The sequence below is a fragment of the Polaromonas sp. P1_F2 genome (genome assembly GCF_056405735.1).
The window spans coordinates 278782-328712 of record NZ_JBFUBN010000006.1 but is presented as its reverse complement, the minus strand read 5'-3'; the positions used below and the strand labels follow the sequence as shown (position 1 = coordinate 328712).

The window sequence follows — 49931 nt, the reverse complement described above, 5'->3', positions numbered from 1 at the left end:
GCTCGAGCCAAGCGGGGTCCGGCTAAACTCGCCTTCGGCTCAGACAACGCCGGCCCTGATCCGCTTGTCTCTGCGCTCCTCGGCCCAGCCAGGACGGGGCAAGCGGGAGCGGGGAAAGAAGACAAATACCAAAGAACAAATCAAGACAAACAAGGACTCGCCGTGGCGAGTCCTTGTTTCTTCAGGCATTCAGTATTGGTATTCGGCTGTTTGGATTTCTTCTCCCCGCTCCCACCCCTTGTGGATGCGCCGAGGAGCGCAGGGCCAGACGGATCAGGGATCGCGTTGTTTGAGCCGAAGGCGAGTTTAGCGAGACCCCGTCTGGACCGAGCACCGCAGGTTGCCCGCAGCGAAGCGGAGGGACGCAGCAACCAGGGGTCGCCTTTTCTTTTGCTTACTTTTCTTTTGGCGAAGCAAAAGAAAAGTGAGTAGCCGCCGGGCTACCCCCGGCCAGCAACCCCAGCAGAGAACATCACCAATCGACCAAGCAGAGCCCCGGGTGCAAGCCGTCAAAGCACGACCTCCTTATCGCCCAACGCCTTCCCCCAAACCAGCAACCGATAACCCCGATGCTCAGCCACAAAGTAAGGATCGTTCTCCACAAGCTCAATGGCACGTTCCCGCGATTCCACCTCTAGCACCCAAAGCCCACCAACAAAACCCCCACCGGGCGCTTCACGCAAACCACCCGCGATAAGAATCTCGCCCTCATGCGCACGCAGATAGGCCAGATGCAGCGGCTCGCGTTCCCGGCGAACCTCCAGCATGGAAGGCTTGTCGTCAAAAATGGCTACCCAGCGCATGGACTTTCTCCTGTTTGAAATGTGAAGGTTGAAGAGGGGCTCACATCCGCAGCGGCTGCGCATACCCCGTCATCTCAAGATAACCCATGCCCACCAGTTTGCCGTTGCTGTCGATCAACTCGCTTAACCCTTCCCAGTAGATCGCGCCTGTGGATTGGCGGCTGTCGAGTTCCTGGTTGTCGATGACGGCGCGCACGGTATAAAAATCGGCGGGGGTGCGCACTATCCACTCCACCGGGTAGCTGGTTTGCGTCAACGGGCTTTTCCAGTGGCGGACGGGCTTGAAGATCACTTCGCCGCGGCTGAAGGTGTAGAGCCCGCCCTTGGGCGAGCGGAAAGAGCCGCCGTCCCACAGCGTGCCGCCGTCCTTGCTGCGCAGCCGGAAGGCAGTCAGGGCGCTGCCGTCGGTGAGGTTCATGCCTATCCAGTCCCAGCCTGCCGCGTCGGGGTGCAGAATCTCCTCGCTCCATTCGTGGTCCAGCCAGGCTTTGCCGTTTACGGCAAAATCCTGGCCCTTGAGCCGCAGGCTGCCGCGCGCCGCGAGCTGCGGCTGGCTGTAGTAGTAGCTGGCCTGTTTTTCTTCGGGACCTTTGCGCGACAGGCCCTGCTTTCCCTGCAGCAGCACGTCCTGCGTTTCTTCAAATGCGAGCTTGAGCCCGAAGTCGGTGGACGGCAGTTCTGCAAGGTACTTGCCGCCCTCGGCTTTGAGCGACCAGTCGCGCAGCTTGAGGTCCATGTCGCTTTCGCTAGCTGCGGCCACGCCAAAACCATCGCGCGCGATGCGCTGGTCGTGCCAGAGCTTTTTGCCTTGCACGTCGGTGAGGGCCGCGTGGGCGAAGACCAGTTGTTTTGCAGCGAATTTGGACGCCATGCCCTGCGTGGCCTCCACGCGCGAGCGGAAGAAGGTGAGCTGGAAGCCGAACATGCGCTTGCCCGCTTCGGCGCTGGCCTGGCCCGTGATGTACCACCACTCGGTGCGAAACTCCGGATGGGCGCCGCGGTCGCGCGGGAACACCAATGCTTTTGCGGGCAGGGCCTGCGCCGGGCCCGCGGCGGCGCCCCATCCGGCCAGCGCAGCGCCGGCCAGCAGCAGGCCGCGCCTGGGCAGCAGGGCGGGCAGGGTGTGCGTGGGCGGCGGCAAAGGCATGGTTTGCCTCAGGCGGAAGGCGCGGGCCGCATCAGCTCGGCGATGCGCGCCTGGGCAGCCGTGCAGTCACCCATCTTCTCGGCCACCCATTGAGGGTTGTAATAGGTCGGCAGGTAGCGCTCGCCGGAATCGCACAGCAGCGACAGGATGGAGCCCTGCTCGCCGCGCGCCAGCATTTCGTGCGCCAGCGCCAGCATGCCCACCAGGTTGGTGCCGGTCGAGGGCCCGACGCGGCGGCCCAGCAGTTGCGACAGCGCCTGCATGGCGGCCATGGAATCCACGTCGGCGACTTCCACCATGCGGTCTATCACCGTGCGGATAAAGCTGGCCTCCACGCGCGGCCGGCCTATGCCCTCGATGCGCGAGCCTGCGCCGGTCAGGCCGGCATCGCCGCTGCGGTGGTAGGCGGCAAAGACTGAACCGACCGGATCGGCCACACACAGGCGGCTGTCGTGGCGCTGGTAGCGCACATAGCGGCCTATGGTGGCGCTGGTGCCGCCCGTGCCCGCGCCGACCACGATCCAGCGCGGCACGGGATGCCGCTCGCGCGCCATCTGGCTGAACATGCTTTCGGCGATGTTGTTGTTGCCGCGCCAGTCGGTGGCGCGCTCGGCATAGGTGAACTGGTCCATGTAATGGCCGCCGGTTTCCCGGGCCAGCCTGCGGGCTTCGTCATAGACCTGCGCGGCGCTATCCACCCAGTGGCAGCGCCCGCCGTAAAACTCGATCTGCGCGACTTTTTCGGGCGAGGTGCTGCGCGGCATCACCGCGATGAAAGGCAGGCCCAACAACCGCGCGAAGTAGGCTTCGCTGACCGCCGTGGAGCCGCTGGAGGCCTCGACGATGGTCGAGCCCTCATGGATCAGGCCGTTGCACAGCGCATACAGGAACAGCGAACGCGCCAGCCGGTGCTTGAGGCTGCCGGTGGGATGCGTCGATTCATCCTTGAGATAAAAGTCTATGCCGCGCGCCGCGAACTCCGGCAGCGGCAAAGGGATCAGGTGGGTGTCGGCACTGCGCTGGTAGTCGGCCTCGATGCGGACGATGGCGGCGCTAAGCCAGGGGCTGCTGGAGGATTGAAGGGCGGTCATGGCCCCGATTCTCGCAGCAAGCGGGACCCGGGTGGCCGGCCTTTAATACCGGCTGGATTGCCAGGACGAAGGCTCGCCGAACAAGGCCGGAATCTCGCTGCGGCCTATGCCGAGGTCGCTCAGCTCATGGGTGCTCATGGCCAGCAGTTCATCCCGTTGCAGGCGGGTGGGCGCCAATGTTCCGCCGCGCTTGAACCAGGCGCCACCGACTTTGCACAGCGCCGCCGCCATGCCCGCAAGGCGGTGCAGGCCGGCGGTGAGGCTGAAGCCCGGGGTGACGGTGGGAATGGCGGCGGAAGGCATGAGGTGCTCCTGGTGGGGTGATGACGGTGTGAATGAAGCCAGGCGCCCATGGTGCAATTTATTCTGGTATTGTGGAAGTTGAGTTTTCTGATGAAAACTATCAGTATTCCTGATGAGGAGCCTTTTCATGCGTGAATTGAACCTGGACCAGTTGCGCACCTTGGTGGCCATCACCGACCTCGGCACCTTCTCCGCCGCGGCGCAGGGACTGCACCTGGCGCAGCCCACCGTCAGCCTTCACGTGAGCGAACTTGAAAGCCGCCTCGGCACGCCGCTGGTGGTGCGTGGCGGCCGCAAGGTCGAGCCGACACCGGCGGGCGCCGTGCTGGTCGAGCGGGCGCGCCGCCTGCTGCGCGACGCCGACGACGCGGTCGATGCGGTCAAGCGCCACGTCGAAGGCCGCGCCGGCCGCGTGCGCCTGGGCAGCACCACCGGTGTGCTGGTGTATTTTTTGCCGCAGGTGCTCAAGGCCATGGAGCTGGCTCACCCGGACATCGACGTCGAGGTCAGCATCCTGGGCTCGGCCGACACCCTGGAGCGGCTGCTGCAGGGCACGCTGGACGTGGGCCTGGTCGCCACGCCGCCGCCCGCGCAGCGCGGCATGGTGATCACGCACTGGCGCAGCGACCCGATGATGGCCTTTGTGCCCAAACGCTGGAAGGCGCCCAAACACGCCACGCCGGCCTGGTTGGCCGGCAAGCCGCTGATCTTCAATGAGACGCCCACCCACATGTACCGCATGACCATGGCCTGGTTTGCCGATGCGGGTTTCACGCCGCGCGCGCGTATCGAGCTCAACTACTCCGAGGCCATCAAGAGCCTGGTCGCGGCCGGCTACGGCGCTGCGGTGCTGCCCCGCGAGGAGTCGCAGGAGGAGTCCCACGTGCGGCACGACGTGCAGCTGCTGCCGCTCAAACCCGCGCTGGTACGCCACACGGCCATGGTGCACCGGCCGCCGGAAGCGCTGGACGGCGCCACGCGCAACCTGCTCAAGATCCTGGCGAACTTCCGCCAGGCCTGAGCGCAAGGGCGCCGGCGCCTTCGTCATCTTTTCCTCGCTGCCGGATCTCCTGCGGTGTGGCCTGCAGCAGGCGGCGAGTCCAGAGCGCCAGGTGCGAGGCGTGAGCAAAGCCCGCGCCCGTCGCGGCGGCGCTGATCGGCATCCCCTGCTGCAGGAAGGCGACGGCGCGTCCCAGGCGGCGCTCGATGATGTAACGGTGCACTGGTCTCCCGACCGCGTGCCGGAATGCCAGTTTCAGATAGGACACGCTGGTGCCGGCTACAAGCGCCAGTTCCTCAAGGGTGAGACGTGAATCCTCCAGCTTGTCTTCGATGTGGGCAAGGAGTTTGCGCAAGCCTTCGTCACTGAGCCGGGCCCGGGCGGAGCGCGGGAATGCGCGACGCGACGTGTACGTATGCAGCAAGCGGGCGCAGATGGCGTTTTCCAGGCTGTCAGCCAGAAACGTCCCGTGGGGCATGCCTTCCATGCGTTCCAGATGCAGCGCACGAATCACCAGCGATATGCGATCGTCATGGACCTGCCTGTGCGGCTGCAGCAGCACACCCGAGGGATCCAGGTCCATGCCCTGCGCCACGGCCGCGAACGTCTGTGTCGGCAGCCGCAGGCACAGCATCTGGATCGGCGATTCGATATCCCAGCGGCTTTGGGTACCCGCCGGGACGATGTTCATGCCGCCGAGCCTGCGATGGAAACGCGGCATGCCGGGCATGTCCAGGCAGGTCGCGGCAGCCGGGCTGCCAAGGTGCAGCGAAATCCCGTGGTTGGCCCGGGCCTGCGCGTCGCACAAGCCTGCCGGCTGGAGGTGGATGGATGTGAATGTGCTCGCCATGTCGCCGCCTTTCACGCTGGGTGGATTGGCTGATTATGCTTTTCTGGCCGTTTGTGTGCGACATGCGGCCTGCAGGCCGGCACTATCACCGGACCGATGCAAGAACCTCAACTTGCTGCCGTGCCGTAACACGGTTGCCATCCCCTTTTTACAGGAACCCGCATGCAAATCTTGAAGACGCTCACTTTCTTTCCGCTCGCTATCGGCATCCCCGTCGCCTGGGCGCAGGGGCTGCAAAACGAATACGTTCCTGCTGACAAGACGCCCTGGTATCGCGAATCGCCGCGAATCCCCGTGCAATTGGCGGCCTTGTGGGGTGACCGCGCCAAAGGCGAGGCGGGCACCCTGTTGAGAGCGCCGCCGGGCTTCAAGAGCGGAGCGCATTCGCACACCGCCGACTACCGGGCTATCGTCGTACGTGGGACCTGGAAGCACTGGGTGCCATCCACCGGCGAGGGCAAGAGCGCAAAGCTCCAGCCCGGGGCTTATTGGACGCAGGTGCACACGCAATTGCACGAGGACGCTTGCGTTTCGAAAACGCCTTGCGTCATCTTCCTGTTCAACAAAGAGTCCTACACCACGGAATTCCCGGCCGCCAAATGATGAAAAAATCTTCCCTCTCTCGCCACATTTTCGCCGCGGCCTTGATGGCCGGACTGGCCACCCCGATGCTCTCCCATGCCGATGCCTTCGACGGCGCGCGCAACCTTTCCGTCCCGTTCGAGCAGCTGACGTTCCGGCCGCAGGCACCCGGGCTGCCGCAGCGCCTGACGGACCTTTGGGGCGACCGCGCTCGTGACGGCGGCTTCGGCCAGCTCATTGAACTGCCGCCTGGCTTCCGTTCGCCGGTACATGCGCACAGTGGTGACTACCATGGTGTGTTGATCAAGGGTATCTGGCGCCATGAGGACGGAAACGGCACGGGAATCTCCCTGCCGCCAGGGTCCTACGTGCGACAGGCGGGCGGCGACTTGCATGTGGACGGTTGCGTGAGCGAGACACCTTGCCTGCTATTCCTGTTCCAGTTCTCGCGCGCCGACGTCATCTTGCCGCGAGCTGAATGACGGGGGCGCTTGCGCCCATGCCGGTGTTCCCGTTCTCACGCCCCGCGATCCGGCGGGAGAGCTCGGAGCCACGGGCCAGGAAGAAGCGCCGCAGTTCCGAGCCATAGCCGCTGCCCACCGCCTGCTGGACGGACGGGCGCGCTGCCAGGGCGGTGCGCCAGGCACGCACTTTTGGCAACTGTTCGAAGAATCCTGTCTCACCCACGTCATCCAGCACGTCGAAGTAGCGGAACACCGGACCAAACACCGCATCGACCATGCTGAAAGACGTACCGGCGAAATAAGGGCCATGGTCCGGCAGCACGGCCTCAAGCTGGGCGAAGCGGCGTTGGATGTCTTCACGGTGCCGCGCCAGGGATGCCGCATCGGCGGCGTTGTAGAACGCGCCAATGGCATTGAGCAGGGCGGAGCCGAACTCCATCCACGCCCGGTGCCGTGCGCGCAGGAGGGCGTCGCCTGGATGCAGGCGCGGCAGCAGCGTGTCGTCCAGGTATTCGCAGATCACGGCCGACTCAAAAATCGCGTCATCGTCGACCAGCAGCACCGGTGTCTTGCCCAGCGGCGACACGGCCTTGAACCAGTCCGGTTTGTTTGCGAGGTCCACGTCGCGGCGCTCAAAGGCCACGCCTTTTTCGGCGAGCACGATGGCCGCGCGCTGGACGTAGGGGCACAGCGTGTGGCTGATGAGGGTCAGTGTCATGGTCATGCTCCCTGCGTGTTTAACGGAGCACCAGCCACTGGCTGCGGCGCGCGGCCCAGGCGCCGTCGCCGAGCAGCCACTGGGCCAGCGAGGCCACGAGCAGGAAGAGCGGGTATTCCCAGCCTCCCTTGGGGCTGGTGAACACCCAGCCGTTGGGCCAGTGCACCCAGACGACCACCGCGAGCACAGGCGCCAGCAACAGCGAAGCCTGGCGGCCGTAAAAGCCCAGCAGCAAGGCGGCGCCGCCGGCCAGCTCGGCTGCGACCACAACATAGGCCATGAAGCCGGGCAGGCCGACCGACTCGAAGAACCGGGCCGTGCCGGGCAGCGTGAAGACAAAAATTTTCAGCAGCGCGTGGGTGATCCACATGGTGCCCAGTGCAATGCGCAGCAGGGCAGCGCCGTGGCCGGCGGCGAGGTTTTGGGAGGCGGGGGTTGTCATGATGGCAATGCCCAGTCAAGGGCTGGAGTTAAAGGAGTCGCCACTTTACGATTGCATAAAAGCAATGTAAATTGGCGACAATGAAAACATCCATTGCAAAATCGCAATACGCACTCAGCGCTTATGACCTGCAGACCCTGCTGGCCCTGGTGCGCGGCACAACGCTGGCCGAAGCCGCGCGGCGGCTGGGCGCCGACGCTTCCACGGTGTTCCGCTCGGTGCAACGCATCGAGAAAAGCCTGGGCCAGCGCCTGTTTGAACGCTCCCGCCTCGGCTACCTGCCGACCGAGCCCATGCTGGGCCTGGTGCAGCACGCCGAGCGCATAGAGGCCGAGCTGGAAGCCGCGCGCGCCAGCGCGCAGCGGCCGCATGAAGGCGTGGCCGGCCGGGTGCGCCTCACGACCACCGATGCCGTGCTGCGCGGCCTGGTGCTGCCCTCGCTCAAGCCCTTGCTGGCGCAGCACCCCTTGCTGCAGCTGGACCTGCGAACCGGCAACGAACTGGCCAGCCTGAGCCGGCGCGATGCCGACCTGGCCTTGCGCGCCACCCGCAAGCCGCCCGACCACCTGGTGGGGCGCAAGCTGGGCACCGTGCGTTTTGTGCTGTGCGGCCTGAAAGCACAGGCCAGGGTCTTGTCATCGGCGAAGAAGCCGCCGGCGCCGGATGCGCTCGCCGGGTTTGACTGGATAGCGCCCGATGAGTCGCTGCCTGAACATCCCTCGGTGCTGTGGCGGCGCAAGCAACTGCCCAAGCTCACGCCGCGCCATTACGCCGACGGCATCGTGGCGGTGATGGATGCGATCAAGGCGGGCTTGGGGGTGGGCATCGTGCCCGTGTTCATGCTGGCCGGCGAGCCGTTGCTGGTGCCGCTGGGCGAGACGCTGGAGGGCTGCGAGTCAGACCTGTGGCTGCTGGCGCACGCCGAATCGCGCCACCTGCGCCGCATTGCGGTGGTCTACGATCATTTCGCGGCCAGCGTGCGCCTGGCCTGACCTGTTCGGCAATTTCAAAAAACTCAAAACGAACGGCCCGCGCCGGACGTCCTGAAGACGACTTCGCCGCTGGGAATGTGGACCACTCGCACTTCCTGCCTTGTGGGGTCGGCGACGCTTTTGACGGCGACGGCGACCGCCAGGGAGTAGTCGGCAAAAACATGGTTGGAACTGCTGGGCGGCAACAGGCTGCCCTTGGCCGGGTCGACGTTTTCAATGCGGTAGTCATGTGGCGGTGCTTTGACGGATGCCATGGTGAAGACCTCTATGAAGTGATTTCGATTTCTTGGGTGGTGCCTCCATGGTAGGAGCGCAAAAGGGTGCTGTGATGACAATTGCGGGTCAAAAGCGTGACTTTGAGTAAGCAAAAGAAAGCGCCTCTTGAAGGGCGCTCGCGTATTGGCGAAAACTAAAACCCGGGCGGGGCGGGCTTTGCCGTGCCGGCTGTTTCTTTGCGCGCCTTGAGGCTGCGGTACAGCTCCTCGGCGTAGGGCGCGAAGCCCAGGACGGCGGATGCGGCCAGCAGCGCCAGGATGACGGGCGTGGGTAGCGGATCGGCCTTCCAGGTCCAGCGCCAGTCGGGCGTGCCCGCCCCGAACAGCGCAGTGAACTGCGGCCAATGGGCAGCCAGCAGCAAGGCGCAGGCGGCCAGCGGAAAGCCTTCCAGGTAGGCATGCACGCTTTGCTCGAAGGGGCCGACATGGCGCCGTCCCGAAGCGTAGTGGAGGTCCCAGTGGCTGGTCAGCGCATGCAGGGCCAGCAGGCCCAGCAAGAGCAGCAGCACGGCCGACGTGACCTGCAGGAAAACAGCGGCCAGTACGCCCAGGCCCACTTCCACAATCATCAGCATGTGCAGCAGCGACTCCTTGGCGCCGGTGGTGTGCGCCAGGTCGCTGCGGCGATGGCAGGCCCAGTCCGCCAGGCCGGCAAGCAGCCAGGCCGGCAGCACCAGGTAAAGCAGGATGAAGCGGGCAGGCTCCTGCATGGGCGGCCGTCGGTGGGCGCCGGGCCGCTCAGTGCAGGCCCTGGCTCGGGGCGCGCTCCGACAGTTCCAGCTTCTTCATTTCGACAGCTACCGACTTGAGCATCTCCAGCGCAGCCTCGGGCGTCTGCACGATGCCCAGCCAGCCGAATAGGTGGTGGCGCAGGAACAGCAGGATCTTGCCGGTCAGCGGGTCGCAGGCGACCCAGTGGCGCGGTGTGTAGCAGGGCTCCAGCGCACACAGCGGCGGGCAGTCCAATGGGTAGGGCGGATCCAGTTCGGCGCGCAGGCCGGCCATGTCGGTGACCAGGTCTTCGAGCTCTTCGGCCCGCAGGGTCAGCGGCTGCTCGAGCGACAGCGTCACGCTGCCGTCCCCGTTTCGGGTGGCCAGCAGGCCGTGGGCCAGCCGGGTCGCACTGCGCTGCGGAGGCAACTGGCCGGCCGGGCCAGGGCGGGCAGTGGCGTGGGGCGGGGAATTGACGGTTGTGGGGGTGGTCATCGCGTGCTCCCATGCGTGAAGGGATAAAAGAAGAGGCGAGCTCATGGGAGCCAGTGTGCGGCGCGGGGCGGCCGGGTGGCGTGGGAGACCGGCCTTGCCCGCTGTAGGACGGCGGGGGAGTGTGTACCCAGCCAGCCTCTAATGCGGGCACGCATATGGTGCGGCTACCAGTCTTCCTTGACCGCCAGCACCGCGTCCTTGCCGGCCGCGGCGCGCCCCGCCAGCCAGGCGGTCAGCGTACCGGCCACCACCACGGCCGCGCACAGCAGGCCCAGGCGCAGCCAGGGCAGCATCAGGTCCATGGTCCAGTGAAAGCTTTGCGGGTTCACCACGTAGACCAGCACGGTGGAGACCGCCAGCCCCAGCGACAGGCCGGCCAGCGCGCCCGTCAGCGTCCAGGCCGCGCCTTCGCCGGCCACCACGGCCAGGATCTGCCGCCGCGTCAGGCCCAAGTGGGCCAGCAGGCCGAACTCCTTGCGGCGCGCCAGCACCTGCGCGCTGAAACTGGCCGCCACGCCGAAGAGACCGATGGCGATCGCAACCCCCTGCAGCCAGTAGGTCACCGCGAAGCTGCGGTCGAAAATTTTCAGCGAGGTCGCGCGCAGTTCGCTGACCGAAGCCAGCTCCAGCATCGCGCCCGCGCCCGATTGCCGTTCAGCCAGCGCGCGCACCGACTGTTGCACCTGGGCGTCGGCCGCACTGCCGTCCAGCCACAGCGCCAGGTCGTTGGCGCGCCGGTCGCCGGTCAGGCGTTCGAAGTCCCGCCTGTCCATCGCGATCGCGCCGAACTGGCGCGCGTAATCGCGCCAGACGCCTGCCACATAAAACGGCGGTACCGCGGCCGTGCCGGCACCGGCTTGCAATGACTGCGAGAGCGGGTGGAAGACGCTGCCTGGGTGCGCGCCATACAGGTCCACCATGGGCTCGCTCACGTAGATGCCGACATGACCGGGCGGCACCGGCAGCAGCCGGCCCACAAGGGGCAGCGCGGTGGCCGGGTCGTCCAGCGGGCGCGCGACCAGCGTGACGGCCGGCCTGGCCGGGTCCAGCAGCAGCTGCACGGTGCGCGCCGCGCCCACGCGCGCCACACCGGGCAGGCCGGCCAGGGCCTGCACGAACTCCGGCGAGAAATACGCGGTGTCGCTGGCTGAGCTGCCCAGCGCTGTGCGCACATAAAGGTCGGCCGGCAGCACCACGTCCAGCCAGCGCGTGACCGATTCGCGAAAGCTCGCCACCATCACCGTCAGCGCCACTGCCAGGCTTAGCGAGGCCACCACGCCGCTCACGGCCACGGCCGCGCTTTCGCGCACGCGGCGCGCGCGCTCCACCGCCAGCAGCGGCAGCAGGCGGTCGGTGACATGCGGGCTGAGCCTGTCGTAGAGCAGCGCGATCAACCAGGGCAGGGCCGTGATGCCGCCCACCAGCAGCAGGCCCACGGATACATAGGCCGCCAGCGGAATGCCGAACAGGGGCGGGACCAGCGCGAGCAGGCCCCCCGCCGCGACCAGGGCGATGCTGAGCCAGTGGCCCTTGCCGCCGCCGGCGCTCGCGCCCAGGCCCTTGAGTGTTTGCGCGGGCGGCAGCTTTTGCGCGGCCCGCGCCGGCCACCAGCCGCCTACGGCAGCCGCCAGCACGCCCAGTGCGCCGTAGGTGAAAGCCGCCGCGCCGCTCCACTGCAGGCTGGGCGCGACGCCGGAAAAGTAGCCGCCGCCCAGGTCGCCGCCCAGCAGCCGCAGCGCCAGCGCGGCCAGCGCCGTGCCCAGCGCGATGCCCAACACGCTGCCGGCCAGGCCCAGCAAAACGGACTCGGCCAGCACCAGTTGCAGGCGCTCGCGTCCCGTCAACCCCAGCACCCCCAGCAGCGCGAACTGTTGCGCGCGTTTGGCCACGCTGAGCGAGAGCACCGAAAAAACCAGGAAGGCGCCGGTGAACAGAGCCACCAGCGCCAGCACCGTGAGGTTGACGCGGTAGGCGCGCGAGAGGTTGCTGACGCGCTCAGCCGCGTCGCCCGGCGCGGTGGCGGTGATGCCGGGCGGCAGCTGCAGCGAGGCAATGAAACGCCGCGCCTCGGCGCCGGGTTTGAGCCGCAGGTCTATGCGCGAAAGCTGGCCGACCCTGCCGAACAGGTCTTGCGCGGCGGCGATGTCCATCACGGCCAGCGGCCCGCCACCCGTGCCTACGCTGCCGGCCACAGTCACCTCGCGCAGTTCGAGGCCGCTTTGCAGCCGCAGCGAAGGCCCGCCGAGCAGCTGCCGCGCGGCCGGGTTCAGGAACACCTGGCCCGGTGCGAACAGCGCGAAGCGCCCCGCATCGGTGGAGGGCACCGGCATCAACGCCGGCGCCATGGCGGCCACCGCAAGCGCGTCCACGCCGATGATGCGCAGCGGCAGGCGTTCAGCTTTGCCGCCCGCGGATGCGGTGAGCGCATAGGTGCTGAGCTCCAGCACCGGGCTGGCCAGGGCCACCTGCGGGTCGGCGGCCACGCGGCGGTACAGGTTCTCGTCAAAGCCGCCCTGCACTGCGCGCAGCTCCAGGTCGGGCTGGCCGTTGACGGCGCGCACCGCCTGCGAGAACTCGCTGAGCGCCGAGGCATTGATCAGCTGCACCGAAAACGCCAGCGCCACGCCCAGCATCACGGCCGCCACCGCAGCGGCATTGCGCCAGGGGTGGTGTTGCAATTCCCGCCAGGAGAAACTAGAGAGCAGGGCGCGCATCGCCTCATTGTGCCTTCAGCACCGAGAAGGGCTTGAAACGAGAACAGAGAATCTGTATCGGTACAGAAAAGGCCGGTCTGCTCCTGCCGGGAAAACCCCGCCTTCGTTTAAGCTAGCCCCTGAACTTTTCGTCTCGCCATGAAAGCCTTCTCCGCCATGCAACTCCCGACCTATGACGACGTTATCGCCGCCGCCGCGCGCATTGAAGGCCATGCGCACCGCACGCCGGTGCTGAAATCGGCCACCGCCGAGGCGCGCTGGGGCGCCGAATTCTTCTTCAAATGCGAAAACTTCCAGCGCATGGGCGCTTTCAAGTTTCGCGGCGCCTTCAACGCGCTGTCGAAGTTCGATGCCGCGCAGCGCAAGGCCGGCGCGATCGCCTTCTCGTCGGGCAACCACGCGCAGGCGGTGGCGCTGTCGGCGCGCATGCTGGGCATGCCCGCGGTGATCGTGATGCCGCAGGACGCGCCCGCCGCCAAGCTGGCCGCCACGCGCGGCTACGGCGCCGAAGTGGTGCTGTACGACCGCTTCACCGAAGACCGCGAGGCCTTGACCAAAGGACTGGCCGCCGAACGCGGCATGACCTTGATCCCGCCCTACGACCATCCCGACGTGATCGCCGGCCAGGGCACGGCCGCCAAGGAGCTGCTGGAAGAAACCGGCGCGCTGGACCGCCTCTATATCTGTCTGGGCGGCGGCGGGCTCACCGGCGGCTCGGCGCTGGCCGCGCGCGCATTGGCGCCGAAGTGCAAGGTTTACGGCGTCGAGCCGGAAGCCGGCGACGACGGCCTGCAGTCGCTGCGCGCCGGCCGTATTGTGCGTATCGCCACACCCAAGACCATCGCCGACGGCGCGCAAACCCAGTACCTGGGCGACTACACCTTCGGCATCATTCGCCGCGATGTCGACGACATCCTCACCGTGAGCGACGCGCAGCTGGTGGAGGCCATGCGCTTTTTCGCCGAACGCATGAAGATGGTGGTTGAGCCCACCGGCTGCCTGTCCTTTGCCGGCGCCTGCAAGGCGCTCGAAGCGAATCCGCCCGCGAAGGGCGAACGGATAGGCGTGATTGTGAGTGGCGGCAACGTCGACCTCGCGCGCTACGCGGAACTGCTGGCGCCGCGCTGAACCGGCGCAAGGGCCGGGGCTGTCGGGCTTTGCCTCGGCCGGCGAGCGCTCCCACTGATTTCTGGATCCGCCATGTATCCGGGGCGCCGCTGCGGCGCGTGAGCGTACTTTGCGGCTGCCTTGCTGTGCGCGTTCGGCGTTGAAAACGGGCTAAGCCCCGGAAATCCAACAAACAATACCCGCGCCAAGACAATCTTCGTGGGTGTGGCTGGGGAATTCGAATACGGTTCAGGGTTTTTAAAACCATGTTCAGAACCGACTACCAAAATCCCTTGCGCCGCATCACCCGCGTCGACTCCGACCGCGAGAGAAGCTGGCGAGTCTGTGTCCGGCGCTATGGGCGGACCGTGACCAGGGCATTCACCGACCTGTGCTACGGCGGCAAGCGCAAGTCGCTTGCCGCCGCCAAGATTTACCGGGATGCGCTGGAGGCGCACATCGCCTCATTTGACGCGGACCATCGCCAGTGGCGCCGCGCGCAAAAAACCAGGGGCAATTCATCGGGAACGGTGGGCGTGGCGCGCTACCTGGCCGCCTCCAAAAAACCGGGCGGCACGCCCGCGCCCTATTGGCAGGCTTTTTGGCTGGATGCGTGGGGCAAGCGCCGGCGTAAAAACTACCGGGTGGGAATCCATGGCGAGAGGAAGGCCAAGCGCCTCGCCCGGGAGGCTTATGCCCAGGGCCTGGCCGAAGCGCATGCCGCCCTCCAGCGCAATGCCTTGCTGGAACAGCAACCCCCCCGCCTTGGCAAAGAACACGAGCCCCTGCTGTTTGCCGCCGCATTTGCCGCCGAGTCGCTGCGGCCTTGAAGCCCGGGCCGCGGTGGTTCCGGATGCGGGCAGGGCGCTCAAGCCTTGCGATCGGCTTCCCTGGATTTCCCAATGAACTGCGTCACCGCCAGCATCAGCGAAGTGCTTGCCACGATCAGGGTGGAAATGGCCGCGATGGTCGGATCCACCTGGTCGCGCAAGGCGTTGAACATATTGCGTGTCAGTGTGGAGTTGTCGCCGCCGGAGACGAACAGCGAGACGATGATTTCATCAAACGACGTGAGGAAGGCCAGCACCGCACCGGTGAAAATGGAAAAACGGATCTGCGGAAAAGTCACCAGCCGGAAGGCTTCGAGCCGCGAGGCGCCCAGGCTGCGCGCCACCATCTCCTGGTTGAGGTCAAAGGTTTTGAGGGCCGAACTGACCACCATCATGACCACCGGGATGGCCAGCATGCTGTGGGCCAGCACCAGCCCCGTCAGCGTGTTGACGAGTTGCAGCTTGACGTAGGCGTAGAACACGCCGATGCCGATCAGGATGACGGGCACCACCATGGGCGTGAGCAGCAGCAGGGTCAGCAGCCCGGCGTGGCGTAGGCGCGAGACCAGCAGTCCATAGGCCGCCATGGTGCCCAGCGGCGTGGCGACCAGGGCCGTCAGCACGCCGGCTTTGAGCGAGGTGGCGGTGGCCTGCATCCAGGAGGCCGAGCTGAAGTAGCTTTGGTACCAGCGCAGCGACCATTGCCGGGGCGGAAATTCCAGGTACTGCGAGTTGGAAAAACTCATGGGGATGACCAGCAGCGTGGGCATGACCAGGAAGATCATGACCAGCGCCGCGATGACGTAAAGCCACAGCCGGCCGCCGCGGCTGATCTGGGTTTCGGTGACGGGCCGGCGCAGCCAATTGTTTTGCATCACGTCCCCCTGTCGCGCAAGGCGTCTTCGAGCTTGACCAGGCGCGAAGCCGCGAGGATGAGCAGCAGCGTCAGCACCAGGAGCACCACGCCCAGCGCGCTGGCGGCACCCCAGTTGAAGAATATCTCGATGTCGTTGGCAATGCGGCTGGACACCATGATGACCTTGCCGCCGCCCAGCACCGCGGGCGTGATGTAAAAACCCAGGCAGAGGATGAAGACGATCAGCGAGCCGGTCACCAGGCCGGGCATGGACAGCGGGAAGAAGATCTGCCAGAAGGTCCGCGTCGGTGATGCGCCCAGGTTGGCCGCGGCCTTGAGGTAGTCGCGGTTGATGCCGCGCATGCAGGCATAGAGCGGCAGAACGATGAAGGGCAGCATTACGTGCACCGTGCCTATCAGCGTGCCGGTCAGGTTGTGCACCAGTTCCAGCGGCTCGTTCCACAGGCCCAGTTCCATCCCCCAGCCGTTGATGAGGCCGCGCCGCTGCAACAGCACCAGCCATGCGTAAGTGCGCACCAGCAGCGAGGTCCACAACGGCAACAGCACCGCGATCATGCAGAGATTGGCCGCGCGCTTGGGAAGTTCCGAGAGGAAATAGGCCAGCGGGTAAGCCAGCAGGGTGCAGATGCCGGTGGTCAGGAAGCTGACCTGAAAGGTGACCCAGAAGGTGCGCGCGTAGGAGGGTTGCTCCCACATGCGCCGGTAGTGCTCCAGGCTGAAAGCGCCGGCGTCGGACAGCACCGAAAGATAAAACAGCCAGCCCACGGGCAGCACCATGATCACGGTGACCAGCAGCACGGCGGGAGATACCAGCGACAGCAAGCCCATGCGCTCGCGGCCCTGGCTGCCCCTGAGCGCTTCGGCGTTCGGCGCCGGGTCCGGCGCGGTGTTCATGCGGTGCCCTCCCGCGGCAACAGCACGGTGTCGTCAACGGCAAGGCCCAGCGCGATCATGTCGCCGGCCCCGGGGCAGGCATGGCCGGCGTTGCTGCCCGAGGCGCCGCGCACACTGACCACGCTGCCGTCGGCCAGGGCTGCCTGTACCAGCGAGCTGTCGCCCTGGTAGACGGTGGCCTGCACGCGGGCGTTGAGGATGTTCATGCCCGCGCCCGTGCCGCCGGCCAGGATCTTCAGCCGCTCGGGCCGCAGCATCAGCAAACGCGGCCCGTCGCCGCCGGGGTGGGAAGCTACCGTGAGCGCCGCGCCGTTCAGCATCACTCTGCCTTCGCGCACGGCGACGGGTACAAAGCTCGACTCGCCGATAAATTCCGCCACAAAGCGATTCGCCGGGCGCTCGTACAGCGCGCGCGGCGTGTCGAGCTGCACGATGCGGCCGCCGTTGATCACGGCGACCCGGTCGGACATGGTCAGGGCCTCTCGCTGGTCATGGGTGACGTAGACGGTGGTCATGCCCAGCTTGTCGTGCAGCTGGCGCAGCTCGATCTGCATGTGTTCGCGCAGCTGTTTGTCCAGGGCCGACAGCGGCTCGTCCATCAGCATGATGCGCGGCTCGAACACCATGGCGCGCGCCAGTGCCACCCGCTGGCACTGCCCGCCCGAGAGCTGGTGCACACCGCGTTCGCCATAGCCGCCCAGGCGCACCATCTCCAGCGCATGCTCCACGCGGCGCGCCATCTCCTCGCGCTTGACGCCGCGCAGCCTGAGCGGAAAACCCACGTTGCCGGCCACCGTCATGTGCGGGAACAGGGCGTAGTTCTGGAACACCATGCCCACGTCGCGCTTTTGCGGCGGCATGCAAATCACCTCGGTCTCGCCGAACTTGAGGCTGCCGCTGTCGGGCCGGGTGAAGCCGGCCAGCACCGTCAGCAGCGTGGTCTTGCCCGAGCCTGATGGGCCCAGCAGCGTGAGGAATTCGCCGCTGCGGATATCCAGGTCGACGTGGTCCAGGGCATAGGCGGAGCCATAACGCTTGGTCACTTGCCGGAGGGTGATGGGCAGCGACGACTTGTTGCTCATGAATCCGCCTTCTCTTTGTTCTGGTCTTCGTTTCGGTTGCTCACAGGCTCGCGCCGGCGCCGGCCGCCGCGCCTTGCCTTTTTACTCGGTCAGCATGTTCTGGTACAGCTCGGAAGCCCTCGCTTCGTTTTTGGTATACCAGTTCAGGTCGATGACCAGCTGCTTTGCCGCGTTGTCCGGGTAGGAGGGCAGGGTCCTGGCATAAGCCGCGGGGATGGCCGGGCCGTCATAGGCTTTTTTGTTGGTCGGCCCGTAGGTGATGTACTTGGTGAATTCGGCCTGGTATTGCGGCTTGCTGATCTCATTGAGGAACTTCACGGCCAGGGCCTTGTTGGGCGCGCCCTTGGGGATGCCGAAGCAGTCGTAGTCGAGCAGGGCCTGGTTGAAGGTATAGGCCACCTTGGCGCCGTCCTTGGCGACCACATCGAAACGGCCGTTCCAACCGGTGACCATGTCGACCTCGCCGTCCTTCATGAGCTGGGCATGCTGCGCGCCGGACGACCACCACACGGCGACGTTGGGCTTGAGCTCCTTGATCTTCCTGATGGCGCGCTCGATGCCGCCGGGCGCCGACAACACCTCATAGACCTTGTTGGGCGGCACGCCATCGGCCATCAGTGCGGGCTCCAGCGCGCCGGCCACGCCCTTGCGGTAAGAGCGCTTGCCGGGGAATTTTTTGACGTCCCAGAAGTCGGCCCAGGTCTGCGGGCCCTTGTCGCCGTAGGTCTTGGTGTTCCAGGCCATCACGGTGGAGAACACGTCGCCGCCCACGCAGAATTCCTGCGTGAGGCCGGGCGCGAAGGACGAAACGTCGATGGCCTTGTAGTCCAGCGCTTCGAGCAAGCCTTCGGAGCCGGCGCGCGCCGCGCTGCCCGAGCCGCTGGCCACGATGTCCCAGGTCACGGCGCCGGCTTTGACCTTCAGGCGCAGGTCGGCGATGCCGGTGTAGGTTTCCTCCTTGATGGTGATGCCCAGCGCTTTGGCGGCGGGCTGGAACAGCGCCTTGCTCTGGCCCTCCTGGTAGGCCCCGCCGAAAGACACAATGGTCAGCTGCGCCGCGGCATTGCCGCACCCCAAGGTGGCCAGCCCCATGACCACACCGAGCATCGCGACGCGCTTGCGGATCGCCTTGTTCATTGACTTGTTCATCATTTCATTGACTCCTGTTGAACTGACATCCCATAACCACCCTGAAACCTTGATCGCCTCAAATGCCGCAACGCTTCAAATACGTGCGGCCACGCTTTTGAGCTTGCTGTAACTGCGCAGTGCCTCCAGACCTTTTTCTCGGCCGAAACCGGAGCGCCTGTTGCCGCCGAAAGGAACGGACACGCCGCCGGCGAAATATTCGTTGATGTAGACCTGGCCCGCGTCCACGCGCCGGGCGAGCCGGTGCGCGCTGGCGAAGTCGCGGGTGAAAATGCCGGCGACCAGGCCGAAATCCGTGCCGTTGGCCAATGCCACGGCCTCGTCCAGGTCGTCAAACACCTGCACGCACAATACGGGCCCGAATATCTCGTGCTGCACCGCCTCGTCGTCAGGCTTTAGCCCGTCCAGGATGGTGGGCTCGTAAAACCAGCCCCGGCCGGTCAGTGGGTCGGTGGCGCACCGGCCGCCGCAGCGCACCGCCACGCCGCGCGCCCAGGCGCGGTCCACGTAGCCGGCGATTTTGTCGAGGTGGGCCCGCGAGTTCACCGCGCCCATGCCGGCATCGCGCAGTCCGTGGCCCAGCGTCATGGCGCGCGCGCGCACGACCAGCCTGTCCACGAAATCGGCATGGATGCGGCGGTCTATCACCAGGCGCGAGCCGGCCGAGCAGATCTGCCCGGCATTTTCAAAGATGCCGCCCAGCACGTTGTCCACGGCTTTGGCGATGTCGCAGTCGGCCAGTACCAGCACCGGCGACTTGCCGCCCAGTTCCAGCACCAGCCGGGTGACCTGGGGCGCGGCGCCCTGCATCACATCAATGCCGGTGGCCACCGAACCGGTGAAGCTGATGTGCTGCACGTCCGGGTGCCGCACCAGCGCGGCGCCGGCCTGCGCGCCCGTGCCCGTCACCACATTGCACACGCCGGGCGGCAGTCCCGCTTCCATGCAGAGCTGGGCCAGCATCAACGCGGTCAGCGGTGTCTGCTCGGCCGGCTTGGCCACCACGGTGCAGCCGGCCGCCAGCGCCGGCGCGATGCCGCGCGCGGCTGAAGACAGCGGGTAGTTCCAGGGAATGATGTGGGCGGTGACGCCGACGGGTTCGTGCACGGTATAGGCAAGATAGTCTTCGCCCAGCGGAATGCTGTCGCCCTGGTGCTTGTCGCAGGCGCCCGCGTAGTACTCAAAGGTGGCTGCCGCGCCCGCAACGTCGCCGCGGGCCTCGGCGAGGCGCTTGCCGCTGTCCAGGGTTTCGGTGACGGCCAGGCGGTCGGCATTGTCGCGTATCAGGCCCGCGACGCGGTGCAGCAGGCGGCCACGCTGCGCCGGCGTGAGGGCAGCCCACGGGCCGGTGAGCGCCGCCCGTGCGGCGGCCACGGCCGCATCGACGTCGGCCGCGTCGCCGGCGGCGAAGCTCGCGAAGGCGGCACCCGTTCCCGGATCCAGCGTTTCCATGCGCCCGCCGTTCAGCGAGGGAACGAACACGCCGTTGATCAGGTGGCGGTCCGGCAGGCCGGCAAGCGTGCCGCTTGCCTGCGCTTCGTGCACCAATGCGTTCAAGGGGGTGGCCATGGTCAGGGGATCTCGCTCATCTGGTAGCTGGATTTCGCAAGCCATGCGGGGTTGATCTCGACCCCCCATCCCGGCGCGTCAGGCAGGGTAACCCGGCCGTCGCGCACGGTATAGGGATGGTTCACGAACAAACCCTCTTGCCAGGGATAGTAGTCAGGTCCTTCGATCGACAGTTCCAGGTACTTGCCGGCGTTCGGGATGGCGCACAGCAGGTGCATGGTGAACAGCGTCACCATCGAGAGGTTGGCGCTGTGCGGCGTGCAGGGCAGCCCCGCGGCTTCGGCCATGCGCGCCACGCGCAGCGTGCGGGCCAGGCCGCCCATGTAGCAGACGTCGGGCTGGACGATGTCGACGGTTTTTGAATCGATGATGTGTTTCCACAGCGGCATGTAGCAGTCCTGCTCGCCGCCGGTCACGTCGATGGAAAGCGCCTCGCGCACCTCGCGCGTCTGCTCGAGCTCCCAATACGGGCAGGGCTCCTCGAAGTGGCTGATGCCGTGGTCTTCCAGCATGCGGCCTACCTCGATGGCGCGGCGCGGTGAATAACAGCTGTTGGCATCTACCAGCAGGGCCGGGCCCTGGCCCAGCGCGCCACGCATGGCCGCGATGATCTCTTCGCTGCGGCCCGGCCACTCGTCCCTGTCGTGGCCGTATTCGGCGCCCACGCGGAACTTGAAGGCATCGAAACCGCATTTGTCGCGCAAGGCCAGCATGCGCCTGGCTTCATCCCGCGGCGTGATGTCGCGTTTCATCGACGAAGCATAGGCCGCCAGCGGTTTGGCCGTGCCGCCTATCAGTTCGCAGACACGTTTGCCTTCGGCCTTGCCGCGCAGGTCCCACAGCGCGGTGTCCACGCCGCAAATGGCGCGGTACAGGTGCGAGCCGGGAAACTTGTGCTCATGCTCCGCGATGGCGTCGACCAGGCCGTCGATGTCCAGCGCGTCGCGGCCCAGCGACCAGGGCGCGACCTGGCGGTGCAGCACCTGCACGCTGAGGTCGGCGTGGTAGGGCGAGACCTGGCCCCAGCCTTGCGCGCCGTTGTCGGCGGTGACGCGCACAAAGCCCACGAAGGGGTCGCAAAAGGTTTCGATTTTCCGGATGAGCATGGGATGACCCGAACCGACAGGAGTGTTGGATGGAGCCATCATCCCGCTCAAGTGGATTGCGGAAAAGGTCCATTTTGATTAATGCGTGATACCATTTTTTCAACAACACAAAATGGCAGGCCATGGTCAAACGTGCAGGCGGCTCCCTCTTGCTGTCGATCCGCATCGACCACAGCCACCATCACCCGGTGAGCACGCAACTGTGCATGGCCTTGCGCGAAATCATCCTCACGGGTGGATTCGCGCCCGGCGACCGCTTGCCGGCCAGCCGCACATTGGCGCTCGACCTCGGCGTGTCGCGCACCACGGTGGTCGAGGCCTTCAGCCGCCTCACGGCCGAAGGCCTGATCGATTCGCAGACCGGCTCCGGCACTTTTGTCAGCGCTGTTCTGGGCGCAGACCGTCCCATGCCCCCGAAAGCCAGGGCTGCTTCCCCGGAGCCCGCCGCGCCGCGCCTGTCGGCCGTCATGGAGGACGCGATAGGCCGCTTCGTCGAACGGCGCCGGCTGCCGCATGCGCCGCGCGCCTTCACCACGGCGCTACCGGCTTTCGACGCATTCCCCATGGCCCAGTGGGCCAGGCTGTCGGCGAAATGGCTGCGCGGCAACCAGGATGACGTCATGGGCTACGGCGACCCCTACGGCGCGCCGCAGTTGCGCCGCGCGGTGGCCTCGCACCTGCGCGCCAACCGAGGCATCACCTGCGATCCGGAACAGGTCTTCATCCTGGGCGGCGCCCAGCAGGCCTTCCACCTGATAGGCGCCATGCTGCTGAACCCCGGCGACAAGGTCTGGTTTGAAAACCCCGGCGCCATAGGCGCGCGCAACAGCCTGGTCGCTTCGGGCGCCGACCTGGTTCCCGTGCCGGTCGACGGCAACGGCCTGCGCGTGGAAGAGGGCCTGCGCCTGGCACCGCGCTTTCGCCTGGCCTTTGTCACGCCCTCGCACCAGCAGCCCCTGGGCTGCGTGATGAGCCTGGCGCGCCGCTTCGCGCTGCTGCAGGCAGCCGAGCAGGCCGGCGCCTGGGTAATTGAGGACGACTACGACGGCGAGTTCTTTTTTGCCGGCCGGCCGCCGCCGACGCTCAAAAGCGTGGACACCACGGGGCGCGTGATTTACGTCGGCACCTTCAGCAAGTCGCTGTTCCCCGCGTTGCGGCTGGGCTACCTGCTTGCGCCGCCGGCGCTGGTGGGCACTTTCCGCGCCGTCATGAGCCGCTTCCTGGCGGGCGTTCCGTCTCATACGCAGGGCGTGACGGCGGAGTTTATCGACGAGGGACACTTCGCAGTTCATGTGCGCCGCATGCGCCATACCTACTTCGAGCGGCACGAGGCGCTGGCCGCCGCGGCCGGCAAGCACCTCAAGGGCCTCCTGGACGTGGTGCCGGCTCACAGCGGCCTGCACACCGTGGGCTATCTCGCGCCGCGGCTGCTTGAGGCCGACGTTTCGCAGGAAGCCGACCGGCGCGGCATCACGGTATCGCCGCTGGGCCGTTTTGCCATCACGCCGCTCACGGCCAGCGGCCTGGTGCTGGGCTTCGGCAGCAGCCCGCCGCCGGTGATAGACGCCGGTGTCAAGGTGCTGGCGGAGGTGCTGGACAAACAGTTCAAAGCCAGGCCGCCGCACGCGGCGCGCAAGGCCCGTGCGGCCTGAGCCGCGCTTCCTTGTGTCATGCCCACGACCGGAAATGGTCTGGCATTTAGTCTAAAACGGACCTGTCCGGCAGGCCACCTGCCGTGAGATGCTCGACCCGGTGACAGAGTTTGATTTCATCATCGTCGGCGCCGGCTCGGCCGGTTGCGTGCTGGCCCATCGCCTCAGCGAATCCGGCGAGCACAGCGTGCTGCTGCTGGAGGCCGGCGGCAGCGACCAGCGCGTCTGGCTGCGCGTGCCCATAGGCTACGGCAAGTCTTTCTACAACCCGGCCGTGAACTGGATGTACCGCGGTGCGCCAGACCCCGGGCTGGCCGGCCGTGAGGCTTACTGGCCGCGCGGCAAGGTGCTGGGCGGCTCGAGCAGCATCAATGCCATGGTCTTTGTGCGCGGCCAGCCCGCCGACTTCGACGAGTGGGCGGCGCTGGGCAACACCGGCTGGTCCTGGGCCGACGTGTTGCCCTGGTTCAAGAAACTCGAAGACAACGGGCAGGGCGCCGATGCCTGGCGCGGCGCCGGCGGGCCGATGCGCGTGAGCGACGTGAGCGGCCAGGTGCACCCGCTGTGCAAGGTGTATTTGCAGGCGGGCGGGCAGGCCGGGCTGCCCCATAACCCCGACTTCAACGGCGCCTCGCAAGAAGGCGTCGGCATCTACCAGATCACCACCCAGGACGGGCTGCGCGCTTCAGCCAGCAGCGCCTACCTGCGTCCGGCGATGAAGCGCGCCAGGCTCAGCGTGCAGACCGGCGCGCATGCCACGCGCATCGTGTTCGACGGCCTGAGGGCCAGCGGTGTGGTGTACCGGCAGGGCGGACGGTCATTGTTCGCCCGGGCGCGGCGGGAGGTGATTCTGGCGGCCGGCGCCGTCAACTCGCCGCAATTGCTGCAGCTGTCGGGTGTTGGGCCCGCGTCTCAGCTCAGGGAACTGGGCATCGCGGTGGTGCATGATTCGCCGGCCGTGGGCCAGAACCTGCAAGACCACCTTTGCATAGACCATCTTTACCGCTCGAAGGTGCCGACGCTCAATAACCAGCTCGGCACCTGGTACGGCAAGCTCTGGGCCGGGCTGCAGTATGCGGCGATGCGCCGCGGCCCGCTGTCGCTGAGCGTTAACCAGGGCGGCGGTTTTTTCCGTTCCCGGCCCGGCCTGGAGCGGCCGAATATGCAGCTGTATTTTTCGCCCCTGAGCTACCTCAAAGCCACGCCCGGCAAGCGCGCGCTGATGGCGCCGGACCCTTACCCGGGCTTTCTGCTCGGCGCTCAGCCCTGCAAGCCCAGCAGCCGGGGCCGGCTGCGGCTGCGATCGGACGACCCGATGGCGGCGCCGCTGATAGAGCCCAATTCCCTGGCCACCGCGCACGATGCGCAGGAGATGATGGAGGCCACCCTGTTCCTGCGCCGGCTGGCCGCCACGCCGGCTTTCAGCGCGATCATCGAGCAGGAACTCGTGCCCGGCGCCTCCATCCGGTCGCAAGAGCAGTTGATGGACGACATCCGCCGGCGCGCCTCCACGGTGTTCCATCCGGTCAGCACTTGCCGCATGGGGCCGGACCCGGCCACGGCCGTGCTTAACCACCGCCTGCAGGTGCACGGCCTGGCGGGACTGCGTGTGATCGACGCCTCGGCCTTTCCCTCGCTCACTTCCGGCAACACCAATGCGCCTACGCTGATGCTGGCGGAAAAGGGTGCGGACGAAGTGCTGCGCGATGCGCGCCGTGAAAATCCTTGAAGGAAAGCCCGTGGATATTCTTGAACATTGCAAGCTGGCGCCGTATTGGTGGGATGAGGTGCCGCGCCCCGTGCTGGAGCCCGCGCCGCTGCCTCCCAGTGTCGACGTGGCGGTCATAGGCGCGGGCTACACCGGCCTGCACGCGGCGCTGCAAACCGCGCGCGGCGGCCGGTCCACCCTGGTGCTGGACGCCGAGGATGCCGGCTGGGGTTGCAGCACGCGCAACGGCGGCCAGGTGTCCACCAGCATCAAGCCCAGCTTCGAGCTGCTGGCCGGCCGCCACGGCATCGGCAAAGCGTTCGAGATCCTGCGCGAAGGCCGGCGCTCGCTCGCCTGGATCGGTGACTTCATCCGCAGCGAAGGCATTGATTGCAGCTACGGACAGGTGGGGCGCTTCCATGCGGCGCACAACGCCGCGCAGTACGAGGCGTTGGCGGCCAGGCTGGCGCACCAGCCCAAGGGCCTGGAGGTGGAGGCGCACATGGTGCCGCGCGCCGAGCAGCGCGGCGAACTCGGTACCGACGCCTACTGGGGCGGCGCAGTTTATGCGCAACATTGTTCGGTGCACCCGGCGCGCTACCACCAGGGCCTGCTGGAGCGCGCGCTGGCCGCCGGAGCACAGGTCGTGCCGCGCTGTCCCGTCACCGGCATCGAGAGGCAGGGCAGCCATTTCCTCGTGAGCACGCCAGGAGGCAAGGTACGCGCGCGTGACGTGGTGGTGGCCACCAACGGCTACACCGGCAAGGTGACACCCTGGCTGCGCCGCCGCGTGATTCCCATCGGCAGCTACATGATCGCCACCGAGCCCTTGCCCGAGGGCTTGATGGACCGGCTGATGCCGCGCAACCGGATCGTCAGCGACACGCGCAAGGTGGTGTACTACTACCGTGCCTCGCCGGACCGCAAACGCATTCTGTTCGGTGGCCGCGTGTCACACCAGGAAACCGATTGCCGCGTGAGCGGGCCGCTGCTGCATGCAGACATGGTAAAGATTTTCCCCGAGCTGGCCGGCGTGGGCATCAGCCATTCCTGGTCGGGGTTGGTGGCCTACACCTTTGACGAACTCATGCACGTCGGCCTGCATGACGGGCTTTACTACGCCATGGGCTATTGCGGCGCCGGTGTGGGTACCTCCAGCTACTTCGGCATGCGCGTGGGCCAGCAGGTGCTGGGGCTCAGGGAAGGGCGCACGGCGCTGGATGGGCTGGCTTTCCAGACGCGGCCTTTCTATACCGGTAATCCCTGGTTCCTCGCGGCCTCAGTGCGTTATTACCGCTGGCGAGATCGGCGCGGTGTTTAAAAACTATCTGGAAAACCCATGACCATCCGCAAACTCGATTCACCTTCCACGCTGCAAAGCGGCGCGCTGCAGGACTGGGGCACGGTGGGCATGCCGCTCAGCGAACCGGCCTGCACGCTGCGCGGTGAAAAAATGGTGCTGCCGCTCGACGGCCGGCCCGAGGTGGGTATCTGGGAATGCTCACCAGGCAGCTACCGCCGTCAGGTGCGGTCGGCGGAGACCATGCATGTACTGAGCGGCAGCGCGGTGTTCACGCCGGACGGCGGCTTGCCCGTACCGCTACGACAAGGGGATGTGTATTTCTTTCCAGCCGAAACGAACGGCGTCTGGGATATCCAGTCGACGATGCGCAAGGTCTACGTGCTGTTCGACCCGCACTGAATCAATTTGCCCGGATGCCGCCCGCGCTCAGGTGCAGCGTGCGGTCGGCGCGCGCGGCGGCGGCTTCCGAGTGGGTGACCAGCACCAGCGAGGCGCCTTGCCCGCGCGTCTGAGCAATCAGCGCGTCCATCACCAGGGCGGCCGTGGCCGGGTCCAGGTTGCCGGTGGGTTCGTCGGCCAGCAGCAGGCCGGGCTTGTGTACCAGCGCGCGCGCAATGGCAACACGCTGCAGTTGCCCGCCGCTGAGTTGCTGCGGCAGCCGCCCGCCCAGGCCGCCCAGGCCCACGGCTTCCAGCATGGCCTCCACCCTGGCCGCGTCGGGTTGCTCCAGCAGCAGCAAGGGCAGCGCCACGTTTTGCGCCACGTCCAGGTGCGGCAGCACGTGGAAAGCCTGGAAGACAAAACCGACGTGGCGGCGGCGCAGCAGGGCGCGCTGGTCGTCGCTGAGCGTGCCCAGGTCCTGGCCCTTGAGTTGCACCGAGCCCTCATCCCAGCTGTCCAGCCCGGCCATGCAGTTGAGCAGCGTGGATTTGCCCACGCCCGATTCACCGACGATGGCGACGAATTCGCCGGGCGCGACGTCCAGCGAGACGTGGCTGAAGACCACTGCGTCGCCGTAGCGTTTGGCCAGCTCGCGGACCTGCAGGTTGTTCATGCCCGGCCTTGCCCCCGTATTGGTGTTTGTGTGTTGACGATTTCCAGGACCTGCTGCAAAGCCTGAGGCCCATCACAAGCCACCACTTGGCGCCGCGGCATGGAGCGCAGCCAGGTGATCTGGCGCTTGGCGAGTTGGCGCGTGGCGAAGATGCCTTTGTCGCGCAGCTCGGCCATCGGGTAGTCCCCGTCCAGCGCCTCCCAGGCCTGGCGGTAGCCGACGCAGCGCATGGAGGGCAGGTCGGGGTTCAGGTCGCCGCGCGCGCGCAGGGCTTTGACTTCGTCGATGAAGCCGGCCGCGAGCATGGCGTCAAAGCGCTGGGCGATGCGTTCATGCAGCCAGGCGCGGTCTTGCGGCTCCAGGGAGATCAGGACCGGCGCCGCGATGTCGCCCTCGCCGGCGGCGGCTTTTTTGGCCGCGCCTTGCGCATGGAAAAAAGACAGGGGCCGGCCCGACACACGAAAGACTTCGAGCGCGCGGGAGATGCGTTGTGAATCATTGGGCGCCAGCCGCGCGGCCGTGGCCGGGTCCACACGCGCGAGTTCGGCATGCAGCGCGGGCCAACCTTGCGCGGCTGCTTCATCGGCCAGCGCGGCGCGCACGGTGGGGTCGGCTTTGGGCATATCGTCCAGGCCGTCGAACAAGGCCTTGAAGTAGAGCATGGTGCCGCCGACCAGCAGCGGCAGCTTGCCGCGCGCGCTGATTTCACGGATGAGGCGTTCGGCATCGGCCACGAACTCGGCGGCGCTGTAGGCCTGCAACGGGTCGCGGATGTCGACCAGGTGGTGCGGCACGGCCGCGAGTTCACCCGGCGTGGGTTTGGCTGTGCCTATGTCCATGCCGCGGTAGACCAGGGCCGAATCGACGCTGATGATCTCGACCGCATGGTGCTGCGCGATCGCCATCGCGGCGGCGGTCTTGCCGGACGCGGTGGGGCCGGCGATGCAGAGGCAGGAGGGGCTCACGGGTTTCTCGCGGCGGCCTCATGCGCGGGCTCGCCGTATTTGCGCACCACGGTCCAGGCCGTGGCCGCGATCAGCACGCTCCAGAACCACAGGCCGTTGGTCAGCGGCCGCACCGTGCCGTCCATGTGGGTGCCCAGCCAGCCGCCCATGCCGAAGGCCACCAGCATCATCAAAAAGCCGTTGAGCGCCGAGGCCGCGCCCGCCGCCTGCGGAAAGGGGCCGACGGCGCCGCTCTGGCCGCAGGGCTGGTGCACGCCGTGGCCCAGCATGAAAAGGTAGTAGGGCAGCATGATGGCCCAGACGTTCTGCACGCCGGCCCAGGCCAGCACGCCCATGGTGGTGCCGCCGGTCAGGCTCAGGCAGGCGGCGATCGCGACGGAGCGTCGCACGCCGAAACGCGGCAGCAGGCGGCGGCAGATGAAGGTGCCGGCAAGGTAGCAAAAGCACATTGAAAACATCACCAGGCCGTAGCCCGTCTTGCTCAGGCCCAGCACCCGGATGAAAACGAAGGAAGAGGTCGCCAGGAAGGTGAACAGCCCGCCGTAGGAGGCCGCCGTGAGGGCCGAGAAGGCCAGGAAGGTCGGGTTGCGCAGGATCTGCAGCCAGGTGCGCAGCAGCGTGCCGGGCCGCAGGGCCTGCGGGTTTTTCCGCGCGAGCGATTCTTCAAAACGAAGGCCGACCAGGGCCAGCGTGGCCGCGCCGAACACGGCCAGCGCCGCCAGCGCGATGCGCCAGCCGTAGAACTCCGACAGCAGGCCGCCCAGCGGCGCACAGATGCAGGCCAGCACACCCAGGCCGCTCAGGCCCTTGGACATGACACGCGCGCCTTCGAGCGGCTGGTACAGGTCGCGCACGATGGCGCGCGCACACATGACCGCCGCGCCCATGGCCGCGCCCTGGACCACGCGCCAGACGATCAGCACCGCCATCGAAGGCGCGAAGGTGCTGCCGATCGAGGCCAGGGTGTAGGCCGCCAGGCCCCAGAGCAGGATGGGGCGGCGCCCGAAGCGGTCAGACAGCGGACCCCAGATCAGTTGCGAAGTGCCGAAGGCCAGCAGCAGCGCGCTCAGTGTGAGCTGGGCCTGCGACATGGGTGCGCCGAAACCTTCGGTGAGCGCGGGCAGGGCCGGCAGATAGAGATCGGTGGTGACGGGCTGTATGCCCAGCAGCATTGACAGGATCAATACGACCATGCCGGCCGGCATGGCGGGCGCCACGGTCTTCGAAACGGAAACATCCATTCAACTGAGCGTATCAGACAAACGCCCGTGCGGCGGCGCGGCCGCCACCGGGGTTGTCAGCGCAGGCCCGACCTGTACCGGGCGATGGCCTTGGCCCGGAGGTCCTCGCTGATTTCCGTTTCACTTGCCGCGGAGGCAACCGGTGCGGCCGGCAAGGGTTCTGCCGCGGTAGCCGCATTTGGCGGCAAGGGGTCGCTGCTGCGAGGGCCGAAAATTTTGGTCTGCGTATAGGCCGCATAGCCGCGCAGGCGTTCGTCCTTGCTTTTCAGCGCCTCCTGGATCACTTCCGTGGCGTACGGAAGGTCGTGCAGGAATTGGTGGACGTCCAGTGAACGTCCGAATTCCCGCTTCATGGGAATGACCATGCGCACTGCATAGGTCATGAGGTCGGAATCGGGCGGATTCATGGTGAGCTGCATGGTGAACGGTGTGATCGCCAGGGGCTCACGCGCCTGAAATCATTTCGCCATGCTGGGCAAGGTCAAGCCCCAGTTGTTCCTCTTCCGCGGTCACGCGAAGGCCTGCCAGGGGTTTGACCACCAGCAAAATCAGCCAGGTCATGATGCCTGCGTAGGCCGCAACGGCGCAGGCACCCATCAGATTGGTCAGCACGGTCGCGGTGACCGGCGCAATTTCCTTGAGCGCAAAGATCGGCGTCAGGACTGTGCCGATGAAACCGCCCACGCCATGCAGGGCAAACACGTCGAGCGAGTCGTCGATTCCCGTCGCGCGCTTGAAACGGGTCACAGCGAGGAAGCAGCCGATACCTCCCGCCGCGCCCAGTGCCGATGCGCCGAGGACACCGACAAAGCCGGATGCCGGCGTGATGGCGACCAGGCCGGCAATGGCGCCCGTTGCCATGCCCAGCACGCTGAATTTTCCGCGCTGGACATATTCGCAGATTCCCCACACGAACGCGCCGACGCAGGCCGCCACCTGGGTGGCCAGCAAGGCGCCCACGGCGCGTGAACTGGCCTCAAAGGCCGAGCCCGCATTGAAGCCGAACCAGCCGGCCCACAACAGCCCGGCGCCGATGATCGTCACCAGCAGGTTGTGCGGCACCATGGGCTCGGTCCCGAAGCCCTTGCGCGGGCCCACCACCTTGGCCGCCACCAGGCCGCTGGCGCCCGCGGCGATGTGCACCACCGTGCCGCCCGCAAAATCCATGTGTCCCATGCTGGCGAGCCAGCCCGTGGGTTGCCAGATCCAGTGCGCCACGGGGGCATAGACCAGTATGGTCCAGAAGGCCGCGAAGAAAATGGTGGCGCTCAGTCGCATGCGTTCCACGGTGGCGCCGATGATCAGCGCGAAGGTGATGATGGCGAATGCCAGCTGGAACATGAAAAAAGCGGATTCCGGCACGGTGGGCGCCGAGACGTGCGCACCGACCCTGGCACCCAGCAGCCCGTCGCTGAGCGCCCGGCTCAAGTCTCCGATCCAGGGGTTGCCGGGCGTGAATGCCAGCGAGTAGGCAATGCCCGCCCATACCAGCGTGACGACCGTTGTCGCCGCAAAGGTGTGCGCCACGATGGAGAGGGCGTTTTTGGCCCGCATCATGCCGCTGTAAAACAGCATGATGCCGGGAATGGTCATCAGCAGCACCAGCACGGTCGAGATCAGCATCCAGGCCGTGTCCGCCCCATTGAATTTTGCAAGCGCCGGCAGTGCAGTGGTTGCGGCTGTCTGGGCATGCAGGGGTGCCGATGCCAGGAGCGGCAGGGCAAGAGCCAGCGAGGTGAAGGCGGGTAGCCTGCGGAGTGGCAAGACTTGGCTCATGGATCCCTCTCGATTTTTACGTGTTATTCGAGAAGGGATGTTACATCCAGCTACATGTTATAGGTAAGTAAAAAATACCTATTTGTGAAAAATTGTTGCTTGAATTGCAGTAGTCAGTAGTAATACTGCTTTTTTGCGAGGCTTGGGCTGTGGTGAAGCGCGGAGCATCTAGCCGCCCCTTCCCCCGTTACCTTATTTCAGGTCAAAAAGCTGGGTCAGCGCTTCCCGGTACTGCGGCAGACCGACAAGGTTGGTGTTGTGGTGCGAACCGCCCGGCACCAGCAGGAACTGCTTGGGCTGCACGGCGGCGTCATACAGCTTGCGGCCCAGGTCAGGCAGTATCAGCCGGTCTTCGCCGCCGTGCACCACCAGCAGCGGCGACCCTATCTTGTCCACCTTGCGCACGGCCTCAAAGCGCTGGGTGATCAGCAGCGACACCGGCATCCAGCCCCACTGGGAACTGCTCACCACGTCGGCGATCGAGGTAAAGGTGCTTTCGACGATGGTGCCCCGCTCGTCGCTGACTTCGGTTGCCAGGTTGATGGCGATGGGCCCGCCCAGCGAGTGGCCGAAGATGTAGCGGGGCCGGTCCGGGTATTTTTTCGCGAGCCAGTCCCAGGCGGCTCGGGCGTCTTCGTAGGCGGATTTTTCGGAGGGCAGTTCCTGCGTGCTTTTGCCGAAGCCGCGGTAGTCGATGGCCAGCACCGAGAACCCGAGTTCCTGCATGCGGCGCATGCGCGGCGCGGAGCCGGTGACGTTGTAGCGCGCGCCATGCAGGTAGAGCAGCACCGGTGCCTTCGCGTCATCCGGCTTTTCGCCGTCCAGCCATAGGCCGTGCAGGCGGACCGGATGGTCGTTGGCGGCGGTGTAGTCAATCCAGACGTCGTCCATGCCCACTGCGGCGGCGGCTCCGCCGCTCCAGGTGCGGTCGCTGGGCTGGAAGATCCAGGTGCGCTGTTTTTCGTCGAGGGTGGCGCAACCGGCCAGCAGGGCCAGCGCCGTGCCGAAGCTTGCGAAAAGGTGCCAGCGTTTCATGGTCATGACTGAGTCCATCTTGCCGTAAAAGTTCTGGCGGCGGGTGTTTCCCCTTATGTAACAACCCCAAAAGCGGCAGCTTTTAACGCCCGCGCAGAAAGAGCGAGTCGAGTTCCTTGATGCTGACCTGCCGCCAGGTCGGCCTGCCGTGGTTGCACTGGTCGGAGCGCTCGGTGGCTTCCATCTGGCGCAGCAGGGCGTTCATCTCGTCCAGCGTGAGCTTGCGGTTGGCGCGCACCGCGCCGTGGCAGGCCATGGTCGACAGCAGCTCGTTCTGCGCGCGCTGGATCACTGTGCTGGCGTCGTGCTGGGCCAGTTCGGCCAGCACGCTGCGCGCCAGCTCCACCGCGTCGCCCTGCGCCAGGCTGGTCGGCACGGCGCGCACCGCCAGCGTCTTGGGCGAAAAAGGCGTGATCTCCAGGCCCAGCGTCGCGAGTGTCTGGGCGCTGGCCTCGGCGGTGGCGACTTCCTGCGGGCTGGCGGCAAAGGTGGCGGGGATCAGCAGCGGCTGGCTGGCCAGGCTGGCGCCTTCGCCGCCGTCCATCTGGGTTTTCAGGCGCTCGTAAACGATGCGCTCATGGGCCGCATGCATGTCCACGATGACCAGTCCCTGGGTGTTTTCGGCCAGCACATAAATGCCCTGCAACTGGGCAATCGCGCGGCCCAGCGGCCAGTCGCCCGGAGGCAGGGGCGTGGCACTGATCGGGCTAGCCGCGCCGTTCACGGACGCATCGGCCGCGGGCGCATACGAAGGCGCGGGCGCAACACCGCCGCCTGCTTCCATGCGGCCTTCAGCGGGGCGCGACGGCGCCGGCCACATGGCTTCAAAGTCGGACACCCGGTTACCGCCATTGGCGCCGCCGGCGGCGAAATTCATCGCCGGTTGCGCCCATCCCTGGCGCGAAAAAACGGGGCTTGATTCCGGGGAGGCATCCGTGCTTATGCCTGCGATGACCGCATCGGCCGCGACGCTGGAACGCGGAATCGCGAGCGCGTTTTCGGTGGCGTGGCGCACCGCCTGGTGCACCTCGCGGCTATCGCGAAAGCGCACCTCGATCTTGGTCGGGTGCACGTTCACGTCGACGCGGCTGGGGTCGATCTCGACGTACAGCGCATACACCGGCTGGCGGTGGCCGTGCAGCACGTCCTCGTAGGCACTGCGCGCCGCGTGGGTCAGCACCTTGTCGCGCACGTAGCGGCCGTTGACGTAGGCGAACTGCTGGTCGGCGCGCGAACGGGCCGCGTCAGGGATGCCGGCCACGCCCCAGACGCGCACGGCGGGCTGGCCGTCATGGCGCAGGGACGAACTTTCGTAATTCACGGCGACCGACTGCTCGACGAATTCGCTGCCCAGCACGTCGGCCAGGCGCTGCGCGTGGGCGCCGTCGCCGGTGGCGGCGCGCCACTGCTCGACCAGCTTGCCCTCGTGCCAGATGGCAAAGCCGACGTCGGGCCGCACCAGCGCGTGGCGGCGCACGGCTTCGATGCAGTGGGCCAGTTCGGTGGCGTCGGTTTTCAAAAACTTGCGGCGTGCCGGCGTGGCGTAAAACAGCTCGCGCACTTCGACGCTGGTGCCGCGGCTGCGCGCTGCGGGCTTGAGTTCGCCGGTGCGGCCGTCCAGCTGCCAGGCATGCTCATTGCCCTCGGTCCTGGACAGCAGGCTCATGTCGGCGATCGAATTGATGGCGGCCAGTGCCTCGCCGCGAAAGCCCATGGTGCCCACGGCTTCAAGGTCCTGCAGCGACGCGATCTTGCTGGTCGCATGACGCCTCAGCGCCACCGGCAGCTCTTCGCGTGGAATGCCGAAGCCGTCGTCCTCAACCAGGATCAGCCGCACGCCGCCGGCCAGCAGCCGCACCGTGACCTGGGTGGCCCCCGCGTCCAGCGCGTTGTCGACCAGCTCGCGCACCACCGAAGCGGGGCGCTCCACAACCTCGCCGGCGGCAATCTGGCTGATCAGTTCATCGGGCAGCTCGCGGATGGGGCGGCGGGGGGTGGATGTCAGGGAAGTCATGTGCAGCCAATTTTAGGCTCAGGGCAGGGTTGGCGTGCTTGACCGTACCCATGGCCGGGATTTTGGGCGTGTCAGAATCAAGGCCATGGAACTAGCCGCTTTTCTCCTCGATTTCATCCTCCACGTCGACAAGCACCTGGAGGCGTTTGTCACCAGCTACGGTGCCTGGGTTTATGCCTTGTTGTTCATCATCATCTTTGTGGAAACCGGCGTGGTTGTCATGCCTTTCCTGCCGGGCGATTCGCTGCTCTTCGTGGTGGGCGCGATGTGCGGCGTGGGCCTGATGAGCTTTCCGCTCGCGGTGGGGCTGCTTTTTGTGGCGGCCGTACTGGGCGACCAATGCAACTACAGCATAGGCCGCTTCCTGGGGCCCAAGGTTTTCCAGTGGGAGAACTCGCGCTGGTTCAACAAAAAAGCGTTTGACCAGGCCCACGCGTTTTATGAACGCTATGGCGGCATCACCATCATCGCGGCGCGCTTCATGCCTTTCCTGCGCACCTTCGCGCCCTTTGTCGCGGGCGTGTCGGAGATGACGCGCAGCAAGTTCACGTTGTTCAACCTCGTGGGCGGCGCCCTGTGGGTGGGCGGCATTGTCACGGTGGGTTACTTCTTCGGCAACATTCCCTTTGTCAAAACCCACCTCGACAAGATCATCTGGGCCATGATCCTGGTGCCAGGCCTGCTGGTGATCTTTGGCGCCTGGAAAGCCAAGCGCAAGGCCGACTCCGCCGCTTCCCCACCCTGAGGCGCAGTATTCCCATTCCCGTGCGAGGACCCATGAACGCGCCGCCCCTTTCAGACACCGAACCCTCCCGCTGGACCCAGCCCGGCTCCAGCCGCGTCCCTTTCTGGGCCTACACCGATGCCCAGCTCTACCAGCGCGAGCTCGAGAAAATCTTCTACGGCGCGCACTGGTGCTATGTGGGGCTGGAGGCCGAAATCCCGAATGTCGGCGACTACAAGCTCAGCCATGTCGGGGAGCGCCAGGTGCTGATGGTTCGGGACCGCATCGCACCCAAGGACCGCGCCACCGATCACGGCATACGCGTGGTGGAAAACCGCTGCGCGCATCGCGGCGTGCGTTTTTGCCAGAACCCGCAGGGCAATGCGCGCAGCTTTGTCTGCCCTTACCACCAGTGGACCTACAAGCTCAACGGCGACCTCGCGGGCCTGCCCTTCAAGGACGGCGTGAAGGAGGGCGATTGCACCAACGGCGGCATGCCGGAAGGCTTCGATTTGAAGGACAACGGCCTGACCAAGCTGCGCGTGGCGCTGCTGCACGGCCTGGTGTTCGCCACCTTCAGCGAGGACACCGAGCCGCTCGAGGACTACCTGGGCCCGCAGCTCATGCCCTGGCTGGACCGCATCTTCAAGGGCCCGGAAGGCGCGCGCAAGTTGACCCTGCTGGGCTACAACCGCCAGCGCATTCCGGGCAACTGGAAGCTGATGATGGAAAACATCAAGGACCCTTACCACCCGGGCCTGCTGCATACCTGGTTTGTCACCTTCGGCCTGTGGCGCGCCGACCAGAAAAGCCGCATGGTGATGGACGATGAGGGCCGCCACGCGGTGATGATCTCGCGCCGCAACGAAGGCGGCCAGAACGCGGCCGTGACCGAGGGCGTGAGCTCATTCAAGGCCGATATGGCGCTGCATGACGACCGGCTGCTGGACGTGGTGCCCGAGCCCTGGTGGCGGGTAGCAGACCCGTCCAATCCCGGCAGCGACATCACGCCCACCGTCACCATGATCACGCTGTTTCCCAGCCTGATCATCCAGCAGCAGGTCAATTCGCTGAGCACCCGCCACATCGTGCCGCGTGGCCAGGGTGAGTTCGATTTCATCTGGACGCATTTCGGCTTCGCCGATGACACGCCCGAGATGACGCAGCGCCGCCTGCGGCAGGCCAACCTGTTCGGGCCGGCGGGGTTTGTCAGCGCGGACGACGGTGAGGTGATCGAGTTCAGCCAGGCTGGGTTCGACCAGGCGGGCGAGGGCGCCACGCTGTGCGAACTGGGCGGCACGGGCACCGAGATGACCGAGCACATGGTCACCGAGACCCTGATCCGCAGCATGTATGCCTATTGGAAGAAAGTCATGGGTCTATGACGTTGATCGAACAAACGCAGCGCCTGCTGCTGCAACTGCAGGTGGACCGGCTCAACGCGGACTACGCGGCGGCGCTCGACGAAAAGCGCTTTGAGGAATGGCCTGAATTCTTCGTGGAAGACGGCCACTACAAGGTGCAGGCCCGCGAGAACTTCGACCGCGGCCTGCCCCTGGCGTTGATGGCGCTGGAAAGCCGCGGCATGATGAAAGACCGGGTGTACGGCGTCACGCAGACGATTTACCACGGGCCGTATTACATGCGGCACATCGTCAGCCCGGCGCGCATCCTCTCTCGAGAAGTTTCACCAGAGGGCGAGATCATCATCAAAGCCGAAGCCAACTACGCGGTGTTCCGCACCAAGCCGGGCGGGGTGAGCGAGGTCTACAACGTGGGCCGCTATATCGACGAGCTCACGCAAAAAGACGGCTCGCTGAAATTCAGGAGCCGTCTTTGTGTGTATGACAGCGAGATGATCCTCAACTCGCTGATCTACCCGGTGTAGAGCCGCTTGAAGCGCCCTCTAAACCGGGTGTGGTGCGAACTCAGCGCTTCTTGCCGACCTCGTTACCGATAAGCGCACCTGCTGCGGCGCCGCCTACGGTGCCGAGCGTGCTGCCGAACACGGCATTGCCCACCAGACCGCCAGCTACTGCGCCAACGCCGGTGCCGATTTGTGCGTTCGTCGGGTTGGTGCTGCAGCCGCCGAGACCGATGAGTGCCGCTGCCGCCGCTGTCGACAAGATAAGTTTCGTGTTCATAGTTGTTTACCTTTGCTAAGAGTTTCAGGCTCTTGCTGCTGACATTCACACTGTGAGGTCCTGGCTTTTGCCTGTGACCTCAATGTAGGGGGCTAAGTGCGCCGGGACTGTAGGAGAAGGTCGTCGCGGGCTGTCGGCTCGGTGCGGTCTTTAGTCTTCATTTTTGGCGCATCGGTACGCGCCGGTGTGGTGATCAGACAGCGCGGTTGCGCGCCAGCGGCGGATTGCGCGCGAAGTAGCGTGTGATGCCGCGCATCAAGGCATCGGCCAGCTGTATCTGGTAGTCGTCGCTGCGGAGCTTGGCTTCTTCGTCAGGGTTGCTGATGAAGGCGGTCTCCACCAGCACGCTGGGAATGTCGGGCGCTTTGAGGACGGCAAAGCCGGCTTGCTCCACTTTGGGTTTGTGCAGTTTGCCGACGTTGCCGATCTCGCCCAGCATGGCGCTGCCGAGCTTGAGGCTGTCATTGATCTGCGCCGTGGTGCTCATGTCCAGCAGGGCTTTTTGCACCTGCGCGTCCTTGGCCTTGACGTTGACGCCACCCACCAGGTCGGCTGAGTTTTCCTTGTCGGCGATCCAGCGCGCCGCGCTGCTGGAAGCCCCTTTTTCACTGAGCGCGAAGATGCTGGCGCCCTGCGGCCGCGCCGTGAAGAAGGCATCCGCGTGGATGCTGATGAAGAGGTCGGCCTGCACGCGCCTGGCTTTCTGCACGCGGATGTGCAGCGGCACAAAGAAGTCGGCATCGCGCGTGAGGTAGGCGCGCATATTGGGCTGCTGGTTGATACGGTCGCGCAGGCGATGGGCGATCTGCAGCACCACGTCTTTTTCGCGCGTGCCGCCGGGGCCGACGGCACCCGGGTCTTCACCGCCATGGCCCGGGTCCAGCGCCACGATGACGAGGCGGTCGGTCTTGTTTTTGGCGATGATCGCCGCTTCGGGCGACGGCTTGGCGGCGCCTGGGCCGGGCGCGGGGCCCGGTGCCTTGTCTTTTTCTTTTTCCGCGATGGCGGCCGGCGGTGGTTTGCTGTCGGCCGGCTTGCCCGATTGCCGCGCGATCAGGTCGGCGATCGGGTCGCTGCCGGCGGCGGGTGGGGGCGCGGCGCCGGACTGCCGGTCAGCGAGCTTCTCGGCTATCAGGGCTTCAAGCGGGTCGGCCACCTGCGTGGGATAAAGGTCGAACACCAGGCGGTACTGGTAGGCGGCGACGGGCGGCAGCGTGAACACCTGCGGCTGTATCGGCTGCTTGAGGTCTATCACCAGCCGCACCACACCGGGTGCGTTTTGCCCGACGCGTATGCCGGAGATGTTGGGGTCGTCGGACTTGACCTTGGCGACCAGTTCGCGCAGCGCCGGGATCAGGTCTATGCCTTCGATATCGACGGCCAGGCGCGGCGGCTCGGCGACAAAAAACTGCCGCGCCTTGATTTCGCCGTCCGACTCGATGGTCAGCCGCGTGTAGTCCTTGGACGGCCAGACGCGCACGGCCACGATGGTGGCTCCGCGCGCGATGTGCTGCACGCCCAGCAGCAGCACCACGCTGCCCAGTTGCAGGGCGCTGCGGCGGTTCAGGGCCGGGCGCTTCATGCGATGAGTTCCGCGCCGGTAGCTGTGTGGGCCGTCAGGGTGACGGCGCGTGTGTCGTCCGGCAGCACTTCCAGGTGCAGCAGCAGGTCGGGTTGCGGCAGGTGGGAGCCGGCTTTTTCGGGCCATTCGACGAGCTTGAGGCCGGGGGCGGCGAAGATGTCGCGAAAGCCGGCTTCTTCCCATTCGCGCGGATCGTTGAAGCGGTAGAAATCGAAGTGCCAGATGTTCATGCCGCCATTTTGGCCTGCATCCGGGCCGGCGTCCGCCAGCGTGTAAGGTTCAACCACCGCATAGGTGGGACTCTTGATACGGCCCTGCACGCCCAGGCTTTTCAGCAGGTGGCGCACAAAGGTGGTTTTTCCCGCGCCCAGGTCGCCCTGCAACTCTATCAGCGCGCGGCTTATGGCAGGATGGCCGGCCAGGGCCCGCGCGAAGTCCGCCGTGGCATCTTCGTCGTGCCAGCTAATGTTTTTTACAATCGGCGGGTGTCCGCCAGCAACTCTTTGAACAGTCATCAGTTCGTTTCTCAAATTCAGGCTTGGGCGCGCGAGCTTGGATTTTCGCAAATCGGCATTGCCGGTGTCGACCTATCGTCGGCCGAACCCGGATTATCGGCCTGGCTGGCCGCGGGCTTTCACGGTGACATGCATTACATGGCCGCGCACGGCCTCAAGCGCGCCCGGCCGGCCGAATTGATCCCGGGCACGGTGAGCGTCATCACCGCGCGCATGAACTACCTGCCGGCCGCCACCGCCGCCACGCCCGGCGAGTGGCAGGCCCTGGAATTCAGCCGCCTGGAGCGGCCCGCCGAGGGCATTGTGTCGGTGTATGCGCGCGGCCGCGACTACCACAAGATCATGCGAAGCCGCCTGCAAAAGCTCGGCGAGCGCATCTCGGCGCACGTGGAGCAACTGGGCCACCGCGCCTTCACCGATTCCGCGCCGGTGCTGGAGGCCGAGCTGGCGGCGCGCAGCGGGCAGGGCTGGCGCGGCAAGCACACCTTGCTGCTCAACCGCGAGGCCGGCTCCATGTTCTTCCTGGGGGAAATCTATGTGGACCTCGCCTTGCCGCCCAGCGAGCCGGTGGCGCCGCATTGCGGCACCTGCCAGGCCTGCATTGACGTGTGCCCCACGCAGGCCATCATCGCGCCGCACAAGCTCGATGCCAGGCGTTGCATCTCCTACCTGACCATCGAACACGCCGGCCCCATCCCGCTGGAACTGCGGCCGCTGATCGGCAACCGTATCTACGGCTGCGACGACTGCCAGTTGGTGTGCCCCTGGAACAAATTCGCCCAACGTAGCGCCTTGCCCGATTTCGACGAACGCCAGGGCCTGACGGGGCAGCAACTGGTGACGCTGTTCGGCTGGACCGAAGAGGCGTTTTTGCGCTTCACCGAAGGCAGCCCGATACGGCGCATAGGCCACGAGCGCTGGTTGCGCAACATCGCGGTGGCCATGGGCAATGCCCTGCGTGTGCTCGATGAGCCCGCCGGGCGGCCCCTGCGCGAGGCCCTGCGCGCGCGTGCCGCGAAGAGCGGCGAACTGGTCGCGGAACACATTGAATGGGCCCTGGCCCAATGACCTCCGGTAATATGCCCCGTGCATGAAAGGACTCCCACATGGACCCCACGATCTCAGGCGCGCTGGCTTCGCTGTTCGGCGCGGCCGTTGGCGGCGGCATCACTTTTTTCCTGAACCGCCAGCTTCACAAGCACCAGCTGGCGCTGGCGCATGAACAACATAAAACCGAGTTCATGGCCGAAGACACGGCGCGCCATTTCCTGAGCCACAAGGGCTATACCGACCGCTCCTTTGAAACCCTGCAGATGCACCTGGGCGGGTTTGAAGAGGATGAGCTGCGCAAGATTTTGGTGCGCGCGGGGGCGATACGGGTTTATCGCGACGATGGGTCGGAGTGGTGGCGCTTGCTGAGCCGGATGGGCGAATTTATCGAGAAGAAGAACGCTGCCTGAATGCCTCAGCAGTCGGAGCGCTTGTAGTTCTGGTAGCACAGTTCGCGAATACGGGCCTTGTCCTTGGCAAGTCGTTGCTCCGCCATTCTGGCCTCGTTTTGCTCGCGCGACCTGGCTTCGTATTCTTTGCGTTGGGCTTCCCGTTGCTCGATGTTTTCCCGCTGAATTTCCTGGTAGCTGCGCTGTGCTTCTGAATAACGTGCGGTGCCGATCGCCCGCTCGCTTTCCTGGCGGAATTGGCGATCCTGCTGCTCCGCGCGCCTGGCGATCTGTTGACGGTTTGCTTCCTCGGCGGCCAGGCGAAGCTGTTCTTTCTTTTCTTCTTCGGCCGCCTGGGCTTTCAGCTGGAGTTCGTGGGCTTCCTGCGCTTTCCGGGCCGCTTCCCGCTTGGAACTGACGTAATAGCCCGTTGCGAAAATCACGACGACCAGCGCCAGCAGGATCGGCAGCATGCGCGCAGGCAATGAGGCTTCCGGTTTCACGCTGACCGATCTGTCGATGCGCGCGGCCGGCGTTGCGCTTGTTTTCGCGCTGCTCAGCTTGCGGTCATGCGCGGCCCTGGACTCTTCGTCGCGCAGGATCTGGTGTGCGGTTTTGACTTCAAGGAATTTATCAACGGCTTGCGGGTCTGCCGCAAGCCTGGCGGGAGAATAAACGCCTTTGGCTTTTTCAAAGGCCGCTTCGATGTCTTCCCGGGTGGCGTTTCCCGGCACTCCCAGAACTAGATAGGCTGACTTCATGGGCTTCCTGTTGGTCTTGAGTTGTTATTTCCCCTGTGGCAGAGGGAGCTGGATTCAATAGCGGCGCGATGCGCGCTCGGCTGCGGCGGCGGCTCTCGCCGCGGCTGCCTCGGCGCGCCTCTCGGCGGCAATAGTCCGTGCGTTGCTTTCGGGGTAAGGGTAAGCAATCGGCGCGCGGGCCCTTGTGCCGAACTGCTTGCTGTCCATGCACTCCGTCTCGATGGCGGAGCGGATTTCCACTGGGCTGCCTTTTTTGGCGAAAACCGCGGTAGCCAGTTCTTTTTCCTTGACCTTTTCCAGCCTCGCGATGGGTTTGCTGTCAATCGCGGTGTGCAGGCTTTCCAGGGTTTCCTGGCGGGTTCGCGCCTGGATAAAAGGCAGGGCGCGAATGCCTTTGTCAGCGCACTGCGCGTCGGCCGTGACATTGACCTGTTCCTTGCTGAAGGAACCTGTCAGGGGAGAGTATTTTTTCTGAACCTCCGTATCGCAGGGTTTGTCCTGGAACGTGGCGCCGCATTTGAAGAGGGTTTGGCCGCCGCTGGCGCTCGAACACGCCGCTACCGTGAATATCAAGGCCGCGATTACGCTATGAATTCCCATCCCTGACTCCCTGTCATTGTCATTGCCATACCGGCTACAAATTTTTACATCAGTATACCCAGTGCCGGCGGAAACAGCCAAGGCTTGGGTGTCACCGACCGGGCGGGAAGATGCCGGCAGGAATTGGGGGCGGGTATCTAGCGCAACACCGCCAAGGCAAACGGCAAGCTAAGCACCCCCAACATGGTCGACAAGGTCACCAGCCCCGCCACATAAGCCCCGTTGTAGCCCATGCGCGCCGCGAGCACGTAGGCGCTGGAGGCGGTGGGCAGCGCGGAGAAGGCCAGCAGTATGGTGGTTTGCACCGGCGACAGGCCGAAAGCCCTGGCCAGGCCCAGCGCCACGATGGGCAGCAGGAAGTGGCGTATCGACAGCACCGCCACCGTCAAAACCTTGGCTTGCGACAGGTGCGCGAACTGCATGCCTGCGCCGGCTGACATCAGGCCCAGGGCCAGGGAAGCGGCGCCTATGCGGTTGACGGTGGGTTCCAGCCAGAAGGGGATGCTGAAACCCAGCAGGTTGGCGGCCAGGCCCGTGGCTGTCGCCACGATGAGCGGGTTGCGCACCAGCTCGCCCAGGAAGCCGCGCTGGGCATGCTTTGCCATGGGCCATACCGCGGCAACGTTGAAGAGGGGTACGCAGACGCCGATCAGCACCGCGATCAGCTGCAGGCCCTGGGCGCCCGCCAGGCGGTCGGCCAGGGCCAGGGCGATGAAGGAGTTGAAGCGAAAGGCCACCTGCGCGCTGGCCGCGTGCTCGCGCGTGTCGATGTGGCGGCGCAGCCAGGGCAGGTGCGGCAGGCTGTAGGCCATGGCGATGCCGGCCACGCCCATCAACAGGCCGGCGCCTATCAGGCTGGAGGCGGCGCCCAGGTCCAGCGGGCTTTTCACGATGGAGTGGAACAGCAGGACCGGAAACAGAAAGTAATAGACCAGGCTTTCCACCTTCTCCCAGACCGTGCGGTTGAGGGCGGTGTAGCGGCACACCAGGTAGCCGCAAACGATGAGGGAGAAGTCAGGAAAAAGAAGCTGGGCGTAATTCACCCCGCCGAGAATAACCGCAATCCCTGCGGGTTTGCCCTTATGCGTAATCCACAACTGGCGAAGCGCGCGGCTGCGATTACCATTTCAGCTGTTTCATCGGAAGGATTTGAACATGCAACGTCGTTATCTCTTTGCCTACTCGGTGCTGTCCGCGCTTGTGCTGGGCGCCGCAGCGGGCCCCGCATTGGCGCAGGGCTACCCCAACAAGGTCATCAAGCTGCAGGTGCCTTTCGCACCCGGCGGCACCACTGACATCGTAGCCCGCGTGATCGCCGAGCCGCTGGGCAAGGCCCTGGGCCAGAGCGTCATCGTCGAGAACAAGGCCGGCGGCGGCGGCGTGGTCGGCGCGCTGGAAATCGCCCGCACCGTTCCCGACGGCTACACGCTGGGCGTGGCCACGGTGTCCACCACTGCGGCCAACCCGGCCATCAACCCCAAGATTCCGTACAACACGCTAACGGACTTCACGCCCATCATCAACATCGCGGCCACGCCCAACATCATCGCGGTGCACCCGAGCTTTCCGGCCCGCAACTACAAGGAGTTCCTGGCCGAGCTCAAGAAGAACCCCGGCAAGTACTCCTATTCGTCCTCGGGCACGGGCGGCATCGGCCACTTGCAGATGGAGCTTTTCAAGAGCATGTCGGGCACTTTTGTGACCCACATCCCCTACCGCGGCGCGGGCCCGGCCCTTAACGACACGGTGGCCGGCCAGGTCCCCATGATTTTTGACAACATTCCCTCCGCGCTGCCGTTTATCCAGCAAAAGCGCCTGATCCCCATCGTGGTGGCCGCGCCGCAGCGCCTGGCGGTGTTGCCGGATGTGCCGACCTTCAAGGAAGTCGGCCTGGAGCCGGTGAACCGCATGGCCTACTACGGCATCCTCGGGCCCAAGGGCCTGCCCAAGGAAGTTGTCGACAAGGTCAGCGCCGGTGTGAAGAAGTCGCTGGAAGACCCGGCCGTGCGCAAGCGCATCGAGGACACGGGTTCGCTGATCATCGCCAACACGCCCGAGCAGTTCACGGCCCAGATCAAGGCCGAGTTCGAGGTCTACAAAAAGGTGGTGGACGGCGCCAAGCTCAAGCTTGACTGAACCCCATAGGGTGTAGTCCCCCATCAAGCCGCCGCGCGAGGAATCGCGCGGCGGCTTTTTTTGTTATGGTCACCCCATGCAAGCACAAAGCCAGTCCAGCATCGACGCGTTCATCGACGCGCTGTGGCTGGAAGACGGCCTCTCCAAAAACACGCTGGCGGCCTATCGCCGGGACCTGTCGCTGTTCGCCGACTGGCTGGGCGCGGCCAAGCAGGGCGGGCGCGTACTGGATGCCACGGCCGAGACCGATCTCAACAGCTACTTTTCGGCCCGGCATGCCGCGACCAAGGCAACCTCGGCCAACCGCCGCCTCACGGTGTTCAAGCGCTACTTCCGCTGGGCGCTGCGCGAGCGACTGATAGACGCGGACCCGACGCTCAAGCTGCAGTCGGCCAAACAGGCGCTGCGGGTCCCCAAGACCATGACAGAAGCCCAGGTCGAGTCCCTGCTGGCCGCGCCGGACGTGGACACGCCGCTCGGCTTGCGCGACCGCGCCATGCTGGAACTGCTCTACGCCAGCGGCCTGCGCGTGAGCGAGCTGGTGGGCCTGAAGACTTTTCACCTCAGCCTCAATGAGGGCGTGCTGCGCGTCATGGGCAAGGGCAGCAAGGAGCGCCTGGTGCCCTTCGGCCAGGTGGCGCGCGAATGGATAGTCAGCTACCTCGCCGAGGCGCGGCCGGCCATCCTGGGCGGGCAGCAGACCGATGACCTGTTCGTCACCGGCCATGGCAAGGGCATGAGCCGCGTGATGTTCTGGATGCTGGTGAAAAAATACGCGCGACTGGGCGGCATCCATTCACCTCTGTCGCCCCATACCCTGCGCCATGCCTTCGCCACGCACCTGCTGAACCACGGCGCCGACCTGCGCGCGGTGCAGATGCTGCTGGGCCATGCCGACATTTCCACCACCACCATCTACACCCATGTGGCGCGGGAGCGGCTCAAGGCGCTGCATGCGCAGCATCACCCACGCGGTTAGGTCGCCAAGGCGAAATCATGCCCACACTTCATCTCTGGAATATCTTCATGTCGGGATCGATTCGCCTGCGCCGCGCGGCACTGCTGCTAGCGTTTTTACTGCCCGTCGGCGCAGCCCTGGCCCAGCCAGCCCCATGGCCGGTTCGCCCGCTGCGCATCGTGGTGGCCTATCCGCCGGGCGGCATCAGCGACGGTATCGCACGGGCGCTGGCCGAAAAGCTGGCGCAGCAACTGGGCGTGCCGGTCGTGGTGGAAAACCGCGCCGGCGCGGGCGGCAGCATAGGCATGGATGCGGTGGCCAAGGCCGCGCCCGACGGCTACACCTTGGGTTTTTCATCCATCAGCCCCCTGGCCTTGAACCCTCACCTGGGCAAACAGGCCTACGACCCGGCCCGGGACATCGCCCCGGTGGCCAGCGTGATGTATTCGCCCGTGGTGTTGCTGGCCACGCCCGCCTTCGCGGGAAAAGACTTCAAGGACCTGCTGGCCGCGGCCAAGGCGAAACCGGGCAGCCTGCGCTGGTCCACGTCGGGGCTGGCCACGGTGGGGCATTTGATGCTGGAGCAGGTCCGCCATGGGGCGAATGTCGAGTTCACCCACGTGCCCTACAAGGGCGGCGGCCAGCAGCTCACCGATGCGCTGGGTGGTCAGGTGGAGCTGGTTTCGACCAACCTCAGCGGCACGGTGATGCAGCACATCCAGTCGGGCAAGCTGCGCCCGCTCGCGGTGGGTGCGCCGGCGCGCGTGGAGACCTTGCCGCAGGTGCCGACCTTTGCCGAGCTGGGCCTGGCGCAGGCCAACCTCACGTCGCTGTTCGGGGTGTTCGCGCCGGCCAAAATACCGGTGGAACTGCTGCAGCGGCTTAACACCGAAATCAACCAGGCCTTGCGCGCGCCCGACCTGCGCAAAAAGCTGCTGGATGCCGACAATATCCCGACCGGCGGCAACGCGACGGACTTTGCCCGGCAGATTGCCGCCGAGTCGGCCGCCAACGCCCGCATCGTGAAAGCCGCGAACATCAAGGCCGAGTGATCGCCGTCCCGGGCGCCTTCAGGCGGCGTCGCCGTACATATAGGTTCTGTTGAACGGGTAGCTGGACTGCGCGCCGGCCACGGCGGTGTCGTGCACCTCGCCGGAAGGCTTGGCGGCCAGCATCTGGTGCAGTGAGATCCAGCCTTGCTCGAAGCTCATGGCGCTGCCGGCCAGGTAGAGCCGGTAGGCCCTCAGGGTTTTTTCGGCGCGTCCGGCGCCGCCGTCCTGGGCCAGCACTTGGCGTGCCTCGTCCAGCCTGGCTTCCAGTGCATCCGACCAGTTCCACAGCGTGCGTGCGTAGTGCGGTCTGAGGTTTTCGGTGTCCACCATTTCCAGGCCGGCGCGCGACATGTGCTCCAGCACGGCGCTGACGTGCATGAGCTCGCCGCCGGGGAAGATGTATTTTTCGATGAAATCACCCATGCCGGCGCCGAGCTGGCGGTTCTCCAGGCCGCCGGCCGTGATGCCGTGGTTCATGACCAGGCCGCCGGGGGCCAGCAGGCGCAGGATCTTCTGGAAGTAACCCGTCATCCGCGCGTGGCCCACGTGCTCGAACATGCCGACGGAAGAGACTTTGTCGAAAAGCCGGTCCTCGGGCATGTCGCGGTAGTCGCGCAGCTCCATGCGCACGCGGCCGCCCAGGCCTTTTTCTTCGATCAGCCGCTGCACATGCGCGTGCTGGTTTTTCGACAGGGTGATGCCGGTGGCATCGACGCCGTAGTGCTCGGCGGCCCACAGCAGCAAGCCGCCCCAGCCGGCGCCGATGTCCAGGAAGCGCTCACCGGGCTTGAGCATGAGCTTGCGGCAGATGTGGTCCAGCTTGGCTTCCTGCGCCTGGGCCAGGGTCATGGCCTCATCGCGGTAATAGGCGCAGGAATAGACGCGCCGCGGGTCCAGCCAGAGTGCGTAGAAGGCGTCCGAAACGTCGTAGTGGAACTGGATTTGCGCCGCATCGCGGGCGTGGGTGTGGGCCGCCAGGGACTTGGCGTGGCGCAGCAGGTGGGACCACCAGCCGGTGTCGCTTTCCACCGGGTTGCCAGGCAGCAGCTTGGTCACCGCGCGCATCACGTCGCGCATGGCGCCCTCGAGCTGGAGCTTGCCTTCGACGTAATCTTCGGCCAGCGCGCCTATCTGGCCGGCCTTGAGGCGGGCGATGCTGGACCAATGGGAAAAAGCCAGCTTGACGGGAGCGTTGGCCGACCCCAGGCGCTGGCCTTGCGGCAGCTGGAGGGCCACGTCCGCGGGCAAGCGCGGCATTTGCGAAGGGATATCTGGAACCAGGTGCCGGATCATTGCGCAAACTCCTTTTCAAGAGAGTTTTGCAGTCTAGCGCCGTTCGAAAATCCCTGCCGCCGTCCTTGTGTAGGAATTTGCCGCGTTTTGGAGGCCTTTTTCTTAGCCCGACAGAGCCAGTTCCGCCTCGTCAAAACTCGCCCGGCGATGGGCGCTCGTCCATATTGAGGAGGCGTCGACCACACTGTCCACCTAGAATCGCACTGCGGGTTTGGTCCCTTTTATCGAGCTGAGCGAAACTCAAAATGGACAATAAATCTTTTAATAACAAGCACTTGGCTGTGTTTTCAGCGGCCAGGTTATACCGCAGGCCGTGCGGCATACATTACCTTAGGCCCCATGTTGAATATTGCCGCGAGCATAGTGGATCACCCCTTGAGCCGGATTACTCTTGGCCTCGTTGGCGTTGGAGTCACGGCATTCTTTGGGCCCTTCTCCATCGGCCTCCTGATGTTCAATCCCCTTCAAGAGCCGGTAATTTTTGCCACTGGCCTTGGTGCTTGCCTGGGCTTGATAGCTTGGTGGGTGCGCCTTTTTGTGCGCTCTCCCACATTGGCCCGCCTCCCGCGACTCAAGATCCCGCTCAGCGCCTGTCTGCTCGCAGGCATCGGCGCCGCCTCTCGCGCACTGTTGGTCACGCCCGTGGTCACCCCAGCATTTCCAATGCTGGTCGCGATGGTCGGTGCAGGCGTGCTTCTACTTCTTGGCACCCTCGCTCCGTCCAGCCAGGGGTCCGGCCACCGGTGCGTCCGTGCCGCAGAGACCTAACCCTTCCATCGAGAGGACTTGCAAAGGCGTGGCCTACACACTTCAAGCTGTCGTTGCGAAGTCCGAGGCCTTCTCCTTGCCGCTGCCTCAGGGGCATCAGGTCATTCGCCTTCGTGGTGGGATAGACATGCTCCCTCTCAGCGCCCAGGCGCTCAAGATTCATGGCATATCTTTCTGTCCGCTCACCGACGATGGAGAAGAGGAGCTACCGCAAACGCTGGTGAAGCTTTGCGAACGGTTGAGCAAACGATGCGTGCTGGCCTACATCGAGGCTGAGTTCTTCGGCGGCGCTGGCGCACAAGCGCATGCTCTATTCTCGGAAGGTAAAGCAATCGGCCAGCCAGTCGTGTCTGACAGCGCCATCAACGACGCACTTCGCTTCCTCGGCGTGGCTAAAGGAGAAGCTCACGACGAATTTGAGTCAGTAGGCCTGGGGCAACACCGCGATACAAACGAGTGGTTTGCGTGAAGAGGCCGCCCAACACGGCAGTCGAGCGGGCCTGCGAAAAAATGCCGCGCAAGCCGTTCACTTCTACCTTGGAACGCATCATGAAAACATCAATGCTGCTGTCGCTGGTCATTGTCGCGTGTCCAGCGCTTGCCCAGGTCTCTCCTGATTGCAACGCGCAGCTTGGCGAGCCCCGGTTTTCCGACGAACAAAAGTATGTTGTACAACGGCTTTTGAGTGATGAGCCTCCGTCGGCCAATTCCTCACTCCTTACCAAGTTCTGGACCGATTGGCCAGCGATTCGAAGCGAAGACAAGGAAGGCCAGATCCGTTGCTGGCAAGCAGCCGTTGATGTGCTCGCGAATCTTCAACGTAGTTTTTGGGCTAACGTGATCCATGCGTATCGGAATGGCGATGGATCGATGAGCGTCGAATTGAATACAAACATCGCTCGTTTGGCCGACCTACCCGCTGCGGCGAAGGTCTTGTTATCAGTGCCCGAAGCGTCCGTTTATAAGACGCATGCGTCCGAATTTCTTGTTGGGGTTGCCGCCCGAAAAGAAGTAGTGTGGATGGGTACAAAAATCCCGCCTCATGCCCTCGATTCGTCCTTGGATATCGGGAATTGGACCCGGGTGGAGCAGTTTTTTGTGCAGGGCCTTGCGGCCCAATGAGTTCGGCCATCTCACGTATGCCATCACCAGTCATCGTCGCGCTTGACTTCGAGTCCTCGGCGGAGGCCTTGGCATTGGTCGATCAGCTTGGCCCCGAAGCCGATCACTACAAGGTCGGCCTTCAGCTGCTCACAGAGGCTGGACCGCAGGTAGTTCGAGAGTTGGTGTCGGCAGGCAAACAGGTCTTCCTAGATCTCAAACTTCATGAGATACCGAACTCCGTGGCCAATGCCGTCAAGGCCGCCGGCAAGCTTGGGGTTTCAATGGTCACTGTCCATGCGTCGGCGGGTTCGGCTGTTCTGCAAGCGGCTGCTACTGCTGCCGGGTCATACCCCCATCTGAAGGTTCTTGGCCTTACGGTCATCACAAGCCTTTCTGACGTCGAGCTCCCGGAGATCGGTCTCGCACCATCCGTCAAAGACCAGGTTCTCCGTCTCGCTTCGCTGGCTTGCAAGTCAGGTTGCCACGGTGTCGTGGCTTCCGCCCAGGAGGCAGCTTACTTGCGTAGCTCCTTGCCTGCCGGAGTACTCATCGTCTGCCCCGGCATTCAGCTTGCCCAGGCGGCCACAGACCAGGTGCGCATCTCCACGCCTGCTGCGGCAGCCAAGGCAGGCGCCACCCACATCGTCATCGGCCGGGCCATAGCAGGTGCTTCGGAGCCACTGGCTGCGTATCGGGCAGCGGTCGAGTCATTTCACAATGGTGTGCCTGTGTAACAGGGGCTACCTAGGGAGAGTTTGAGCGAGAGGGCGATGTCACCCCAAAGTTTCGGACCCCTTCAGCAAGGCCATTTCCGCCTCGTCAAATCCCGCCCGCCGCCTGGCGTCCAGGTTCAGCGGCCCCTTGAGCCGGGGCGCCTCGTACTGCCGGGCCAGCAGGGCGTAGGTG

General features: G+C 65.5%; 53 protein-coding genes (1 of these 53 running past the window's edge). 21 read left to right on the top strand and 32 right to left on the bottom strand.

The genetic code is table 11. From position 1 onward, the window contains the following. Positions 1 to 509: 509 nt before the first annotated feature. The 4 genes from AC1D0O_RS14875 to AC1D0O_RS14860 are packed head-to-tail and all read right to left on the bottom strand — an operon-like array spanning position 510 to position 3344. Positions 510 to 803 (bottom strand): YciI family protein, encoded by a 294-nt coding sequence (locus tag AC1D0O_RS14875; protein WP_477654270.1) that lies wholly within the window; start codon positions 801 to 803, stop codon positions 510 to 512. Between the two features lie 40 nt (positions 804 to 843). Beyond that, entirely contained in the window at positions 844 to 1950 is a 1107-nt protein-coding gene (locus tag AC1D0O_RS14870; protein ID WP_477654269.1) for a lipocalin-like domain-containing protein, read from the bottom strand. Positions 1951 to 1958: 8 nt separating this feature from the next. Next, positions 1959 to 3041 (bottom strand): PLP-dependent cysteine synthase family protein, encoded by a 1083-nt coding sequence (locus AC1D0O_RS14865; protein WP_477654268.1) that lies wholly within the window; start codon positions 3039 to 3041, stop codon positions 1959 to 1961. Between the two features lie 42 nt (positions 3042 to 3083). Then, positions 3084 to 3344, bottom strand: coding sequence for a DUF1127 domain-containing protein (locus AC1D0O_RS14860; RefSeq protein WP_477654267.1), 261 nt, complete (start codon positions 3342 to 3344; stop codon positions 3084 to 3086). A 127-nt stretch (positions 3345 to 3471) separates the two neighbouring features. On the opposite strand from AC1D0O_RS14860, the gene AC1D0O_RS14855 reads away from it, so the two are divergent. Next, entirely contained in the window at positions 3472 to 4365 is an 894-nt protein-coding gene (locus tag AC1D0O_RS14855) for a LysR family transcriptional regulator (RefSeq protein ID WP_436155250.1), read from the top strand. Here AC1D0O_RS14855 and AC1D0O_RS14850 read toward each other — a convergent pair. Beyond that, on the bottom strand, positions 4334 to 5194 hold the full coding sequence (locus tag AC1D0O_RS14850) for a helix-turn-helix transcriptional regulator (protein ID WP_477654266.1): 861 nt from the start codon (positions 5192 to 5194) through the stop codon (positions 4334 to 4336). The genes AC1D0O_RS14855 and AC1D0O_RS14850 overlap by 32 nt on opposite strands. A 171-nt stretch (positions 5195 to 5365) precedes the next feature. Between AC1D0O_RS14850 and AC1D0O_RS14845 the strand changes: the two genes are divergently transcribed. Next, a complete protein-coding gene (locus AC1D0O_RS14845) occupies positions 5366 to 5797 on the top strand; it encodes a DUF4437 domain-containing protein (RefSeq protein WP_477654265.1) in 432 nt (143 codons plus the stop codon). Beyond that, entirely contained in the window at positions 5794 to 6258 is a 465-nt protein-coding gene (locus tag AC1D0O_RS14840) for a DUF4437 domain-containing protein (protein WP_477654264.1), read from the top strand. Before AC1D0O_RS14845 ends, AC1D0O_RS14840 begins: the two co-directional genes overlap by 4 nt. On the opposite strand, the gene AC1D0O_RS14835 is transcribed toward AC1D0O_RS14840, so the two are convergent. Both AC1D0O_RS14835 and AC1D0O_RS14830 read right to left on the bottom strand, forming a co-directional pair. Beyond that, complete coding sequence (locus tag AC1D0O_RS14835; protein WP_477654263.1) at positions 6236 to 6958, bottom strand: glutathione S-transferase family protein; 723 nt, start codon at positions 6956 to 6958, stop codon at positions 6236 to 6238. The two genes, AC1D0O_RS14840 and AC1D0O_RS14835, sit on opposite strands and share 23 nt — an antisense overlap. Positions 6959 to 6977: 19 nt before the next feature. After that, positions 6978 to 7400: a DoxX family protein gene (locus AC1D0O_RS14830; protein ID WP_477654262.1), complete on the bottom strand. Its 423-nt coding sequence runs from the start codon at positions 7398 to 7400 to the stop codon at positions 6978 to 6980. Between the two features lie 80 nt (positions 7401 to 7480). Between AC1D0O_RS14830 and AC1D0O_RS14825 the strand changes: the two genes are divergently transcribed. Next, entirely contained in the window at positions 7481 to 8392 is a 912-nt protein-coding gene (locus AC1D0O_RS14825; RefSeq protein WP_477654261.1) for a LysR family transcriptional regulator, read from the top strand. 23 nt (positions 8393 to 8415) lie between these two features. Here AC1D0O_RS14825 and AC1D0O_RS14820 read toward each other — a convergent pair whose 3' ends face one another. From AC1D0O_RS14820 to AC1D0O_RS14805, 4 genes are all read right to left on the bottom strand, one after another. Then, on the bottom strand, positions 8416 to 8646 hold the full coding sequence (locus AC1D0O_RS14820) for a hypothetical protein (RefSeq protein ID WP_477654260.1): 231 nt from the start codon (positions 8644 to 8646) through the stop codon (positions 8416 to 8418). 155 nt (positions 8647 to 8801) lie between these two features. Continuing rightward, a complete protein-coding gene (locus AC1D0O_RS14815) occupies positions 8802 to 9377 on the bottom strand; it encodes a diguanylate cyclase (RefSeq protein WP_477654259.1) in 576 nt (191 codons plus the stop codon). A 28-nt stretch (positions 9378 to 9405) separates the two neighbouring features. Beyond that, positions 9406 to 9873: a hypothetical protein gene (locus tag AC1D0O_RS14810; RefSeq protein ID WP_477654258.1), complete on the bottom strand. Its 468-nt coding sequence runs from the start codon at positions 9871 to 9873 to the stop codon at positions 9406 to 9408. 164 nt (positions 9874 to 10037) lie between these two features. Further along, positions 10038 to 12587 (bottom strand): FtsX-like permease family protein, encoded by a 2550-nt coding sequence (locus AC1D0O_RS14805; protein WP_477654257.1) that lies wholly within the window; start codon positions 12585 to 12587, stop codon positions 10038 to 10040. 156 nt (positions 12588 to 12743) lie between these two features. Between AC1D0O_RS14805 and AC1D0O_RS14800 the strand changes: the two genes are divergently transcribed. Both AC1D0O_RS14800 and AC1D0O_RS14795 read left to right on the top strand, forming a co-directional pair. Continuing rightward, complete coding sequence (locus tag AC1D0O_RS14800; protein WP_477654285.1) at positions 12744 to 13715, top strand: threo-3-hydroxy-L-aspartate ammonia-lyase; 972 nt, start codon at positions 12744 to 12746, stop codon at positions 13713 to 13715. Positions 13716 to 13960: 245 nt separating this feature from the next. Further along, a complete protein-coding gene (locus AC1D0O_RS14795) occupies positions 13961 to 14524 on the top strand; it encodes a hypothetical protein (RefSeq protein ID WP_477654256.1) in 564 nt (187 codons plus the stop codon). A gap of 38 nt (positions 14525 to 14562) precedes the next feature. On the opposite strand, the gene AC1D0O_RS14790 is transcribed toward AC1D0O_RS14795, so the two are convergent. The 6 genes from AC1D0O_RS14790 to AC1D0O_RS14765 all read right to left on the bottom strand — a co-directional run bounded on the left by AC1D0O_RS14790 (position 14563) and on the right by AC1D0O_RS14765 (position 21201). Continuing rightward, positions 14563 to 15399 (bottom strand): ABC transporter permease, encoded by an 837-nt coding sequence (locus AC1D0O_RS14790; RefSeq protein ID WP_477654255.1) that lies wholly within the window; start codon positions 15397 to 15399, stop codon positions 14563 to 14565. Then, the gene (locus AC1D0O_RS14785; protein WP_477654254.1) at positions 15399 to 16295 is read right to left on the bottom strand and encodes an ABC transporter permease; all 897 of its coding nucleotides are present in this window, start codon (positions 16293 to 16295) and stop codon (positions 15399 to 15401) included. The genes AC1D0O_RS14790 and AC1D0O_RS14785 overlap by 1 nt, the downstream gene beginning before the upstream one ends. Beyond that, positions 16292 to 17377 carry an ABC transporter ATP-binding protein gene (locus AC1D0O_RS14780; protein ID WP_477654253.1) on the bottom strand — a complete coding sequence of 362 codons (1086 nt, stop codon included), beginning with the start codon at positions 17375 to 17377 and terminating at the stop codon, positions 16292 to 16294. The genes AC1D0O_RS14785 and AC1D0O_RS14780 overlap by 4 nt, the downstream gene beginning before the upstream one ends. An 81-nt stretch (positions 17378 to 17458) precedes the next feature. After that, positions 17459 to 18529, bottom strand: a complete 1071-nt coding sequence (locus AC1D0O_RS14775; RefSeq protein WP_477654252.1) for an ABC transporter substrate-binding protein — start codon at positions 18527 to 18529, stop codon at positions 17459 to 17461. A gap of 72 nt (positions 18530 to 18601) precedes the next feature. Then, positions 18602 to 20095, bottom strand: a complete 1494-nt coding sequence (locus AC1D0O_RS14770) for an aldehyde dehydrogenase family protein (RefSeq protein ID WP_477654251.1) — start codon at positions 20093 to 20095, stop codon at positions 18602 to 18604. Between the two features lie 2 nt (positions 20096 to 20097). Next, complete coding sequence (locus AC1D0O_RS14765) at positions 20098 to 21201, bottom strand: mandelate racemase/muconate lactonizing enzyme family protein (RefSeq protein ID WP_477654250.1); 1104 nt, start codon at positions 21199 to 21201, stop codon at positions 20098 to 20100. A 122-nt stretch (positions 21202 to 21323) separates the two neighbouring features. On the opposite strand from AC1D0O_RS14765, the gene pdxR reads away from it, so the two are divergent. The 4 genes from pdxR to AC1D0O_RS14745 all read left to right on the top strand — a co-directional run bounded on the left by pdxR (position 21324) and on the right by AC1D0O_RS14745 (position 26263). Beyond that, a complete protein-coding gene (pdxR, locus tag AC1D0O_RS14760; RefSeq protein WP_477654249.1) occupies positions 21324 to 22853 on the top strand; it encodes a MocR-like pyridoxine biosynthesis transcription factor PdxR in 1530 nt (509 codons plus the stop codon). 100 nt (positions 22854 to 22953) lie between these two features. Next, positions 22954 to 24582, top strand: coding sequence for a GMC family oxidoreductase (locus AC1D0O_RS14755; protein WP_477654248.1), 1629 nt, complete (start codon positions 22954 to 22956; stop codon positions 24580 to 24582). Between the two features lie 10 nt (positions 24583 to 24592). Then, entirely contained in the window at positions 24593 to 25882 is a 1290-nt protein-coding gene (locus AC1D0O_RS14750; RefSeq protein WP_477654247.1) for an NAD(P)/FAD-dependent oxidoreductase, read from the top strand. Between the two features lie 18 nt (positions 25883 to 25900). Beyond that, positions 25901 to 26263, top strand: coding sequence for a cupin domain-containing protein (locus tag AC1D0O_RS14745; protein WP_477654246.1), 363 nt, complete (start codon positions 25901 to 25903; stop codon positions 26261 to 26263). Position 26264: 1 nt separating this feature from the next. Here the strand turns inward: AC1D0O_RS14745 and AC1D0O_RS14740 are convergent, their stop codons facing one another. The 7 genes from AC1D0O_RS14740 to mutL all read right to left on the bottom strand — a co-directional run bounded on the left by AC1D0O_RS14740 (position 26265) and on the right by mutL (position 33949). Then, positions 26265 to 26918, bottom strand: coding sequence for an ABC transporter ATP-binding protein (locus tag AC1D0O_RS14740; RefSeq protein WP_477654245.1), 654 nt, complete (start codon positions 26916 to 26918; stop codon positions 26265 to 26267). Next, positions 26915 to 27823 (bottom strand): tRNA (adenosine(37)-N6)-dimethylallyltransferase MiaA, encoded by a 909-nt coding sequence (gene miaA / locus AC1D0O_RS14735; protein ID WP_477654284.1) that lies wholly within the window; start codon positions 27821 to 27823, stop codon positions 26915 to 26917. The genes AC1D0O_RS14740 and miaA overlap by 4 nt, the downstream gene beginning before the upstream one ends. A gap of 56 nt (positions 27824 to 27879) precedes the next feature. Beyond that, positions 27880 to 29124 carry a multidrug effflux MFS transporter gene (locus tag AC1D0O_RS14730; protein ID WP_477654244.1) on the bottom strand — a complete coding sequence of 415 codons (1245 nt, stop codon included), beginning with the start codon at positions 29122 to 29124 and terminating at the stop codon, positions 27880 to 27882. Positions 29125 to 29180: 56 nt separating this feature from the next. After that, positions 29181 to 29543 carry a hypothetical protein gene (locus AC1D0O_RS14725; protein WP_477654243.1) on the bottom strand — a complete coding sequence of 121 codons (363 nt, stop codon included), beginning with the start codon at positions 29541 to 29543 and terminating at the stop codon, positions 29181 to 29183. Positions 29544 to 29568: 25 nt separating this feature from the next. Next, the gene (locus AC1D0O_RS14720; protein ID WP_477654242.1) at positions 29569 to 30747 is read right to left on the bottom strand and encodes an ammonium transporter; all 1179 of its coding nucleotides are present in this window, start codon (positions 30745 to 30747) and stop codon (positions 29569 to 29571) included. A 345-nt stretch (positions 30748 to 31092) separates the two neighbouring features. Beyond that, on the bottom strand, positions 31093 to 31935 hold the full coding sequence (locus tag AC1D0O_RS14715) for an alpha/beta hydrolase (protein WP_477654241.1): 843 nt from the start codon (positions 31933 to 31935) through the stop codon (positions 31093 to 31095). 82 nt (positions 31936 to 32017) lie between these two features. Further along, entirely contained in the window at positions 32018 to 33949 is a 1932-nt protein-coding gene (gene mutL, locus AC1D0O_RS14710) for a DNA mismatch repair endonuclease MutL (protein ID WP_477654240.1), read from the bottom strand. An 85-nt stretch (positions 33950 to 34034) separates the two neighbouring features. Here mutL and AC1D0O_RS14705 point away from each other — a divergent pair, with 85 nt between their 5' ends. From AC1D0O_RS14705 to AC1D0O_RS14695, 3 genes are read left to right on the top strand one after another with little or no spacing between them, the layout of a single operon-like run. Beyond that, positions 34035 to 34694 (top strand): VTT domain-containing protein, encoded by a 660-nt coding sequence (locus AC1D0O_RS14705; protein WP_477654239.1) that lies wholly within the window; start codon positions 34035 to 34037, stop codon positions 34692 to 34694. Between the two features lie 32 nt (positions 34695 to 34726). Next, positions 34727 to 36058 (top strand): SRPBCC family protein, encoded by a 1332-nt coding sequence (locus tag AC1D0O_RS14700; RefSeq protein ID WP_477654238.1) that lies wholly within the window; start codon positions 34727 to 34729, stop codon positions 36056 to 36058. Beyond that, on the top strand, positions 36055 to 36561 hold the full coding sequence (locus tag AC1D0O_RS14695; protein WP_477654237.1) for an aromatic-ring-hydroxylating dioxygenase subunit beta: 507 nt from the start codon (positions 36055 to 36057) through the stop codon (positions 36559 to 36561). Before AC1D0O_RS14700 ends, AC1D0O_RS14695 begins: the two co-directional genes overlap by 4 nt. Positions 36562 to 36601: 40 nt before the next feature. Here the strand turns inward: AC1D0O_RS14695 and AC1D0O_RS14690 are convergent, their stop codons facing one another. The 3 genes from AC1D0O_RS14690 to tsaE all read right to left on the bottom strand — a co-directional run bounded on the left by AC1D0O_RS14690 (position 36602) and on the right by tsaE (position 38914). Continuing rightward, the gene (locus AC1D0O_RS14690) at positions 36602 to 36817 is read right to left on the bottom strand and encodes a glycine zipper 2TM domain-containing protein (protein WP_477654236.1); all 216 of its coding nucleotides are present in this window, start codon (positions 36815 to 36817) and stop codon (positions 36602 to 36604) included. A 193-nt stretch (positions 36818 to 37010) separates the two neighbouring features. Continuing rightward, positions 37011 to 38399, bottom strand: coding sequence for an N-acetylmuramoyl-L-alanine amidase (locus tag AC1D0O_RS14685; protein WP_477654235.1), 1389 nt, complete (start codon positions 38397 to 38399; stop codon positions 37011 to 37013). Continuing rightward, positions 38396 to 38914, bottom strand: coding sequence for a tRNA (adenosine(37)-N6)-threonylcarbamoyltransferase complex ATPase subunit type 1 TsaE (gene tsaE / locus AC1D0O_RS14680; protein WP_477654234.1), 519 nt, complete (start codon positions 38912 to 38914; stop codon positions 38396 to 38398). The genes AC1D0O_RS14685 and tsaE overlap by 4 nt, the downstream gene beginning before the upstream one ends. Positions 38915 to 38929: 15 nt before the next feature. Here tsaE and queG point away from each other — a divergent pair, with 15 nt between their 5' ends. Beyond that, entirely contained in the window at positions 38930 to 39982 is a 1053-nt protein-coding gene (queG, locus tag AC1D0O_RS14675; RefSeq protein WP_477654283.1) for a tRNA epoxyqueuosine(34) reductase QueG, read from the top strand. A gap of 38 nt (positions 39983 to 40020) precedes the next feature. After that, a complete protein-coding gene (locus AC1D0O_RS14670) occupies positions 40021 to 40374 on the top strand; it encodes a hypothetical protein (protein ID WP_477654233.1) in 354 nt (117 codons plus the stop codon). Positions 40375 to 40379: 5 nt separating this feature from the next. Here AC1D0O_RS14670 and AC1D0O_RS14665 read toward each other — a convergent pair whose 3' ends face one another. Genes AC1D0O_RS14665 through AC1D0O_RS14655 form a run of 3 tightly spaced genes read right to left on the bottom strand, consistent with a single transcriptional unit; the run spans position 40380 to position 42757 of the window. Then, on the bottom strand, positions 40380 to 41114 hold the full coding sequence (locus tag AC1D0O_RS14665; RefSeq protein WP_477654232.1) for a J domain-containing protein: 735 nt from the start codon (positions 41112 to 41114) through the stop codon (positions 40380 to 40382). Positions 41115 to 41168: 54 nt separating this feature from the next. Further along, positions 41169 to 41795 (bottom strand): hypothetical protein, encoded by a 627-nt coding sequence (locus AC1D0O_RS14660; protein ID WP_477654231.1) that lies wholly within the window; start codon positions 41793 to 41795, stop codon positions 41169 to 41171. Positions 41796 to 41851: 56 nt separating this feature from the next. Then, the gene (locus tag AC1D0O_RS14655) at positions 41852 to 42757 is read right to left on the bottom strand and encodes an AEC family transporter (RefSeq protein ID WP_477654230.1); all 906 of its coding nucleotides are present in this window, start codon (positions 42755 to 42757) and stop codon (positions 41852 to 41854) included. A gap of 112 nt (positions 42758 to 42869) precedes the next feature. On the opposite strand from AC1D0O_RS14655, the gene AC1D0O_RS14650 reads away from it, so the two are divergent. The 3 genes from AC1D0O_RS14650 (at position 42870) to AC1D0O_RS14640 (ending at position 45860) form a co-directional block, all read left to right on the top strand. Next, positions 42870 to 43850 (top strand): tripartite tricarboxylate transporter substrate binding protein BugE, encoded by a 981-nt coding sequence (locus AC1D0O_RS14650; protein ID WP_477654229.1) that lies wholly within the window; start codon positions 42870 to 42872, stop codon positions 43848 to 43850. A gap of 76 nt (positions 43851 to 43926) precedes the next feature. Further along, positions 43927 to 44829, top strand: a complete 903-nt coding sequence (gene xerD, locus AC1D0O_RS14645) for a site-specific tyrosine recombinase XerD (protein WP_477654228.1) — start codon at positions 43927 to 43929, stop codon at positions 44827 to 44829. A gap of 47 nt (positions 44830 to 44876) precedes the next feature. Further along, positions 44877 to 45860, top strand: a complete 984-nt coding sequence (locus AC1D0O_RS14640; protein ID WP_477654282.1) for a Bug family tripartite tricarboxylate transporter substrate binding protein — start codon at positions 44877 to 44879, stop codon at positions 45858 to 45860. Between the two features lie 18 nt (positions 45861 to 45878). Here AC1D0O_RS14640 and AC1D0O_RS14635 read toward each other — a convergent pair whose 3' ends face one another. Further along, positions 45879 to 47153, bottom strand: a complete 1275-nt coding sequence (locus AC1D0O_RS14635) for a class I SAM-dependent methyltransferase (RefSeq protein ID WP_477654227.1) — start codon at positions 47151 to 47153, stop codon at positions 45879 to 45881. A 796-nt stretch (positions 47154 to 47949) separates the two neighbouring features. On the opposite strand from AC1D0O_RS14635, the gene AC1D0O_RS14630 reads away from it, so the two are divergent. From AC1D0O_RS14630 to pyrF, 3 genes are read left to right on the top strand one after another with little or no spacing between them, the layout of a single operon-like run. Continuing rightward, positions 47950 to 48390, top strand: a complete 441-nt coding sequence (locus tag AC1D0O_RS14630; RefSeq protein ID WP_477654226.1) for a hypothetical protein — start codon at positions 47950 to 47952, stop codon at positions 48388 to 48390. Then, entirely contained in the window at positions 48387 to 49043 is a 657-nt protein-coding gene (locus tag AC1D0O_RS14625; protein WP_477654225.1) for a hypothetical protein, read from the top strand. The genes AC1D0O_RS14630 and AC1D0O_RS14625 overlap by 4 nt, the downstream gene beginning before the upstream one ends. Then, positions 49040 to 49759 (top strand): orotidine-5'-phosphate decarboxylase, encoded by a 720-nt coding sequence (pyrF, locus tag AC1D0O_RS14620; RefSeq protein WP_477654224.1) that lies wholly within the window; start codon positions 49040 to 49042, stop codon positions 49757 to 49759. The genes AC1D0O_RS14625 and pyrF overlap by 4 nt, the downstream gene beginning before the upstream one ends. A 39-nt stretch (positions 49760 to 49798) precedes the next feature. On the opposite strand, the gene AC1D0O_RS14615 is transcribed toward pyrF, so the two are convergent. Continuing rightward, a protein-coding gene (locus AC1D0O_RS14615) for a ferritin-like domain-containing protein (protein ID WP_477654223.1) crosses the window boundary here: on the bottom strand, positions 49799 to 49931 show its 3' end. Its footprint extends 698 nt past the window's final position; only the last 133 of its 831 coding nucleotides appear in the window; its start codon lies off the right edge, out of view; the stop codon is at positions 49799 to 49801.

What these genes read in the sequence shown, in the direction of transcription:
- AC1D0O_RS14875 (WP_477654270.1), bottom strand. Translation starts at nt 803, where the DNA reads ATGCGCTGGGTAGCCATTTTTGACGACAAGCCTTCCATGCTGGAGGTT.
- AC1D0O_RS14870 (WP_477654269.1), bottom strand. Translation starts at nt 1,950, where the DNA reads ATGCCTTTGCCGCCGCCCACGCACACCCTGCCCGCCCTGCTGCCCAGG.
- AC1D0O_RS14865 (WP_477654268.1), bottom strand. Translation starts at nt 3,041, where the DNA reads ATGACCGCCCTTCAATCCTCCAGCAGCCCCTGGCTTAGCGCCGCCATC.
- AC1D0O_RS14860 (WP_477654267.1), bottom strand. Translation starts at nt 3,344, where the DNA reads ATGCCTTCCGCCGCCATTCCCACCGTCACCCCGGGCTTCAGCCTCACC.
- AC1D0O_RS14855 (WP_436155250.1), top strand. Translation starts at nt 3,472, where the DNA reads ATGCGTGAATTGAACCTGGACCAGTTGCGCACCTTGGTGGCCATCACC.
- AC1D0O_RS14850 (WP_477654266.1), bottom strand. Translation starts at nt 5,194, where the DNA reads ATGGCGAGCACATTCACATCCATCCACCTCCAGCCGGCAGGCTTGTGC.
- AC1D0O_RS14840 (WP_477654264.1), top strand. Translation starts at nt 5,794, where the DNA reads ATGATGAAAAAATCTTCCCTCTCTCGCCACATTTTCGCCGCGGCCTTG.
- AC1D0O_RS14835 (WP_477654263.1), bottom strand. Translation starts at nt 6,958, where the DNA reads ATGACACTGACCCTCATCAGCCACACGCTGTGCCCCTACGTCCAGCGC.
- AC1D0O_RS14830 (WP_477654262.1), bottom strand. Translation starts at nt 7,400, where the DNA reads ATGACAACCCCCGCCTCCCAAAACCTCGCCGCCGGCCACGGCGCTGCC.
- AC1D0O_RS14825 (WP_477654261.1), top strand. Translation starts at nt 7,481, where the DNA reads ATGAAAACATCCATTGCAAAATCGCAATACGCACTCAGCGCTTATGAC.
- AC1D0O_RS14820 (WP_477654260.1), bottom strand. Translation starts at nt 8,646, where the DNA reads ATGGCATCCGTCAAAGCACCGCCACATGACTACCGCATTGAAAACGTC.
- AC1D0O_RS14815 (WP_477654259.1), bottom strand. Translation starts at nt 9,377, where the DNA reads ATGCAGGAGCCTGCCCGCTTCATCCTGCTTTACCTGGTGCTGCCGGCC.
- AC1D0O_RS14810 (WP_477654258.1), bottom strand. Translation starts at nt 9,873, where the DNA reads ATGACCACCCCCACAACCGTCAATTCCCCGCCCCACGCCACTGCCCGC.
- AC1D0O_RS14805 (WP_477654257.1), bottom strand. Translation starts at nt 12,587, where the DNA reads ATGCGCGCCCTGCTCTCTAGTTTCTCCTGGCGGGAATTGCAACACCAC.
- AC1D0O_RS14800 (WP_477654285.1), top strand. Translation starts at nt 12,744, where the DNA reads ATGCAACTCCCGACCTATGACGACGTTATCGCCGCCGCCGCGCGCATT.
- AC1D0O_RS14795 (WP_477654256.1), top strand. Translation starts at nt 13,961, where the DNA reads ATGTTCAGAACCGACTACCAAAATCCCTTGCGCCGCATCACCCGCGTC.
- AC1D0O_RS14790 (WP_477654255.1), bottom strand. Translation starts at nt 15,399, where the DNA reads ATGCAAAACAATTGGCTGCGCCGGCCCGTCACCGAAACCCAGATCAGC.
- AC1D0O_RS14785 (WP_477654254.1), bottom strand. Translation starts at nt 16,295, where the DNA reads ATGAACACCGCGCCGGACCCGGCGCCGAACGCCGAAGCGCTCAGGGGC.
- AC1D0O_RS14780 (WP_477654253.1), bottom strand. Translation starts at nt 17,377, where the DNA reads ATGAGCAACAAGTCGTCGCTGCCCATCACCCTCCGGCAAGTGACCAAG.
- AC1D0O_RS14775 (WP_477654252.1), bottom strand. Translation starts at nt 18,529, where the DNA reads ATGATGAACAAGTCAATGAACAAGGCGATCCGCAAGCGCGTCGCGATG.
- AC1D0O_RS14770 (WP_477654251.1), bottom strand. Translation starts at nt 20,095, where the DNA reads ATGGCCACCCCCTTGAACGCATTGGTGCACGAAGCGCAGGCAAGCGGC.
- AC1D0O_RS14765 (WP_477654250.1), bottom strand. Translation starts at nt 21,201, where the DNA reads ATGCTCATCCGGAAAATCGAAACCTTTTGCGACCCCTTCGTGGGCTTT.
- pdxR (WP_477654249.1), top strand. Translation starts at nt 21,324, where the DNA reads ATGGTCAAACGTGCAGGCGGCTCCCTCTTGCTGTCGATCCGCATCGAC.
- AC1D0O_RS14745 (WP_477654246.1), top strand. Translation starts at nt 25,901, where the DNA reads ATGACCATCCGCAAACTCGATTCACCTTCCACGCTGCAAAGCGGCGCG.
- AC1D0O_RS14740 (WP_477654245.1), bottom strand. Translation starts at nt 26,918, where the DNA reads ATGAACAACCTGCAGGTCCGCGAGCTGGCCAAACGCTACGGCGACGCA.
- miaA (WP_477654284.1), bottom strand. Translation starts at nt 27,823, where the DNA reads ATGGCGATCGCGCAGCACCATGCGGTCGAGATCATCAGCGTCGATTCG.
- AC1D0O_RS14730 (WP_477654244.1), bottom strand. Translation starts at nt 29,124, where the DNA reads ATGGATGTTTCCGTTTCGAAGACCGTGGCGCCCGCCATGCCGGCCGGC.
- AC1D0O_RS14725 (WP_477654243.1), bottom strand. Translation starts at nt 29,543, where the DNA reads ATGCAGCTCACCATGAATCCGCCCGATTCCGACCTCATGACCTATGCA.
- AC1D0O_RS14720 (WP_477654242.1), bottom strand. Translation starts at nt 30,747, where the DNA reads ATGCTGATCTCGACCGTGCTGGTGCTGCTGATGACCATTCCCGGCATC.
- AC1D0O_RS14715 (WP_477654241.1), bottom strand. Translation starts at nt 31,935, where the DNA reads ATGAAACGCTGGCACCTTTTCGCAAGCTTCGGCACGGCGCTGGCCCTG.
- mutL (WP_477654240.1), bottom strand. Translation starts at nt 33,949, where the DNA reads ATGACTTCCCTGACATCCACCCCCCGCCGCCCCATCCGCGAGCTGCCC.
- AC1D0O_RS14705 (WP_477654239.1), top strand. Translation starts at nt 34,035, where the DNA reads ATGGAACTAGCCGCTTTTCTCCTCGATTTCATCCTCCACGTCGACAAG.
- AC1D0O_RS14700 (WP_477654238.1), top strand. Translation starts at nt 34,727, where the DNA reads ATGAACGCGCCGCCCCTTTCAGACACCGAACCCTCCCGCTGGACCCAG.
- AC1D0O_RS14695 (WP_477654237.1), top strand. Translation starts at nt 36,055, where the DNA reads ATGACGTTGATCGAACAAACGCAGCGCCTGCTGCTGCAACTGCAGGTG.
- AC1D0O_RS14690 (WP_477654236.1), bottom strand. Translation starts at nt 36,817, where the DNA reads ATGAACACGAAACTTATCTTGTCGACAGCGGCGGCAGCGGCACTCATC.
- AC1D0O_RS14685 (WP_477654235.1), bottom strand. Translation starts at nt 38,399, where the DNA reads ATGAAGCGCCCGGCCCTGAACCGCCGCAGCGCCCTGCAACTGGGCAGC.
- tsaE (WP_477654234.1), bottom strand. Translation starts at nt 38,914, where the DNA reads ATGACTGTTCAAAGAGTTGCTGGCGGACACCCGCCGATTGTAAAAAAC.
- AC1D0O_RS14670 (WP_477654233.1), top strand. Translation starts at nt 40,021, where the DNA reads ATGGACCCCACGATCTCAGGCGCGCTGGCTTCGCTGTTCGGCGCGGCC.
- AC1D0O_RS14665 (WP_477654232.1), bottom strand. Translation starts at nt 41,114, where the DNA reads ATGAAGTCAGCCTATCTAGTTCTGGGAGTGCCGGGAAACGCCACCCGG.
- AC1D0O_RS14650 (WP_477654229.1), top strand. Translation starts at nt 42,870, where the DNA reads ATGCAACGTCGTTATCTCTTTGCCTACTCGGTGCTGTCCGCGCTTGTG.
- xerD (WP_477654228.1), top strand. Translation starts at nt 43,927, where the DNA reads ATGCAAGCACAAAGCCAGTCCAGCATCGACGCGTTCATCGACGCGCTG.
- AC1D0O_RS14640 (WP_477654282.1), top strand. Translation starts at nt 44,877, where the DNA reads ATGTCGGGATCGATTCGCCTGCGCCGCGCGGCACTGCTGCTAGCGTTT.
- AC1D0O_RS14635 (WP_477654227.1), bottom strand. Translation starts at nt 47,153, where the DNA reads ATGATCCGGCACCTGGTTCCAGATATCCCTTCGCAAATGCCGCGCTTG.
- pyrF (WP_477654224.1), top strand. Translation starts at nt 49,040, where the DNA reads ATGAGTTCGGCCATCTCACGTATGCCATCACCAGTCATCGTCGCGCTT.